General features: G+C 73.7%; 48 protein-coding genes and 3 pseudogenes (1 of these 51 running past the window's edge). 23 read left to right on the top strand and 28 right to left on the bottom strand.

Annotation, left to right across the window (positions count from 1 at the left end; genetic code table 11):
* Positions 1-373: pseudogene (locus VR45_RS03135) on the top strand (PhzF family phenazine biosynthesis protein); it begins 258 nt to the left of the window's first position.
* 26 nt (positions 374-399) lie between these two features.
* Here the strand turns inward: VR45_RS03135 and VR45_RS03130 are convergent.
* The 3 genes from VR45_RS03130 to VR45_RS03120 form a co-directional block, all read right to left on the bottom strand.
* Positions 400-1,044 (bottom strand): VanZ family protein, encoded by a 645-nt coding sequence (locus tag VR45_RS03130; RefSeq protein WP_052708811.1) that lies wholly within the window; start codon positions 1,042-1,044, stop codon positions 400-402.
* A 652-nt stretch (positions 1,045-1,696) separates the two neighbouring features.
* Positions 1,697-3,211: a sensor histidine kinase gene (locus VR45_RS03125; protein ID WP_045938111.1), complete on the bottom strand. Its 1,515-nt coding sequence runs from the start codon at positions 3,209-3,211 to the stop codon at positions 1,697-1,699.
* Positions 3,212-3,300: 89 nt separating this feature from the next.
* Positions 3,301-3,978, bottom strand: coding sequence for a response regulator transcription factor (locus VR45_RS03120; RefSeq protein ID WP_045938110.1), 678 nt, complete (start codon positions 3,976-3,978; stop codon positions 3,301-3,303).
* 600 nt (positions 3,979-4,578) lie between these two features.
* Here VR45_RS03120 and VR45_RS03115 point away from each other — a divergent pair.
* The gene (locus VR45_RS03115; RefSeq protein WP_234325817.1) at positions 4,579-5,271 is read left to right on the top strand and encodes a SigE family RNA polymerase sigma factor; all 693 of its coding nucleotides are present in this window, start codon (positions 4,579-4,581) and stop codon (positions 5,269-5,271) included.
* 269 nt (positions 5,272-5,540) lie between these two features.
* On the opposite strand, the gene VR45_RS03110 is transcribed toward VR45_RS03115, so the two are convergent.
* From VR45_RS03110 to deoC, 5 genes are all read right to left on the bottom strand, one after another.
* Positions 5,541-6,155 (bottom strand): ATP-binding protein, encoded by a 615-nt coding sequence (locus VR45_RS03110; RefSeq protein ID WP_234325815.1) that lies wholly within the window; start codon positions 6,153-6,155, stop codon positions 5,541-5,543.
* Between the two features lie 71 nt (positions 6,156-6,226).
* A complete protein-coding gene (locus VR45_RS45300; RefSeq protein WP_045938108.1) occupies positions 6,227-6,628 on the bottom strand; it encodes a hypothetical protein in 402 nt (133 codons plus the stop codon).
* 301 nt (positions 6,629-6,929) lie between these two features.
* Positions 6,930-7,832 carry an aldehyde dehydrogenase family protein gene (locus VR45_RS03100; RefSeq protein WP_045938107.1) on the bottom strand — a complete coding sequence of 301 codons (903 nt, stop codon included), beginning with the start codon at positions 7,830-7,832 and terminating at the stop codon, positions 6,930-6,932.
* Positions 7,825-9,339: an aldehyde dehydrogenase family protein gene (locus VR45_RS03095; RefSeq protein ID WP_234325814.1), complete on the bottom strand. Its 1,515-nt coding sequence runs from the start codon at positions 9,337-9,339 to the stop codon at positions 7,825-7,827. The genes VR45_RS03100 and VR45_RS03095 overlap by 8 nt, the downstream gene beginning before the upstream one ends.
* A 5-nt stretch (positions 9,340-9,344) precedes the next feature.
* Positions 9,345-10,331 carry a deoxyribose-phosphate aldolase gene (deoC, locus tag VR45_RS03090; protein ID WP_030393421.1) on the bottom strand — a complete coding sequence of 329 codons (987 nt, stop codon included), beginning with the start codon at positions 10,329-10,331 and terminating at the stop codon, positions 9,345-9,347.
* 140 nt (positions 10,332-10,471) lie between these two features.
* Here deoC and VR45_RS03085 point away from each other — a divergent pair, with 140 nt between their 5' ends.
* Complete coding sequence (locus VR45_RS03085; RefSeq protein ID WP_045938106.1) at positions 10,472-11,155, top strand: PH domain-containing protein; 684 nt, start codon at positions 10,472-10,474, stop codon at positions 11,153-11,155.
* A gap of 72 nt (positions 11,156-11,227) precedes the next feature.
* Here VR45_RS03085 and VR45_RS03080 read toward each other — a convergent pair whose 3' ends face one another.
* From VR45_RS03080 to VR45_RS03070, 3 genes are all read right to left on the bottom strand, one after another.
* Positions 11,228-12,928, bottom strand: a complete 1,701-nt coding sequence (locus VR45_RS03080) for a phospho-sugar mutase (RefSeq protein ID WP_045938105.1) — start codon at positions 12,926-12,928, stop codon at positions 11,228-11,230.
* Between the two features lie 340 nt (positions 12,929-13,268).
* Positions 13,269-14,090 carry a purine-nucleoside phosphorylase gene (locus VR45_RS03075; protein ID WP_045938104.1) on the bottom strand — a complete coding sequence of 274 codons (822 nt, stop codon included), beginning with the start codon at positions 14,088-14,090 and terminating at the stop codon, positions 13,269-13,271.
* A 140-nt stretch (positions 14,091-14,230) separates the two neighbouring features.
* Complete coding sequence (locus tag VR45_RS03070) at positions 14,231-14,668, bottom strand: gamma-glutamylcyclotransferase (RefSeq protein ID WP_045938103.1); 438 nt, start codon at positions 14,666-14,668, stop codon at positions 14,231-14,233.
* Between the two features lie 78 nt (positions 14,669-14,746).
* On the opposite strand from VR45_RS03070, the gene VR45_RS03065 reads away from it, so the two are divergent.
* Together VR45_RS03065 and VR45_RS03060 are read left to right on the top strand one after the other, a co-directional pair.
* Positions 14,747-16,201 (top strand): NAD(P)H-quinone dehydrogenase, encoded by a 1,455-nt coding sequence (locus VR45_RS03065; protein ID WP_045938102.1) that lies wholly within the window; start codon positions 14,747-14,749, stop codon positions 16,199-16,201.
* Between the two features lie 200 nt (positions 16,202-16,401).
* Positions 16,402-17,406, top strand: coding sequence for a DeoR/GlpR family DNA-binding transcription regulator (locus VR45_RS03060; protein WP_078896193.1), 1,005 nt, complete (start codon positions 16,402-16,404; stop codon positions 17,404-17,406).
* A 190-nt stretch (positions 17,407-17,596) separates the two neighbouring features.
* Here VR45_RS03060 and VR45_RS03055 read toward each other — a convergent pair whose 3' ends face one another.
* The 6 genes from VR45_RS03055 to VR45_RS03035 form a co-directional block, all read right to left on the bottom strand.
* The gene (locus VR45_RS03055) at positions 17,597-19,369 is read right to left on the bottom strand and encodes a biotin carboxylase N-terminal domain-containing protein (RefSeq protein ID WP_045938100.1); all 1,773 of its coding nucleotides are present in this window, start codon (positions 19,367-19,369) and stop codon (positions 17,597-17,599) included.
* 241 nt (positions 19,370-19,610) lie between these two features.
* Positions 19,611-20,462, bottom strand: coding sequence for a hypothetical protein (locus VR45_RS03050; protein ID WP_063772398.1), 852 nt, complete (start codon positions 20,460-20,462; stop codon positions 19,611-19,613).
* Positions 20,463-20,739: 277 nt separating this feature from the next.
* Positions 20,740-21,339, bottom strand: a complete 600-nt coding sequence (locus VR45_RS03045) for a nucleoside triphosphate pyrophosphatase (RefSeq protein WP_045938099.1) — start codon at positions 21,337-21,339, stop codon at positions 20,740-20,742.
* A gap of 44 nt (positions 21,340-21,383) precedes the next feature.
* Positions 21,384-21,509 carry a hypothetical protein gene (locus VR45_RS49915; protein ID WP_255360215.1) on the bottom strand — a complete coding sequence of 42 codons (126 nt, stop codon included), beginning with the start codon at positions 21,507-21,509 and terminating at the stop codon, positions 21,384-21,386.
* Between the two features lie 449 nt (positions 21,510-21,958).
* Positions 21,959-22,180 (bottom strand): acyl-CoA carboxylase subunit epsilon, encoded by a 222-nt coding sequence (locus VR45_RS03040; protein WP_030393431.1) that lies wholly within the window; start codon positions 22,178-22,180, stop codon positions 21,959-21,961.
* Between the two features lie 35 nt (positions 22,181-22,215).
* Positions 22,216-23,805 (bottom strand): acyl-CoA carboxylase subunit beta, encoded by a 1,590-nt coding sequence (locus tag VR45_RS03035; protein ID WP_045938098.1) that lies wholly within the window; start codon positions 23,803-23,805, stop codon positions 22,216-22,218.
* Between the two features lie 255 nt (positions 23,806-24,060).
* On the opposite strand from VR45_RS03035, the gene VR45_RS03030 reads away from it, so the two are divergent.
* From VR45_RS03030 to VR45_RS49910, 4 genes and pseudogenes are all read left to right on the top strand, one after another.
* Positions 24,061-24,960 carry a biotin--[acetyl-CoA-carboxylase] ligase gene (locus VR45_RS03030; protein WP_045938097.1) on the top strand — a complete coding sequence of 300 codons (900 nt, stop codon included), beginning with the start codon at positions 24,061-24,063 and terminating at the stop codon, positions 24,958-24,960.
* Between the two features lie 286 nt (positions 24,961-25,246).
* A complete protein-coding gene (locus VR45_RS03025; protein WP_045938120.1) occupies positions 25,247-26,398 on the top strand; it encodes an adenylate/guanylate cyclase domain-containing protein in 1,152 nt (383 codons plus the stop codon).
* 607 nt (positions 26,399-27,005) lie between these two features.
* A pseudogene (locus VR45_RS48305) lies at positions 27,006-28,031 on the top strand (sensor domain-containing diguanylate cyclase); the annotation flags it as partial.
* A gap of 902 nt (positions 28,032-28,933) precedes the next feature.
* Positions 28,934-29,308: a hypothetical protein gene (locus VR45_RS49910; protein WP_159394102.1), complete on the top strand. Its 375-nt coding sequence runs from the start codon at positions 28,934-28,936 to the stop codon at positions 29,306-29,308.
* Positions 29,309-29,332: 24 nt separating this feature from the next.
* On the opposite strand, the gene VR45_RS03010 is transcribed toward VR45_RS49910, so the two are convergent.
* Positions 29,333-29,941: a TetR/AcrR family transcriptional regulator gene (locus tag VR45_RS03010; RefSeq protein WP_045938095.1), complete on the bottom strand. Its 609-nt coding sequence runs from the start codon at positions 29,939-29,941 to the stop codon at positions 29,333-29,335.
* A 169-nt stretch (positions 29,942-30,110) separates the two neighbouring features.
* Here VR45_RS03010 and VR45_RS03005 point away from each other — a divergent pair, with 169 nt between their 5' ends.
* Positions 30,111-31,286, top strand: a complete 1,176-nt coding sequence (locus tag VR45_RS03005) for a macrolide family glycosyltransferase (RefSeq protein WP_234325812.1) — start codon at positions 30,111-30,113, stop codon at positions 31,284-31,286.
* Positions 31,287-31,310: 24 nt separating this feature from the next.
* Here the strand turns inward: VR45_RS03005 and fdhD are convergent, their stop codons facing one another.
* Positions 31,311-32,135 carry a formate dehydrogenase accessory sulfurtransferase FdhD gene (gene fdhD / locus VR45_RS03000; RefSeq protein ID WP_045938093.1) on the bottom strand — a complete coding sequence of 275 codons (825 nt, stop codon included), beginning with the start codon at positions 32,133-32,135 and terminating at the stop codon, positions 31,311-31,313.
* A gap of 181 nt (positions 32,136-32,316) precedes the next feature.
* Between fdhD and hutH the strand changes: the two genes are divergently transcribed.
* Entirely contained in the window at positions 32,317-33,894 is a 1,578-nt protein-coding gene (gene hutH / locus VR45_RS02995; protein ID WP_107084086.1) for a histidine ammonia-lyase, read from the top strand.
* Positions 33,895-33,951: 57 nt separating this feature from the next.
* Here hutH and VR45_RS02990 read toward each other — a convergent pair whose 3' ends face one another.
* Complete coding sequence (locus tag VR45_RS02990) at positions 33,952-34,401, bottom strand: hypothetical protein (protein ID WP_045938091.1); 450 nt, start codon at positions 34,399-34,401, stop codon at positions 33,952-33,954.
* Positions 34,402-34,630: 229 nt separating this feature from the next.
* On the opposite strand from VR45_RS02990, the gene VR45_RS02985 reads away from it, so the two are divergent.
* Positions 34,631-35,500 carry a MurR/RpiR family transcriptional regulator gene (locus VR45_RS02985; protein ID WP_030393442.1) on the top strand — a complete coding sequence of 290 codons (870 nt, stop codon included), beginning with the start codon at positions 34,631-34,633 and terminating at the stop codon, positions 35,498-35,500.
* 18 nt (positions 35,501-35,518) lie between these two features.
* Here the strand turns inward: VR45_RS02985 and VR45_RS02980 are convergent, their stop codons facing one another.
* Positions 35,519-35,998 carry an SRPBCC family protein gene (locus tag VR45_RS02980; RefSeq protein ID WP_045938090.1) on the bottom strand — a complete coding sequence of 160 codons (480 nt, stop codon included), beginning with the start codon at positions 35,996-35,998 and terminating at the stop codon, positions 35,519-35,521.
* Positions 35,999-36,107: 109 nt separating this feature from the next.
* Here VR45_RS02980 and VR45_RS02975 point away from each other — a divergent pair, with 109 nt between their 5' ends.
* On the top strand, positions 36,108-36,464 hold the full coding sequence (locus VR45_RS02975; RefSeq protein ID WP_045938089.1) for a hypothetical protein: 357 nt from the start codon (positions 36,108-36,110) through the stop codon (positions 36,462-36,464).
* 7 nt (positions 36,465-36,471) lie between these two features.
* On the opposite strand, the gene VR45_RS02970 is transcribed toward VR45_RS02975, so the two are convergent.
* Positions 36,472-37,044 carry a Uma2 family endonuclease gene (locus VR45_RS02970; protein WP_045938118.1) on the bottom strand — a complete coding sequence of 191 codons (573 nt, stop codon included), beginning with the start codon at positions 37,042-37,044 and terminating at the stop codon, positions 36,472-36,474.
* Between the two features lie 182 nt (positions 37,045-37,226).
* Here VR45_RS02970 and hutU point away from each other — a divergent pair, with 182 nt between their 5' ends.
* The 4 genes from hutU (at position 37,227) to hutI (ending at position 42,860) form a co-directional block, all read left to right on the top strand.
* On the top strand, positions 37,227-38,912 hold the full coding sequence (hutU, locus tag VR45_RS02965; RefSeq protein WP_045938088.1) for a urocanate hydratase: 1,686 nt from the start codon (positions 37,227-37,229) through the stop codon (positions 38,910-38,912).
* Positions 38,913-38,941: 29 nt separating this feature from the next.
* On the top strand, positions 38,942-40,126 hold the full coding sequence (locus VR45_RS02960) for an allantoate amidohydrolase (protein ID WP_078896195.1): 1,185 nt from the start codon (positions 38,942-38,944) through the stop codon (positions 40,124-40,126).
* Complete coding sequence (locus VR45_RS02955) at positions 40,117-41,520, top strand: formimidoylglutamate deiminase (protein WP_078896188.1); 1,404 nt, start codon at positions 40,117-40,119, stop codon at positions 41,518-41,520. Before VR45_RS02960 ends, VR45_RS02955 begins: the two co-directional genes overlap by 10 nt.
* Positions 41,521-41,690: 170 nt before the next feature.
* Positions 41,691-42,860 carry an imidazolonepropionase gene (gene hutI / locus VR45_RS02950; RefSeq protein WP_045938116.1) on the top strand — a complete coding sequence of 390 codons (1,170 nt, stop codon included), beginning with the start codon at positions 41,691-41,693 and terminating at the stop codon, positions 42,858-42,860.
* A 113-nt stretch (positions 42,861-42,973) separates the two neighbouring features.
* Here the strand turns inward: hutI and VR45_RS02945 are convergent, their stop codons facing one another.
* Both VR45_RS02945 and VR45_RS02940 read right to left on the bottom strand, forming a co-directional pair.
* Positions 42,974-45,061, bottom strand: coding sequence for a prolyl oligopeptidase family serine peptidase (locus tag VR45_RS02945; RefSeq protein ID WP_107084087.1), 2,088 nt, complete (start codon positions 45,059-45,061; stop codon positions 42,974-42,976).
* An 84-nt stretch (positions 45,062-45,145) separates the two neighbouring features.
* The gene (locus VR45_RS02940; RefSeq protein WP_045938085.1) at positions 45,146-46,654 is read right to left on the bottom strand and encodes an oligopeptide:H+ symporter; all 1,509 of its coding nucleotides are present in this window, start codon (positions 46,652-46,654) and stop codon (positions 45,146-45,148) included.
* Between the two features lie 329 nt (positions 46,655-46,983).
* Between VR45_RS02940 and VR45_RS02935 the strand changes: the two genes are divergently transcribed.
* Complete coding sequence (locus VR45_RS02935) at positions 46,984-47,658, top strand: response regulator transcription factor (RefSeq protein ID WP_030300686.1); 675 nt, start codon at positions 46,984-46,986, stop codon at positions 47,656-47,658.
* A 51-nt stretch (positions 47,659-47,709) separates the two neighbouring features.
* Positions 47,710-48,957, top strand: a complete 1,248-nt coding sequence (locus VR45_RS02930; protein WP_045938084.1) for an ATP-binding protein — start codon at positions 47,710-47,712, stop codon at positions 48,955-48,957.
* A gap of 31 nt (positions 48,958-48,988) precedes the next feature.
* Here VR45_RS02930 and VR45_RS02925 read toward each other — a convergent pair.
* Positions 48,989-49,279, bottom strand: a pseudogene (locus VR45_RS02925) (ester cyclase); the annotation flags it as partial.
* Positions 49,276-49,965, bottom strand: coding sequence for a GtrA family protein (locus VR45_RS02920; RefSeq protein WP_052708810.1), 690 nt, complete (start codon positions 49,963-49,965; stop codon positions 49,276-49,278). The pseudogene VR45_RS02925 and the gene VR45_RS02920, both read right to left, overlap by 4 nt.
* A gap of 280 nt (positions 49,966-50,245) precedes the next feature.
* Between VR45_RS02920 and VR45_RS02915 the strand changes: the two genes are divergently transcribed.
* Genes VR45_RS02915 through VR45_RS02905 form a run of 3 tightly spaced genes read left to right on the top strand, consistent with a single transcriptional unit; the run spans position 50,246 to position 53,150 of the window.
* Positions 50,246-51,364: a 5-(carboxyamino)imidazole ribonucleotide synthase gene (locus VR45_RS02915; protein WP_043469520.1), complete on the top strand. Its 1,119-nt coding sequence runs from the start codon at positions 50,246-50,248 to the stop codon at positions 51,362-51,364.
* Entirely contained in the window at positions 51,361-51,897 is a 537-nt protein-coding gene (purE, locus tag VR45_RS02910; RefSeq protein ID WP_045938083.1) for a 5-(carboxyamino)imidazole ribonucleotide mutase, read from the top strand. Before VR45_RS02915 ends, purE begins: the two co-directional genes overlap by 4 nt.
* Before the next feature lie 35 nt (positions 51,898-51,932).
* A complete protein-coding gene (locus VR45_RS02905) occupies positions 51,933-53,150 on the top strand; it encodes a dipeptidase (protein ID WP_045938082.1) in 1,218 nt (405 codons plus the stop codon).
* Positions 53,151-53,202: 52 nt separating this feature from the next.
* Here the strand turns inward: VR45_RS02905 and VR45_RS02900 are convergent, their stop codons facing one another.
* Positions 53,203-53,616 carry a CoA-binding protein gene (locus tag VR45_RS02900; RefSeq protein ID WP_045938081.1) on the bottom strand — a complete coding sequence of 138 codons (414 nt, stop codon included), beginning with the start codon at positions 53,614-53,616 and terminating at the stop codon, positions 53,203-53,205.
* 37 nt (positions 53,617-53,653) lie between these two features.
* Positions 53,654-54,991: a UDP-glucose/GDP-mannose dehydrogenase family protein gene (locus VR45_RS02895; protein ID WP_030393457.1), complete on the bottom strand. Its 1,338-nt coding sequence runs from the start codon at positions 54,989-54,991 to the stop codon at positions 53,654-53,656.
* Positions 54,992-55,152: 161 nt separating this feature from the next.
* Between VR45_RS02895 and VR45_RS02890 the strand changes: the two genes are divergently transcribed.
* Entirely contained in the window at positions 55,153-56,367 is a 1,215-nt protein-coding gene (locus VR45_RS02890) for an LCP family protein (protein ID WP_078896186.1), read from the top strand.
* The last annotated feature ends 161 nt before the right edge of the window (positions 56,368-56,528 follow it).

Raw genomic sequence — 56,528 nt, 5'->3', positions numbered from 1 at the left:
CGTGGTCGAGGTGCGGCGCGACGGCGAGTTCACCCGGGTCGCGGCTCCGGCCGCCTGGGCGCCGCCGCGCACGCTCCGCCGGTACGCGACGGCGGCCGAGGTCGACGGGCTGGCGGTGCCGCCGCCGGGCGAGTGGATCTACGCCTGGGCCTGGCAGGACGAGGCGGCGGGCACGGTCCGGGCCCGGGCGTTCCCCGGCCGGGGCGACGGCATCGACGAGGACGAGGCGACCGGCGCGGCCGCGCTCCTGCTGACGGCCGAGCTGGGCCGGGGGCTGACGATCACCCAGGGGCGCGGCTCGCAGCTCGTCACCGGGATCCCCGGGGAAGGGCTGGTCGAGGTCGGCGGCCGGGTCCGCCGCGCGGACCGGTAGCGCGACCCGACTGCGAGGGCCGGAGGTCAGCCCCGCCGGGCGGGGCCCGGCGAGCCGAGGCTGAGCAGTGGTTCGGCCTTCCGCCCGGGGTGCGCGGCCGGAGCGGCGGCGGCCCTGGGCGGGGCCGGCACGGAAGCGGGCGCGATGTCCGGAACCGGAAGAGGAGTCGGAGCCGGGTCGGGCTGCGAGGCGTGGTCGACCGGGCCGAGGGGGCCCGCCTCGCGCCGCAGGAGCAGGGCCCGGCCGGCTGGGACCAGGGCGAGGTGGGCGGCCGCGACGCCGACGACGGCGAGCAGTATGTGGTCGACGTTGAGCACGTGCCCGGGCGCCCACGAGGAGAGGAACTCCAGTGCCGTGGCCAGCAGGGCCGAGGCGCCGGTGGTGCGGAGGAAGGACGGGAGCCAGGGGGTCCCGAGCCGGCCGCCGGCGAGCGGGAGGAGGACGCCGAGCGGGGCGGGCAGCAGCAGCTCGCCGAGCAGCTGGCCCGCGGAGGAGAAGCGGAGCGAGGCCAGTGGCGTCAGGTTGGCGTCGTAGACCCAGGCCACCGGCAGCGGTCTCAGCACCAGCCAGCCCATCAGCAGCAGGTGGAGGGCGAGGCCGAAGAGTCCCACCGCCCGTAGTCGACGCCGGTGGTGCTGGACGGCCGTCGCCCGTCCGGTCTCGGTCCGCACGTCGGCACGCTCCTCGCGTGTCCTGGTGCCATCTCGCTGCACGGGGGGAAGGACGTGTTCCGGCGGCGTGACGGTTCCACACCTGGTGCGAACTTTGCGTCGCACGCCGGGGGCGGGTCCCCGCCCCGGGCGGAACCGCCGGGTGAACTCCCCCCGGCGGCCCTCCCGGACGTACCGGTGACCGGCCCCTGCCGGTGACCTGCCGGTACCGGCGACCGCGCCGCTACCGGCAGGGCGGCGCCGTGGTCGAGGCGGAGGGCGACGGCAGCGCGCCGAACACGTTGTCCGCCGGACCCGTCGGAGCACCCGAGGGCGCCGAGGCCGTCGGCGACACCACCGAGGGCGACGGCGAGCCGCCCGTCGGGGCCGCGCGCACCGGGGTGGTGGGCACCGGGGCGGCGGGCGCGGCCGCGGTGGGCGTCGGCGCGCCGTGCGCCGCTGCGGCCTGCGGCGGGCCGCCGACCGACCGCCCCGGACGGCGTGCTCGGGGCCGTGGGTATCCGCGCCACCGTCGGACAGGCGGTCCGGCTGGCCGGCGCACCCGCGTCGACCGGGACGGCCGTCGGACGGATGCCGCAGCCGGCGGCCAGCACGGCCAGCCCCACCAGCGCGGCGGCGGCGAACGGGCGCCGCAGCGGGCGCGTTCCTCGGGTCACCGGGCACTCTCCTCGGCAGTGTCGTCGGACGCCGGCGGAGGCGGCGGGGCCAGCGGCAGGGTCAGCGTGAACACCGCCCCCACCTCGCCGTTCGCGGCCGTGATGGACCCCCCGTGGATCTGCGCGTTGGCCATCGCGATGGACAGGCCCAGGCCGCTGCCCTCCGAGCGCGCCCGGCCCTTGTCGGCCTTGTAGAAGCGGTCGAAGACGTGCGGCAGCACGTCCTCCGGGATGCCCGGACCGCTGTCCGACACCGCGACGACCACCGTGTCGCCCTCCTCGCGCACCCGCACCCGCACCGGCGAACCGCCGTGCTTGAGCGCGTTGCCGATCAGGTTGGCGAAGACCACGTCCAGCCGGCGCGGGTCGACCACCGCCAGGATGCCGCGCGGGGCGTCCAGCTCGACCGCGTCGTACCAGGCCCGGCCGTCGATGCAGGACATGATCAGGTCGGCGATGTCCACCTCGTCGGCGACGAGCCTGGCGGTGCCGGCGTCGAAGCGGGTCACCTCCATGAGGTTCTCCACCAGGTCGGAGAGCCGCCGGGTCTCGCTGACCACCAGGCGCACGGCCGGTTCGATCATCGGGTCCAGCGACTCCGCCTCGTCCTCCAGGATGTCCGTCACGGCGGTCATCGCGGTCAGCGGGGTGCGCAGCTCGTGCGACATGTCGGCGACGAACCGCCGGCTCTGCGCCTCGCGCGCGCTCAGCTCCTCGACCTGCCCGTGCAGCGACTCCGCGGTCCGGTTGAAGGTCCGCGCCAGGTCGGCGAGTTCGTCCGAGCCCTCGACCTCGAGCCGGGTGTCCAGATGGCCCTCGCCGAGCCGCCGGGCCGCGTCGCCCAGCCGCTTGACCGGCCGCAGCACCGTCGCCGACGCGGCCTGCGCCAGCAGCGCCGAGCCGATCAGCGCCAGCAGGGTGGCGATCGCCAGCGACCAGCCGAGCGTGTTCAGATCGGCCCGCTCGTTCTCCAGCGACTTGAACATGTACGCGGTCGGGCCGGTCGTCACCACCTTGGTGCCGCCGATGACGAACGGCCGCCCGTCGAGGTTCTGCCGCTGCCAGTACAGGTGGTAGGTGTACGGGTTGGACTCGGTGAGCTCGCGCGGCTTGCCGACCGCCGTCCGCAGCGCGGTCGGCACACTGGCGATCGTGTACTGCGTCGAGCTGGACGAGGCGACGCAGTTCGGCAGCGCCGGATCGGCCACCACCACGTCGTAACTGAGGCCGGAGCTGGCGACGGTGCTCGCGAGCGCGTTCAGGTCCTCGCAGGTGGCGTTCAGCGGCAGGTTCGACACATTGCGGCTGAGCGAGACCCGGAAGTCGTTGAGCGCGGTGTCCTGGGCCCGCTTCAGCACCGCGTCGCGGTTGAGCCAGTACGCGATGCCGGACGCCGAGACGGCGGTGGTCAGCGCGACCGCGGCGAACACCGCGATCAGCCGCACGCGCAGCGAGCGCAGCCGGCGCCACGGGCCGGAGGAGAACCGGGCCGTCGTCTGTTGGTCAGTCACAGGAGCCTGTCGTTACGGAGGTCATCAGCGCGCGCGGCGGGATATCGCCGGCGCCGGACGGAGGTGGGCGGGTACGTCGGCCGGGCCGGTCACGCCGGCGGGTCCAGCCGGTAGCCGACCCCGCGCACCGTGCGGATCAGCGTCGGCGCCGAGGGCACGTCCTCGACCTTGGCCCGCAGCCGCTGCACACAGGCGTCCACCAGCCGGGAGTCGCCCAGGTAGTCGTGCTCCCAGACCAGGCGCAGCAGTTGCTGCCGGGACAGCGCCTGCCCGGGCCGCCGGCTGAGCTCCAGCAGCAGCCGCAGCTCGGTCGGGGTCAGCTGGAGGTCCGCACCGTCCTTGGTGACCGTCATCGCCGCCCGGTCGATCACCACGGTCCCGTACACGGACGAGTCGGAGCTCTCGCGCTCGCCGCGGCGCAGCACGGCCCGGATCCGGGCGTCCAGGACGCGGGGCTGCACCGGCTTCACGACGTAGTCGTCCGCGCCCGACTCCAGGCCGACCACGACGTCGATGTCGTCGGACCGGGCCGTCAGCAGGACGATCGGCAGCTGGTCGGTGCGGCGGATCCGGCGGCACACTTCGAAGCCGTCGATTCCGGGCAGCATGACGTCCAGCACGATGAGGTCCGGCCGCTGCTCCTTGAAGAGCCTCAGGCCGTCCTCGCCGGACGCGGCGGTGGCCACGCGGTGGCCCTGGCGGGTGAGGGCGAGTTCGAGGCCGGTGCGGATGGCGTCGTCGTCCTCGATCAGAAGGAGGAAAGGCACGGCCTCATTCTGGCTCACCCGGAGCGGCGAATCACCCCCCACCGTCCGCCCGGGGGCCGCACCCGTCCCGTCCGCCGCGCGACCGGGAACCGGAATGCCCGCCACCGGCGTCCGTCAACGGCGGGACAGGGCCGGGACGAAAGCCCCGGCCCTGTGACAGCCCTGTGACAGTCGACGGACAGCGCCATCACAACCGGCGGGCAGGATTTTCCATGTCGCCGCAGGACAGCGGGCCAATCGGCCCACTGGACGGCGGCGACGGAACCGCTCGAACCGATCCAGAGGGGGCGCACGATGAACGCCACGCTTCAGACCCGGACCAACCCGGCCGTCCGGACCGCGCGTTCGTCAGCGACCTCCCACCGGAGCCGGTTCGAGACCGGGGCCGAGGAGGCCTCCGGTGCCGTGATCGCACGGGGGTGCGCACACAGCACCGGTGGAAGCACTGTTGCCCGCCGGGTGAGCGGCGGCAGCAGGACGGGGGAGCTGTACGGGATCGGCCACCGGGGGAACACGGCCGACTCCGCCGCGACCTTGACGCTGCGGGGGATCCTCCCCGTCCGCGTCGAGGGCACGGACGCCCCGGCGGGGAACCGGGGCATCGTGGGAACCGGCCTGCGGAAGGCCGACTCGGGGGAGTCGGCCGGCCGCGAGGCCGCCGGTGCGACGCTGCTGCGGCTGAACCCCGCGGCGGCCCGCACCACCGAGCAGACGGCGGGCGGGGCGGCGTTCACCGCGGCGCAGGGCGAGCGCCCGGCGGTCGCGGAGGACCACATCACGGAGTTCACCGCCTACGTGCGGGAGCGCCGCGCCTCCCTCTACGCCACCGCCTACCACCTCACCGGTGACCGCTACGAGGCCGAGGACCTGCTGCAGAGCGCGCTCTTCAGCACCTACCGGGCCTGGGGCCGGATCACCGACAAGGCCGCGGTGGGGGGCTACCTCCGCCGCACCATGACCAACCTGCACATCTCCGCCTGGCGGCGCCGCAAGGTCAACGAGTACCCGACCGAGGAGCTGCCGGAGACGGTCGGCGACACCGACGCGATGGGCGGCACCGAGCTGCGCGCCGTGCTCTGGCAGGCGCTGGCCAAGCTGCCGGAGAACCAGCGGACCATGCTGGTGCTCCGCTACTACGAGGGCAAGACCGACCCGGAGATCGCCGACGTGCTCGGCATCAGCGTCGGCACCGTCAAGAGCAGCATCTGGCGCGCGCTGCGCCGGCTGCGCGACGACGAGCACCTGAACACCTCGGGCGACACGATCCGGGCGTTCGGCGAGCTGGTCGCGTAACGCGACCGGGACAGACTCCCGTCGGGGGACGGGTAGCAGGACGGACACGGACCAGGCGGCGCCGGCTCGGGGGAGCGGCGGCGCAGGGGGGAGCCGTGACCGTCCGGGGAAGGCGGCGGGCCCGGTGCGGGGGAGACGCACCGGGCCCGCCGTTCCGCGTGCCCGGCGCACCCCGCGCGGGGCGACCGCCGTTCGGACCGCTGCTTCAGGGCCGTCGCTTCGAGCTGTCGTTCGGGTCGTAGCTCCGGGCCGCAGCTTCGGGCCGCTGTTCAGACCGCCGAGAGCTCCCCGGCCCGGGCCGCCGCGCGGATCCGCCGCTCGGCCTCGGGCCCGGCGCACGGACGCGCCCCCAGCGCGACCTGGCGGCCGACGATGCCCCGCTCGGCCCGCATCAGCCGCCAGCCGCGCCGCACCAGCACGGGCAGCGACTTGCGGCCCTCGCGGACGTCCCGGCGCAGCCGCCACCAGGCGGTCGTGAGCGCGCCGTTGCGCAGGCACAGCGCGTCGCCCAGCAGCTCCGCGGCGGCGCAGTCGGACGTGATCTCGGCCGCGAAGATGCCCTCGGCGACGAACGCGGTGGCCCCGTCGAGCTCCAGCACCCTGGTGGAGACCCGGCCGTTGTCCGGGATCGAGTACACCGGCACCTCGGCCCGGCCCGTGTCGCACAGGGCGCGGATGGCCGCCAGGGCCTGGTCGCGGTGCCAGGCCAGCGGGGAGTCCCAGTCCACCGAGCCGTCGGGCAGCAGGGGCAGGCTGGGGTCGTCGCCGTCCTTGTAGAAGTCGTCGAGCTGGAGCACGGGCAGGCCGCTGCGCTCGGCGAGCGAGGACTTCCCGGAGCCGGAGGGTCCGGAGAGCAGGACCACCCGGGCAGGGGCTATCGACACAGGGTTCAGCGGGGAGTCACTCACGGGACACCAGTCTGACGCATCGGGGCCCGATGCCGAAACCCTGCGGATCACACCGTCCGCGCGACCGCCGGGTCGAGGAGCGAGGCGTGCAGCAGCGGCAGGTACCGGCTGTCGACCTGGAGGTACACCGGGTGATCGGCGCCGGGCGCCCGGTACGCGGTGGCGGCCCAGTCCTGGTCGTGCCAGGCGTCCGGCTCGGGGGCCTCGAAGGTGCCGCCGACCGCCAGTTCGAGCCGGTCGCGGTCGCGCGCGGTGAAGGTGGCGGTCGGGGCGCCGGGGGTGAGCCGCAGTTTCCCGGCGACATAGCCGGGCCGCTCGTCGGCGCGGGCCGAGCAGGGGATCCGGACCGGCCGCCCGGCGGCCAGCCGGCGCCTGGCGCGGGCCACCCGCAGCGTGCGCAGGAACCCGTCCGCGACCAGTGCCATCAGCTCGCCGGCCAGCTCTCCCATGGACCTTCTCCCCCTCGGTGCGCGATGTCGCCCCAGTCTGCGCGGCCGTCCGGGGCGCCGGCAGCGTCGAACGGCTCGACCCGGCGCGACGAAAGTCGACGGCCGGGGCCGGCCGGGAGCGGCCTAGCGCGGCTGCGGGCGGGCCCGGGAAATACGACGGACCCGCGCCAGGGGGGGAGAGGCGCGGGTCCGTCCTGTGACCGTCCGGGCCCTGGGGGGGTGAGGGCACGGGGGACGGCCAGTCTGTGGAGTTGTCACCGACTCGCGGTCACGGAGCGTAGCAGCTCCGGGGGTCCGTCGGTCAGATACCCATCGGGTGCCAGACCGTCTTGGTCTCCAGGAACGAGAGTAGCCGGTCCGTTCCGGGAGCATTGGTCCAGTCCTGGGCGAACGGGTCCGGTTCCGGCCGGATCACCCGCTTCAGGGTATCCGCGGCCAGGACCTCCAGGCCGCCCGCCGCGCCGGGTCCGTCGGCGGCGATCGCGCCGGTCAGGTCCAGCGCGTTGACGTCCTGGTGCGAGGCCAGGGTCGGCGCGATGTCGGCGGTCCGGCCGGACAGGATGTTGACCACGCCGCCGGGGACGTCCGAGGTGGCCAGCACCTCGCCCAGCGACAGCGCGGGCAGCGGCGCGTCGGCCGCGGCCGCCACCACCACGGTGTTGCCCGTGGCGACGGCCGGGGCGATCACCGAGACCAGGCCGAGCAGCGAGTGACCGTAACCGGCCTGCGGCGCGACGATCCCGACCACACCGGTCGGCTCCGGGGTGGAGAGGTTGAAGAACGGACCGGCGACCGGGTTGGCGCCGCCCGCGATCTGGGCCACCTTGTCGGTCCAGCCCGCGTACCAGACCCAGCGGTCGATCGCGGCGTCCACCAGGGCGGCGGCCTTCTTCGCGCCGACGCCCTCGGAGAGCGCCACCTCGGCGGCGAACTGCTCCCGCCGGCCCTGCAGCATCTCGGCGACCCGGTACAGCACCTGGCCGCGGTTGTACGCGGTGGTGCCGGACCAGCCCTTGACCGCCGCGCGGGCGGCGACGACCGCGTCGCGGGCGTCCTTGCGGGTGCCGAGCGGCGCGTTGGCCAGCCACTCGCCCTTCGCGTCCGTCACCTCGTACACCCGCCCGCTCTCGGAGCGCGGGAACTTCCCGCCGACGTACAGCTTGTAGGTCTTGAGGACATCAAGACGGCTCACGACATCAGACATCGAGGTAGGCCTCCAGACCGTGCCGGCCACCCTCGCGGCCGTAGCCCGACTCCTTGTAGCCGCCGAACGGCGAGGTCGGGTCGAACTTGTTGAAGGTGTTGGCCCAGACCACGCCGGCCCGGAGCCTGCTGGCCATCCAGAGGATGCGCGAGCCCTTCTCCGTCCAGATGCCGGCGGAGAGGCCGTACGGGGTGTTGTTGGCCTTCGCGACCGCCTCGTCGGGGGTGCGGAAGGTCAGCACCGACAGCACCGGGCCGAAGATCTCCTCCTGGGCGATCCGGTGGGCCTGGCTGACGCCGGTGAACAGCGTCGGCCGGAACCAGAAGCCGGTGCCCGGCAGCTCGCACGCGGGCGACCAGCGCTCGGCGCCCTCGGCCTCGCCGGCGTCGGTCAGCGCGGTGATCCGGGCCAGCTGCTCGGCGGAGTTGATCGCGCCGATGTCGGTGTTCTTGTCCAGCGGGTCGCCGACCCGCAGGGTGCCCATCCGGCGCTTCAGCGCGTCCAGCAGCTCGTCCTGGACCGACTCCTGGACCAGCAGGCGCGAACCCGCGCAGCAGACGTGGCCCTGGTTGAAGAAGATGCCGTTGACGATGCCCTCGACGGCCTGGTCGAGCGGCGCGTCGTCGAAGACGATGTTGGCGGCCTTGCCGCCCAGCTCCAGCGAGAGCTTCTTGCGGGTGCCGGCCACCTGCTTGGCGATCGCGCGGCCGACCGGGGTGGAGCCGGTGAACGCGACCTTGTTGACGTCCGGGTGCGCGGTGAGCGCCGCACCCGTGCTGCCGTCGCCGGTGACGATGTTGACGACGCCCTTCGGCAGGCCCGCCTGGCGGCAGATCTCGGCGAAGCGCAGCGCGGTCAGCGGGGTGGTCTCGGCCGGCTTCAGCACGACCGTGTTGCCGGTGGCCAGCGCCGGGGCGATCTTCCACGCCAGCATCAGCAGCGGGAAGTTCCACGGGATGACCTGGCCGGCCACGCCCAGCGGCTTCGGGTTCGGGCCGTAGCCCGCGAAGTCCAGCTTGTCGGCCCAGCCCGCGTAGTAGAAGAAGTGGGCGGCGACCAGCGGCAGGTCGACGTCGCGGGTCTCGCGGATCGGCTTGCCGTTGTCGATCGACTCCAGCACGGCCAGCTCGCGGCTGCGCTCCTGGATGATCCGGGCGATCCGGAACAGGTACTTGGCGCGCTCGCTGCCCGGCAGCGCCGACCAGTCGGCGAAGGCGGCCCGGGCGGCGGCGACCGCGCGGTCCACGTCCTCGGCGGTGCCCCGGGCGAACTCGGCGAGCACCTGCTCGGTGGCCGGGTTGACCGTCTTCAGCGCCTCGCCGCCGGAGGAGTCGACGAACTGGCCGCCGATGAAGTGGCCGTAGGAGCTGGCGATGTCGCCGGCCGCGGCGGGCGACTCGGGGGCCGGGGCGTAGCCGAAGAGGCCGCCCGCCGGCTTGCCGGCCGGCTCGGCCGGGGCCTGCGGCGCGGCCGCGGGCGCTTCGGTCTTCTTGGTGTTCTTGGCCATGATTCTCAGTCCACCGTCACGTAGTCGGGACCGGAGTACCGTCCGGTGGTCAGCTTCTGCCGCTGCATCAGCAGGTCGTTGAGCAGACTGGAGGCGCCGAAGCGGAACCAGTGCGGGCTCAGCCAGTCGTCGCCGAGGGTCTCGTTGACCATCACCAGGTACTTCATCGCGTCCTTGGTGGTCTTGATCCCGCCGGCGGGCTTCACACCGACCTGGACGCCGGTGGCCGCGCGGAAGTCGCGGACCGCCTCCAGCATCAGCAGGGTGACCGGCGGGGTCGCGTTGACGGCGACCTTGCCGGTCGAGGTCTTGATGAAGTCGGCGCCGGCCAGCATCGCCAGCCAGGAGACGCGGCGCACGTTGTCGTACGTCTGCAGCTCGCCGGTCTCGAAGATCACCTTGAGGTGGGCGTAGCTGCCGTCGGGGCGGCGGCAGGCCTCCTTGACGGCGACGATCTCGTTGTACACGTCCAGGTAGCGGCCGGAGAGGAAGGCACCCCGGTCGATCACCATGTCGATCTCGTCGGCGCCGGCGGCCACCGCGTCCGCGGTGTCGGCGAGCTTGACCGGGAGCGCGGCGCGCCCGGCGGGGAAGGCGGTGGCGACGGAGGCGACCTGGATGTCGGTGCCCCGGAGCGCCGCCTTCGCGGTGGCGACCATGTCCGGGTAGACACAGATCGCCGCGACGCGGGGAGTGGTCGGGTCGGTGGGATCGGGGGTCCTGCCCTTGGTGCACAGTGCGCGCACCTTGCCGACCGTGTCCGCGCCCTCGAGCGTGGTCAGGTCGATCATCGAGATGGCCAGGTCGATGGCGTACGCCTTGGCCGTGGTCTTGATCGAGCGGGTACCGAGAGTGGCGGCGCGCGCCTCCAGGCCGACCTGGTCGACACCGGGCAGGCCGTGCAGGAAGCGACGGAGCGAGGCCTCGGACGCCGCGACGTCCTCGAGACCGCTGCCCGCGACGCCGGGGGCATTGGCTGCAAGAGTGGACATAGTCACCACACCAGCATATCTACGCGCGTAGTCAATCGCCAGAGGCGCCACGCATCGATGCCGGACCGAGATCTCCGCGCCCCGGGAACCCCAACCGTCACCCCTGTGGATCGCGCGGGCCATGGGGCAGAATCGTCGACATGACCGAATCCCACGGCGAGCCCCGACCGGGCCCGGCCGGTTCCGATGGGGAGCCCGTGTACGCCGACCGCGTGTACCGCTCCGTTCCCGGCGTGATCTCCGGGGTGCTGTTGCTGGCCGTCGCGGCCTGGCTGATCGGGGACGCGGCCCTCAACGGCAGCGGCAAGACGCCGTGGGTGGCGCTGGCCGCCGTCCCGGTGTTCGCCTTCCCGGTGATCGCCTACACCCTGCGCCCGGCCGTCCGGGCCGACGAGCGCCGCCTGGTCGTCCGCAACCCGCTGCGCACGATCGTCGCGCCCTGGGCCGCCGTGGACGCGCTGCGCGCCGGGTACTCGGTCGAACTCCTCGCCGAGGGCAAGAAGTACCAGGTGTGGGCGGTGCCGGTGTCGCTGCGCCAGCGCAAGCGCGCCGCCCGGGCCCGTGAGCGCGGCGGGCAGACGCACAGCTCCCGGCTGGGCATGGTCTTCGGCGCGGGCGGCACGCCGTCCGGGGCCGGGGTGCAGGGCTCCACGGACCCGAACCGGGCCTGGTCCGACCAGGTGGTCGGCGTCCTCCAGGACATGGCCGAGCGCAACGCCTCCCGCCCCGACGCGGCCGGGCCGATCGAGGTCCGCTGGTGCTGGTGGATCATCGCCCCCACCGTGGCCGGCCTGATCGCCCTGATCACCGTGATCGCGGTCTGACCCGCCCGCGTCCGCACGCACGAGGAGGGCCCGCCGGCACTGCCGGCGGGCCCTCCGTCGTCCCCGGCGGGGTCAGCCGTCGATGCCGGCCGCGGCCGCGAGGTCCCGCTTGACGGTGGCGAGCAGCTCGGCGGCCCGGGCGCGGGCGTCCGCGAGGCCGGCGGCCGAGGCGACCGGGAGGACGACCTCCAGGTAGCACTTCAGCTTGGGCTCGGTGCCCGAGGGGCGGACCACGATCCGCGCCGAGCGGACGGCGTCGCCCGCCAGGTAGTAGCGCAGGCCGTCGGTCGGCGGCAGCTCGGCGGACCCGGCGGTGAGGTCGTCGGCGCGGGTCACGGTGAGCCCGGCCAGGGTCGTCGGCGGCCGCTCGCGCAGGGTGCGCATGGCGTCGGCGATCAGCGAGAGGTCCTCGACCCGGACGGACAGCTGGTCGGTGGCGTGCAGGCCGTGCTCCAGCGCCAGGTCGTCCAGCAGGTCGGTCAGGGTGCGGCCGGAGCGCTTGAGGGTGGCGGCGAGCTCGGCGACCAGCAGCGCGGCGGTGATGCCGTCCTTGTCGCGCACGCCCTGCGGGTCGACGCAGTAGCCGAGCGCCTCCTCGTAGCCGTAGCGCAGGCCCCCGGCGCGGGAGATCCACTTGAAGCCGGTGAGGGTCTCGGCGTAGTCGAGCCCGGCGGCCTCGGCGATCCGGCCGAGCAGGGTGGAGGAGACGATGGTGGTGGCGAAGGTGCCGGCGGCCCGCTTGGAGACCAGCGCGGCGCCCAGCAGCGCGCCGACCTCGTCGCCGCGCAGCATCCGCCAGCCGTCCGCACCGTCGGCCGGGACGGCCACCGCGCAGCGGTCGGCGTCCGGGTCGTTGGCGATGACGATGTCCGGGCCGGCCGCGGCGGCGGTGCGGAAGGCGAGGTCCATCGCCCCCGGCTCCTCCGGGTTGGGGAAGGCGACGGTCGGGAAGTCCGGGTCCGGCTCGGCCTGCTCGGCGACCACGGTGGGCGCCGGGAAGCCGGCCCGGTCCATGGCGGCGAGGAAGGTGTCGCGCCCGACGCCGTGCATCGGGGTGTAGACGATGTCGAGCTCCCGCGGGCTGTGCGGGTCGACGATCGACGCGGCGCGGTCGAGGTAGGCCTCGACGACGGACTCGTCCACCGTCTCCCAGCCGTCCGCGGCGAGCGGGACCTCGGTCAGGGAGCCGATCGCGTCGATCTCGGCGGCGATGCCCGCGTCCGCCGGCGGCACGATCTGCGAGCCGTCGCCCAGGTAGACCTTGTAGCCGTTGTCCTGCGGCGGGTTGTGGCTGGCGGTGACGGTCACACCGGCGGCGGCGCCGAGGTGGCGGACCGCGAAGGCGAGCACCGGGGTGGGCAGCGGGCGCGGGAACAGCAGCGCACGCAGGCCGGCGCCGACCACCACGGCGGCGGTGTCGCGGGCGAAGTCGTAGGACTTGTGGCGGGCGTCGTAGCCGATCACGACCAGGTCGCCGAGGTCCTGCCGCTTGACGTAGGCGACCAGGCCGGCGGCGGCCCGGATCACCACGGCGCGGTTCATCCGCATCGGCCCGGCGCCGAGCTCGCCGCGCAGGCCGGCGGTGCCGAACTGGAGGCGGTCGGCGAAGCGGTCGGCCAGCTCGGACCAGGCGAGCTTGGCGTTGGCGTCGGCGTCCGGGGTCTCGGCGTCGGCGAGCAGCGCGGCGAGCTCCTCACGGGTCTGCGGGTCCGGGTCCTCGGCGAGCCAGGTGCGGGCCCGGGCGAGGAGGTCGGTGGTGGTTGCCTGCGTCATGGCTGCAGCTCCATCGGGAAGTGCGTCGGTGGTCGGCCGGGAGGTGGCTCCGGACCGGGCCGGACCGGGCCGCGCCCAGCGGGTCGGGCGCGGGTCGGGCGGCGGTGGCCGGAGGGTGCCGCGGGGCGGGGTCGTGCGGGGCTTACGGGGTCGTGCGGGACGGGCGGTGCGGGGAGGTGCGGGACGAAACGTACGGCGCGCCGGCGGCGGGACGCGGTGTCCGGCGCCCCCGGGCGGCGGCGTGTCGGGCCCGGGCACGCGGACGGGGCCCGCGGGCGGCTGTGATCACCGGATCACGTCCGTCCGCGGGCCCCGTCGCTCATGCGCTGTCGCCCCGGCGTCAGATCCGCTCGAGGACCTTGGCCAGCAGCGCGCCCATCCGCTCGGCGGAGGCCTTGCCGGCCTCCAGCACCTCGGCGTGGTTGAGCGGCTCGCCGGTCATGCCGGCGGCCAGGTTGGTGACCAGGGAGATGCCCAGCACCTCGGCACCGGCCTCGCGGGCCGCGATGGCCTCCAGGGTGGTGGACATGCCGACCAGCTCGCCGCCGATCACCCGGGCCATGTTGACCTCGGCCGGGGTCTCGTAGTGCGGGCCGCGGAACTGGACGTAGACGGCCTCGTCGAGGGTCGGGTCCACCTCGCGGCAGAGCGCGCGCAGCCGCTTGGAGTAGAGGTCGGTGAGGTCGACGAAGTTGGCGCCGACGATCGGCGAGTCCGCCGTCAGGTTGATGTGGTCGCTGATCAGGACCGGCTGGCCGGGGACCCAGGTCGGGCGCAGACCGCCGCAGCCGTTGGTCAGCACGATGGTCCCGCAGCCGGCCGCGGCGGCGGTGCGCACGCCGTGGACGACGGTGGCGACCCCGTGGCCCTCGTAGTAGTGGTTGCGGCCCAGGAAGATCAGGGCCCGCTTCTCACCGATCCGCACCGAGCGGATCGTGCCGGCGTGACCGGCCACGGCGGGGGCGGGGAAGCCCGGGAGGTCGGTGACCGGGAACTCCGCCACGGTCTCGCCGAGGGCGTCGGCGGCCGGCACCCAGCCGGAGCCCATCACCAGGGCGACGTCGTGGCGCTCGGCACCGGTCAGCTCGCGCAGGCGCTCGGCGGCGGCCTGGGCGGCGGCGTAGGGGTCGGCGGAGACGACCGACTGAGGAGATGCGTTCACACGTCCGAGGATAGACGGGAAATGGCTACGCGCGTAGAAAATCCTGGTACGACGTGCCGGATCGTTACCCGGATGGCGTGAACGTACAGCTCCGGGGCGGCGGAACCGTGCCGCGACCCGGAGCAATCTCCAAAGAGGTCTCAGCAGGGACGGCGGCGCAGGTCCAGCACGTAGTCGTCGGGGGCCCCGGCGCTCTCCGCCGCGTCCGCGATCAGGCCCAGGTAGCGGGCCGCCGGCAGGCCGCCCTCGTAGTCGTTGAGCACGTACGTCCAGACCGTCACATCGCCGTCCAGGGTCTGCGCCCGGAGCCGGGTCTTGCGGTAGATGCCGAGCTGGACGCCCTCCCAGCGGTCCAGCCCCTCCTCGTCCATCGGCGCCACGTCGTACAGCGAGACGAAGACCTGGTCCTTCTCGTCCTCCACCACGGTGGCCAGCGAGCCCTCCCAGCCGAGGTGCTCGCCGCCGAAGGTCAGCCGCCACCCGGACAGCCACCCCGTGCCGCGCAGTGGCGAGTGCGGGGCGCGGCGAGTCATCTGCCGTGCATCGAGGTTGGTGGCATACGCGGCGTAAAGGGGCATGGGGCGAAGCCTACGTTCACCGGCCGATCCGACAGAAGCCCCGACCCCGGCGTGGCAGTCCTCCCGGCGTGCGGGACAATGGGTGACGTGACTCGGATCGTGATCATCGGTGGCGGACCAGGCGGCTACGAGGCGGCGCTCGTCGCGGCCCAGCTCGGCGCGGAGGTGACCGTCGTCGACCGCGACGGCCTGGGCGGATCGGCGGTGCTCACGGACTGCGTGCCGTCGAAGACGCTGATCGCGACGGCGGAGGTGATGACGACCTTCGACAGCTCGTACGAGGAGCTGGGCATCATCGTCGCCGACGACACCCCGCACATCGACACCCCGGCCCGGGTCGTCGGCGTCGACCTCGGCAAGGTCAACCGCCGGGTGAAGCGCCTGGCGATCGCGCAGTCCCACGACATCACCCAGTCCGTCACCCGCGCCGGCGTCACCGTGCTGCGCGGCCGCGGCCGGCTGGGCACCGGCGGGCAGGCCGTGGACGGCTCCCGCGAGGTGCTGGTCGACGCCCCCGACGGCAGCGTGCAGTCCCTGCGCGCCGACGCGGTGCTGATCGCCACCGGCGCCCACCCGCGCGAGCTCCCGGACGCCCAGCCGGACGGCGAGCGGATCCTGACCTGGACCCAGGTGTACGACCTGGACGAGCTGCCGCGCGAGCTGATCGTGGTCGGCTCCGGCGTCACCGGCGCCGAGTTCGCCGGCGCCTACCAGGCGATCGGCTCCAGGGTCACCCTGGTCTCCTCGCGCGACCGGGTGCTGCCGGGCGAGGACCCGGACGCCGCAGAGGTGCTGGAGGAGGTCTTCCGCCGCCGCGGCATGAACGTGATGAGCCGCTCCCGCGCCGAAACGGTCAAGAGGATCGGCGACACGGTCGAGGTCACCCTCTCCGACGGCACAGTGATCGAGGGCACCCACTGCCTGATGGCGGTCGGCTCGATCCCCAACACCGCGGAGATGGGCCTGGAGGAGGCCGGGGTCAAGCTCAACGACTGGGGCCAGATCCAGGTCGACCGGGTGTCCCGCACCTCCGCCCCCGGCGTCTACGCGGCCGGCGACTGCACCGGCGTCTTCATGCTCGCCTCGGTCGCCGCCATGCAGGGCCGGATCGCGATGTACCACGCGCTCGGCGACGCGGTGCAGCCGCTGAACCTCAAGACCGTGGCCTCCAACGTCTTCACCGACCCCGAGATCGCCACCGTCGGCTACACCGCGGCCGATGTGAAGTGCGGCAAGATGGACGCGGTCGAGGTCAAGCTCCCGCTGCGCGGCAACCCGCGCGCCAAGATGCAGGGCATCCGGGACGGCTTCGTGAAGCTGTTCTGCCGCCCCGGCACCGGCATCGTGGTCGGCGGCGTGGTCGTCGCCCCCCGGGCCAGCGAACTCATCCACCCGATCTCGCTCGCGGTGGACGCCAATCTGACGGTCGAACAGGTGGCCAGCGCCTTCACCGTCTACCCCTCGGTCTCCGGCTCCACCGCCGAGGCCGCCCGCCAGCTCCACATCCGCAAGCGGGACGCGGGCGAATCCTGAGCCTCCGGTGCGCAGTTGAGGGCGGTCGCCGTTCGGCGGCCGCCCTTCGCGCGTCCGGGGGTGTCACCCGGACGGCGGGCGCAGCCCCGGCGTACCGGCGGCGCGAATTGTACGGTCACGCGCCGCTCGGGCGTGAGCAATTCCCGCTACTAGCAGCAAACGCCTGAAAGCAGACGGTCACGCAGGTTACCGTCGGTTCTGTGTTTGCAGCAGAACGTCGCCAGTTGATCCTCGAAATGGTGCGCGCCAACGGAGCCGTCTCGCTCCGGGAGTTGGCCCGCGTCGTCCAGACCTCCGAAGTGACCGTGCGCCGCGACGTACGGGCCTTGGAGGCAGAAGGGCTCCTCGACCGCCGGCACGGCGGCGCGGTGCTCCCCGGCGGCTTCAGCCGCGAACCCGGCTATCCGCAGAAGACCCACCTCTCCGCCGCCGAGAAGAGCGCCATCGCCGATCTCGCCGCCGGACTGGTGGAGGAAGGCGACGCCGTGGTGGTCGGCGCCGGTACCACCACCCAGGAACTCGCCCGCCGACTCGCCCGGGTGCCCGGGCTGACGGTGGTCACCAACTCCCTCCTCGTCGCCCAGGCCCTGGCGCACGCCAACCGGGTCGAGGTGGTGATGACCGGCGGCACCCTGCGCGGCTCCAACTACGCCCTGGTCGGCAGCGGTGCCGAACAGTCGCTGCACGGGCTGCGGGTCACCAAGGCCTTCGTCTCGGGCAGCGGGCTCACCGCCGAACGCGGACTCTCGACCACGAACATGCTCTCCGCGAGCGTGGACCGGGCACTGGTGCAGTCGGCCGCCGAGGTGATCATCCTCGCCGACCACACCAAGCTCGGCGCGGACACCATGTTCCAGACCGTCCCCACCGAGACCATCACCCGGCTGGTCACCGACGAGCACGCCACCGCGGACGACGCCACCGCCCGCGAACTCGACGCGCTCGCCGACTGCGGGGTGCAGATCGACCTCGCCCCGCTCGGCGCCCCGCCGCCCGGGGACGCCCCGGTCCACGGCACCGGCAGCGGCCCCGTCCACCAGACCCAGCCCGGCCCGCTGGCCCGCCGCAACGCGCCGCCGCCCGGCGGCGCCCCGCTGCCCGGCCAGCGGCGGCCCGGCACCCACGGCGGTCCCGGCGGGCCGGGCGGGCCCGGTGGGCCGCTGCCGGCCAGACTCGCCGAACTGGGTCTGCCGCGCGGGCGCTGAAGCCCGCGCGGGCGGGGCCGCCGCTCCGGCTGCCCTGTGGCTTCGTCGCACCACCGCATGACCGTTGCACCGCATGGCCGTTGCACCGCACGACCGTTGCACCGCATGACCGCCGAAAACGTGACCGGTCCGCACACCCGAAGGTGTACGGACCGGCGGCGGACCTGTCAGTGCCCGATCGGGCCCCGACTCAGTCCTTGATCTCGCAGAGCGCCGCGCCGCTGGAGACGCTCGCACCCACCTCGGCCTTGAGGCCGACGACCGTGCCCGCCTTGTGCGCGTTCAGCGGCTGCTCCATCTTCATCGCCTCCAGGACGACGATCAGCTCGCCCTCGGCGACGACCTGACCCTCCTCCACCGCGACCTTCACGATGGTGCCCTGCATCGGCGAGGCCAGCGTGTCACCGCTGACCGCCGAACCGGCCTTCTTGGCACCGACCCGGCGCTTGGCCTTGGCGGCCCCCGCACCGGCCGCCGGAGCGGCGGCGACACCCAGCGAGGACGGCAGCGAGACCTCGATCCGCTTGCCGCCGACCTCGACGACCACGGTCTCCCGGCCCTCCGCCTCCTCGCCCTCGCCGGCCGCACCGGCGAACGCGGGAATCGTGTTGTCGAAGTCGGTCTCGATCCACCGGGTGTAGACCGTGAACGGCCCCTCGCCGCCGTGCACCTCGGGCGCGAACGCCGGGTCGGTCACGACCGCCTGGTGGAACGGGATGGCCGTCGCCATGCCCTCGACCTTGAACTCGGCCAGCGCGCGCCGCGCCCGCTCCAGCGCCTGCTTGCGGTCCCGGCCGGACACGATCAGCTTGGCCAGCAGCGAGTCCCAGGCCGGGCCGATGACCGAACCGCTCTCCACACCCGAGTCCAGCCGCACACCCGGGCCCGACGGCGGCGCGAACAGCGTCACCGTGCCCGGCGCGGGCAGGAAGTTGCGGCCCGGGTCCTCACCGTTGATACGGAACTCGAAGGAGTGACCCCGCACCTCCGGGTCGCCGTAACCGAGCTCCTCGCCGTCCGCGATCCGGAACATCTCCCGGACCAGGTCGATCCCGGTGACCTCCTCGGTGACCGGGTGCTCCACCTGCAGACGGGTGTTGACCTCCAGGAAGGAGATCGTGCCGTCCACCGCCACCAGGAACTCGCAGGTGCCGGCACCCTCGTAGCCGGCCTCCTTGAGGATGGCCTTCGACGCCCGGTACAGCTCGGCGTTCTGCTCGGGGGTCAGGAACGGCGCGGGCGCCTCCTCGACCAGCTTCTGGTGCCGGCGCTGCAGCGAGCAGTCACGGGTGGACACGACCACCACGTTGCCGTGCTTGTCCGCGAGGCACTGGGTCTCGACGTGCCGCGGGTTGTCCAGGTAACGCTCGACGAAGCACTCGCCGCGACCGAAGGCGGCGACCGCCTCCCGGACCGCCGAGTCGTACAGCTCCGGAATCTCCTCCAGGTTGCGGGCGACCTTGAGGCCGCGACCGCCGCCGCCGAAGGCCGCCTTGATGGCGACCGGCAGACCGTGCTCCTGGGCGAAGGCGACGATCTCCTCGGCACCCGAGACCGGGTCCGGCGTGCCGGCGACCAGCGGGGCACCGGCGCGCTGCGCCACGTGCCGGGCGGTCACCTTGTCACCCAGGTCGCGGATGGCCTGCGGCGGCGGGCCGATCCAGGTCAGGCCCGCGTCGAGCACGGCCTGGGCGAAGTCGGCATTCTCCGACAGGAAGCCGTAGCCGGGGTGGACGGCGTCCGCACCCGAGTCGGCGGCGGCCTGGAGGACCTTGGCGATGTCCAGGTAGCTGGTGCCGGGAGTGTCGCCGCCCAGCGCATAAGCCTCGTCGGCCGCGCGGACGTGCAGCGCATCCCGGTCCGGCTCGGCGTAGACGGCGACGCTGGCAATACCGGCGTCCGAGCAGGCCCGGGCGACGCGGACAGCGATTTCCCCGCGGTTGGCGATGAGCACCTTGCGCACTGTGGCTCCCTTCTTGAACCTCGTTGAGTTTATGGATTCCTGGGCAGTACCGGCGAGTAGCCCCAGGTTGTGAACTATCCCACACAGAGGGTGATGCGCCCGGGCGGGCGGTGGGCGGCCCGACGGGAGTATGTGCAGGTGATGGCGCATACGGCCTGGGTGGTGCGGCGACTGCGCTCGGTGACGGGGCGGCGTGGCGGCGCGATGGGTCGGTGGCACCCGCTCCTGGTGCGGGTGCCGTTCAAGGAGTGGGGGCGGACGCGGGGCCTGGGCCGGGTGTCGGTGCGGGTGTCGGTGCGGGTGCGCCCGCAGGTGCGACTGCGGGCGCGGTGCCGGGGGTGGTTCCGGCGGTGGTGTCCGGACCTCCCGGCGGGGTCGGTGCGCGCTCCAGGGCCAGGGCGGTGACGTCGGCGATCTGCTCGACCACGTCCGGGCCGTAGGCACCCGGGTTGACCACCTTGAGCAGCAGGGCGAAGGTGCCGTCCGTGCCGTACCGGCGGACCAGCCGGCGGTGGTGGGTGACCAGGTGGCGGACGCCGGCATGGTTGGCGATGCCGGTCTGGCCGGAGATCAGGAAGACCGGGCGGCCGTGCCCGGGCGTGGCCAGCCGGGCGAGCAGGACGTACTCCCCGGCCTCGAGGTCGGCGGCGTACGACCGGCCGCCGATGGTGATGGTGTTGTCCCGCACCACCTGGTCGTTGGAGATCGCCACCCCCGGCAGGCCCCAGGCGAGGTGGGCGGCCATCCGCTCGTTGGAGACGGGGCCGCCGAAGCAGAACTCGGTCTTGGCGCCGAGGCCGCGCGGGGCGGCGTCGTGCGCGACCAGGTCGGTGTGCGCGCCGCACTCCTTCACCAGGGCGGCCAGTTCCATCAGCGCGTAGGCGTCGCGCCGGGTGACCGTCCTGTGGTGCGCGCCGGTGCCGATGCTGCGGTTGACCACGATCAGGCACTCGCTGCCGGCGGGCAGGCCGAGGAAGTCCCTGGTCCGTTCCAGTCGGCGTCTTCGGCGCAGGCTCTGACCGAGCCAGCCGAGGACGGCACTGATCGCGCTTGCCACCAGGCCCAGCAGGACGTTGAGCAGACTGTCGGTCATCCGCTCGCCATCTCCCCCGTCGGTTTGGAGCGTCGGCGCCGTCCGGGCGCTCCTCTAGCGTGCATCACATCGGATTGTCGGTGGGGGAGATGGCGACAATTGTGCCGCTCTTTGGCGCGCGGGCGACGCCCCGGCGGCCGACTCCCGGCGTGCGGGCGAGGCTCTGCCGCGACCGTTCCCGGGGCGCGCGTGGGCCCGTCGTACGCGCAGGGTCCGGCATGGGTGCGGGGCTTGCACGTTTGTGCGGGCCGTCGGGCATGCGGGGCCGCCCGACCCGTCAGACCCAGAGGTCGGTGATCCGCACGCCGAGTTCGGTGAGCAACCCGCGCAGCAGCGGCAGCGAGAGGCCGATGACATTGCCCGGGTCGCCGTCGACGCCCTCGACGAACGGGGCTGAGCGGCCGTCCAGGGTGAACGCCCCGGCCACGTGCAGCGGTTCGCCGGTCGCGATGTACGCGGCGACCTCGGCGTCGTCCGGGGTGCCGAAGCGCACGGTGGTGGAGGCGGTGGCGGACGCCTGTCGGCCGGTGGCGGTGTCGATCACGCAGTGGCCGGTGCGCAGCACGCCGGCCCGGCCGCGCATGGCCTGCCAGCGGGCCAGCGCCTCGGCCTCGTCGGCGGGCTTGCCGAGGGCCTGGCCGTCCAGCTCCAGCACCGAGTCGCAGCCGATCACCAGCTCGCCCTCGGTGAGGGTGGCGGCGACGGCCTTGGCCTTGGCCTCGGCGAGCACGAGGGCGAGTTCGGCGGGGGTGGCGGCGGTGAGGGCGTCCTCGTCGACGCCGCTGACCACCACGCGCGGGTCGAGGCCCGCCTGACGCAGCAGCCCGAGCCGGGCGGGGGAGGCGGAGGCGAGCACGAGGGAGCGACGGTCGGTCATGCCACCAGGGTAGAGGGCCGCTCCGGGCGGTCGTTCTGCGGTCGTCAGACCATCAGCAGAACCGCGATCACCAGGGCGAGGACGGCGAGCACATGACCGGCCCGGTGCAGCCGCCGCTGCATGCGCCGGGCTTCCGGGGAGGGCTCGTCGCGGGGGTCTGACCAGAGCATCGTTCCAGGGTGCGCCCCCGGCCGGTCGGGCGCCTGAGTATCCGTACTCAGCTTTCGGGGCAATCCGGGCTCCGTGACGGGGTGCTCCTTCCTGCTGCACTTTGCAAAGTGGGCACTTTGCAAAGTGCAGGTACTGAGCGGCCGCCACAGCTGACAGCTGGGGAAAATGCCAGGTGGGGCCCGCTCCGCCTGGGCGGAGCGGGCCCCGTGGGTGCACTTTGCAAAGTGCACCCACGGGTGAACGGCACGGGTGAACGGCACGGGTGAACGGCACGGGTGAACGGGAACAGGAACGGAGCAGCACCGGGAGCGGCACCGGGTGCAGGAACAGGAACAGCACCGGGAACAGGAACGGCTGCTCGGCACTGCGCGCTGCAGTGCCGAGCAGCCGTTCCCACCCGCCCCCGGTGCCGACGCGGCGACACGGGGAGCGGCAGTACCGAGCGGTACTAACCGGCCCAGCCGGAGGTGCGCCAGGCGTTGACGCCGGGGCGCGGGGTCGCGCGCAGCCGCCGCGCGCGGTCGTTCCAGGCGGAGTCCGGGCCGTCGCCCGCGCGGCGGGCCGCCTCGGCGGCGGCCTGCGCGGCGGCGGCCCGGGACTGGACCACCGCCAGGACGGTGGCCAGCTCCTCGGGGGTCGGCTGCCCGTGCAGCACATGGATCGGGGCCATGCTCAATCCTCTCGCGATCCTCCTGAGAGGAGCCACTACAGCGGAATGTTGCCGTGCTTCTTCGGGGGCAGCACCTCGCGCTTGCCGCGCAGCGCGCGCAGACCGCGGACGATGTGCCGGCGGGTCTCGCTGGGCGCGATGACCGCGTCCACATAGCCGCGCTCGGCCGCCAGGTACGGGTTGAGCAGGGTGTCCTCGTAGGAGGCGATCAGCTCGGCCCGCTTCTCGTCGGCGAGGCCGGCCGCGTCGGCCTCGGCGATCTCCCGCCGGTGGAGGATGTTGACCGCGCCCTGCGCGCCCATCACGGCGATCTGCGCGGTCGGCCAGGCCAGGTTGAGGTCGGCGCCGAGGTGCTTGGAGCCCATGACGTCGTACGCACCGCCGAAGGCCTTGCGGGTGATCACGGTGATCAGCGGGACGGTCGCCTCGGCGTAGGCGTAGATCAGCTTGGCGCCGCGGCGGATGATGCCGTCCCACTCCTGCTCGGTGCCGGGCAGGAAGCCGGGCACGTCGACGAAGGTGATCACGGGGATGTTGAAGGAGTCGCAGGTGCGGATGAACCGCGCGGCCTTCTCGCTGGCGGCGATGTCCAGGCAGCCCGCCAGGTCCATCGGCTGGTTGCCGACGATGCCGACCGGGTGGCCCTCGACCCGGCCGAAGCCGGTGATGATGTTGCCGGCGTAGAGCGGCTGGGTCTCCAGGAACTCGCCGTCGTCGAGGACGTGCTCGATCACGCGGTGCATGTCGTACGGCTGGTTCGCCGAGTCCGGCACCAGGGTGTCGAGTTCGAGGTCCTCGTCGGTGACGGACAGGTCCGCCTCCTCCGGGAAGGCCGGCGGGTCGGAGAGGTTGTTGGAGGGCAGGTACGAGAGCAGGCTCTTGACGTACTCGATCGCCTCCTTCTCGTCCGCCGCCAGGTAGTGCGCGTTGCCGGACTTGGTGTTGTGGGTGCGCGCGCCGCCCAGCTCCTCCATGCCGACGTCCTCGCCGGTGACGGTCTTGATCACGTCGGGACCGGTGATGAACATGTGCGAGGTCTGATCGGCCATCACCACGAAGTCGGTGATCGCGGGGGAGTAGACCGCACCGCCCGCGCAGGGGCCCATGATCAGCGAGATCTGCGGGATCACCCCGGAGGCGTGCACATTGCGGCGGAAGATCTCGCCGTACAGGCCGAGCGAGACGACGCCCTCCTGGATCCGGGCGCCACCGGAGTCGTTGATGCCGATGACCGGGCAGCCGGTCTTCAGCGCGAAGTCCATGACCTTGACGATCTTCTCGCCGAAGACCTCGCCGAGCGAGCCGCCGAAGACCGTGAAGTCCTGCGCGAACACCGCGACCTGACGGCCGTCCACGGTGCCGTAGCCGGTGACCACGCCGTCGCCGTACGGCCGGTTCTTCTCCTGGCCGAAGTTGATCGAGCGGTGCCGGGCGAACTCGTCGAACTCGACGAAGGAGTCCTCGTCCAGCAGCTCCACGACGCGCTCGCGGGCCGTCAGCTTGCCCTTGGCGTGCTGCTTCTCGACCGCCTTGGCGGAGCCGGAGTGCACCGCCTCGTCGATCCTGCGCCGGAGGTCGGCGAGCTTGCCGGCGGTGGTGTGCGGGTCGTGCGACGCCTCGGTCATTCCGGTGGCTCTCCCTGATCCTGGGCCGCGACCTGTTTTCGGTGGCGCGGGCCGGGTGGGGGCGGCGCGGACGAGGGGTGCAGGGCGGCACAACGAACTACCGTTGGGTAGCGTAGCCAGCGCGGAGGGCCCGACGTAATGTCCGGCGGTTATGGCCAGCGCCACAGTGTCGTCGGCGCCCGTTCTGGGAGACGATGGGACGGCGTACGGCCTCCCGGCCGGTGCCGGCCCCGCTGTCCGCCTAGGGTGAGCCGCATGACCTCCGACACCCCCCGCCGCAGTGGACTGCGCGGCCTCGGCCACGCCGGACCGTCGCCGTGGACCGACCTGGACCGCCCGCCGCTGGACGCCGCCACGCTCCGCCGGGACCTGGTGCGCCCCGGTGGGCTCTGGACCTCGCTGGACGTCGTCGAGGAGACCGGCTCCACCAACACCGACCTCGCCGCCCGGGCCCGCGCGGGCGCCCCGCAGGGCGCGGTGCTGGTCGCCGAGTCGCAGAGCTCCGGCCGCGGCCGGCTGGAGCGGCAGTGGACCGCGCCCGCCCGCTCCGGCCTCTTCCTCTCCCTCCTGCTTCGCCCGGACGAGGTACCCGTCGAACGGTACGGCTGGTTGCCGATCCTGGTCGGCGTCGCCGCCGCGAGCACCCTGAGCCGGGTCGCCGAGGTCGAGGTCGGCCTGAAGTGGCCCAACGACCTGCAGGTGGAGGTCGACGGCGCCGAGCGCAAGATCGGCGGCATCCTGACCGAGCTGGGCGGCGGGGCGGTGGTCGCCGGCCTGGGGCTGAACGTGTCGCTGCGGGCCGCCGAACTGCCCGTCCCCACCGCCGCCTCGCTCGCCCTGGCCGGTGCCGCCGTCACCGACCGGACCACCCTGCTGCGCGCGCTGCTGCGCGAGTTCGCCGAGCTGTACGGGGAGTGGACGGCGGTCGGCGGGGACCCGCACACCAGCGGCCTGCTGCGCGCGTACGCGCAGCGCTGCACCACGCTGGGCCGCCCGGTGAAGGTGCTGCTGCCCGGTGACCGTGAACTGATCGGCGAGGCGGTCGCGGTGGACGGGGCCGGGCAGCTGGTGGTCCGTACCCCGGACGGGGGCCGGCGGGCGGTCGGCGCGGGGGACGTCGTCCATGTGCGCCCGGAGCCGCGCGACGGGCGGTAGTACGGGCGGGTCGTTCGGCCGGTCCGGAGCGTGCGCCGGCCCCGCTCCGGCCCTGCTCCGGCCCTGCTCCGGACCCCGCGCCGGGCGGGTCGCGCGCCGTGCGCCGGGCGGGTTACGGTGCCTCCCCTTACCTCCCCTTGACTCGGGCGGATGCCCCGGATCGCGCGATTCCGTGCGAACATTCCACCTGGCAGCAGTGTGAGGCGCGCCACTGCCCGAACGGGCGCGGCCGCGCCCGCACTGGCACGACACGAGGCGAGTGCGGCGACCGCACGGGGACGGACCGGTGGCAGAGGACGGCAGCAATGGCGGCGGCAACGGCGCCGACGGCAACGGCGGCCCGGCGGGCTCCGACGACCAGACCGTCGCCCTCGACCTCGAACGCCTGATCCTGGACGCGCCACGCCGCTACACCCCGTACCAGGCCGCGCGGGCCGCCGACGTCCCGATGGAACTGGCCACCCGCTTCTGGCGGGCGATGGGCTTCCCGGACATCGGCCAGTCCAGGGCGCTGACCGACGGCGATGTGATCGCGCTGCGCCGACTGGCGGGCCTGGTCGAGTCGGGCCTGCTGAGCGAGTCGATGGCGATCCAGGTGGCCCGGTCCACCGGGCAGACCACGGCCCGGCTCGCGGGCTGGCAGATGGACACCTTCCTGGAGAACCTCACCCAGTCCGTCGAGCCCGGTCTCACCCGGGCCGATGTCGCCTACCCCCTGGTCGAGCTGCTGCTGCCGGAGCTGGAGCAGTTCCTGGTGTACGTCTGGCGGCGGCAGCTGGCCGCCGTCACCGGCCGGGTGGTGCAGGCCGCCGAGGACAACGAGATCACCAGCGGCCGGCTCGCGGTGGGCTTCGCGGACCTGGTCGGCTTCACCCGGTTGTCCCGGCGGCTGGAGGAGGAGGAGCTCGGCGAGCTGGTCGAGACCTTCGAGAACACGTGCTCCGACCTGATCGTCGGCCGGGGCGGCCGGGTGATCAAGACGCTCGGCGACGAGATCCTCTTCGTCTCCGAGGACCCGGTGATCGCCGCCGGGATCGCGCTCAGCCTGATCGAGGCGCTGGCCGAGGACGACAGCATCCCCGCCCTGCGGGTCGGCATGGCCTTCGGCACGGTCACCTCGCGGATGGGCGACGTGTTCGGCACCACGGTGAACCTGGCCAGCCGGCTCACCTCGATCGCACCCAAGGACGCGGTGCTGATCGACGGCGAGTTCGCGGCCGCGCTGGAGCAGTACGGCAGTGTCGCGCCGGCCGGGGAGGACGCGTCCGGGCTGGCCGACGCCCTGTCGGTGGCCGCGGGGCTGCCGCCCTCCGGGCAGTACGGGCCGCTGCCGGAGGCGGGGCACCGGTTCAATCTGCAGCCGATGTGGCGCCGCCCGGTGCGGGGGCTCGGGCTGGTCGAGCCGTGGCTGCTCTCCCGGCGGCCGCACGGCGAGTAGCGCGCGGCCGGGACGGGCCCGACGGCCGTCCGGCAGCCGTTCTGCCGCTGCTTTGCCCCGTCACCTTCTCGGAACCCGGCCCCGTCACAGCCTGCCACCGTCCCCGTCGGCGCTACCGTCGCCCATCCCGTCAGCGATCCCGTCGCAGCCCCGCGCCGTCCTGCCGCCGTCCGACGGGCGGTCCGTCGCGCCACGCCGAACGGTTGAAGGCCGCACGGTCTGGCGAATCCCGACTCCCAAACGGGGCATAACCGAACGAAACCGCCATAGTCTTGGTGCAGGCGCTCCGGTCCGGGCGGCCGGAGTAGCGAACCGTCGGGCGGGTAACCGATGTCGGACGGGTAGGACCTTCGGGAGCCTTCGGTGGTCACGCCGGCACGGACGGTGCGGGCACGGCGGTCGTCCGCCGACCATCAGGAGGACCGGGCACAGGGAGCGAGGCGAGCCGGTGAGCAGTGAGGCGATCATGACGGACCGCGACTGCGACCGAACGCGGCAGCCGGCGGCCGCCGCGCCGGCGCCCCCCGCCCCCGGGGTGCCCCGCACCCCCGTCGGCGGTGCGGCCACCGACGCCCGGCTGACGGCCGTCGTCGAGCTCGCCCAGGACATGGCGGGTGCGCTCACCCCGCTGGAGGCCGTCCGGGCCGCCGCCGCCCGTGCCACCGGGGCGCTCGGCGCCGCCATGGCCGCCGTCTCGGTCTGGGACCGCGAGTCCGGCCGGCTGCGGGTCCTGGTCAACCACGGTGAGCTCTCCCCCGGGGAGGAGGAGCTGCCCGAGGACGAGTCCTACCCGGTCGCCGACTTCCCCGAGATCGTCACCTACCTGGAGGAGCGCTGGACCACCGGCCGGCTGCCGCGCGCCTGGGTGCAGACCGCCGACAACTCCCAGCCGCACGCCGGGCACGCCCACCCGACCGCCGGCGCGTACTGCCAGGAACGCGCCGCCGCGCTGCGCCGGCGCGGCCGGGCCTGCTGCGTGGTCGCGCCGATCGTGCTGCACGGGCAGGCCTGGGGCGAGCTCTACCTGGCCCGGACCGCCGGGTCGGCCGAGTTCACCGAGGCCGACGCCGAGTACGCGACCCTGCTCGCGGCCCAGATCTCGGCCGGCCTCGCCCAGACCGAGCGCCTCGCCGACCTGCGCAAGCTGGCCTTCTCCGACCCGCTCACCGGCCTCGCCAACCGGCGCGCGGTGGACGCCCGGCTGGAGAGCGCGCTGGCCGCCCACAACCGGGACAACACCGTGGTGTCCCTGGTGGTCTGCGACGTCAACGGCCTCAAGCGGGTCAACGACCAGCTCGGGCACGAGGTGGGCGACCGGCTGCTGGAGCGCTTCGCCCACCAGCTGTCGCTGGCCGCCGCGAAGCTCCCCGGGAGCCTCGCGGCCCGGCTCGGCGGCGACGAGTTCTGCCTGCTCGTCGAGGGCCGAAAGTCGGACGAGGTGGTCGCCGTCGCCGAGGAGCTGTGCGCGCGGGCGCTGGCCCTGGCCGAGGGCGAGGGTGTCGCCTGCGGGGTCGCCTCCACCGGGGACTCCATCGGCCCCGTCACCACCCCCGACCGGCTCTTCCGGCTCGCCGACGCCGCCCAGTACCGGGCCAAGGCCGCCCGGGCCGCGCACCCGGTGGTCGCCGGCCGCAGCCACGGGCCCGGCTTCGCGCCCGACCCGACGGTGCTGCTCGCGGACGCCGCCGACCCGCAGTACCGCACCGACGGGCGCCCCCGGTCCGGCGGCCGGGCCGGTACCGGCGACCGCCGGCGGTTCCGCGGCGCCGCACACAGCGCCGACCCCGGGCAGCTGCTCACGGCGGTGCTCGCCGCGCTCGACCGGCAGGGCGCCGCCCGCGCCGTCCACCCGGCCGACACCATGGGCAAGCTCGCCGTCGTCGCCGAGACCACGGCCCGGCTGCTGGATGCGGTCGGCTGGTGGATCTCCTACGTGCCGCCCGGGTCGCAGCTGATGCACACCGCGCGGCACGCCGTCTACCGGATGACCAGCGGACCGAGCAGCACCCGGGCGGAGACCCAGCGCGCCCAGATCGAGGCCCCGGACGCCGTCTTCGACCTCCGCCACTACCCGCTGACCCGGACCGCCGTGCGCGGCGGCGCCTTCGCGCTGCGCGCCGGGGCGGCGGGCAACGACCCGGCGGAGGAGGCCATGCTGGTGGTCTCCGGCTACCGCGGCATGGTCGCGGCCGGCGGCCAGAACCCGGCGGGCGGCTGGCTCCTCGAACTCTTCGCCGACGACGCCACCCTCCCGCTCGGCCAGGTCGCCGCCGCCCTCCGCGCCCTGGTCGCCGTCGCCCTGGTCGCCGTCGCCCTCGCCGGCCCCGCCTCCCCGCCCGGCACCTGACCCGGGGGCCGGGCGCCCGGGGCCCGCGCACCCGAGCGCCCGGGGAGTGTGGTGCTTCGGTGACCGGTTGGTTCCGAGCGGGTCGCGGTCCGGTCCTGGGGGTGGGCGGGACGGGGTGGGCGTGGGATGGTGTCGGCGGTCGGCGGGCCGTCGGGGTCGCGCCGGATCGATGACGGGGGTTGATTCCTGTGCGCGCTCGGGTGATGGGCCTGGTGCTCTCCGCGGTGCTCGCGTTCGGCGGGACGGCGTTGGCGGCCGCACCGGCGGCCTCGGCGGCCTCGGCGGTTTCGGTGGCCCCGGCGGCCGATGCCGGGTCGCGGACGGTGGCGGGCGGTGGTGCCGTCCGGCAGGTGTCGGCGGGGCAGGGTGCCGGGCAGGTCGGGGCGGCGGCGGAGCGCCATGACGCCGCGCAGCTGGCCGCGTCCAAGGACAAGTCGAAGAAAAAGAAGAAGAAGGGCCTCGGCAAGCTCATCGGACTGGTGATCGGCATCGCCGTGGTGCTGGTGGTGATCGCGGTGATCGTCGTCGTGGTGCTGATGCTGCGCCGCCGCAACCGGTCCTGAGAACGGGGCCGAGTCGGGGCGTGCTCAGTCCCTGACGGGGCCGAGCGCGCCCAGGACGGCCGCCACGACCTGGTCGGCGTAGCCGGGGTCGAGCGGGCCGAGGCCGTGCAGCCAGCGGTAGTACAGCGGGCCGTAGAGGAGTTCGACCGCGAGGTCGAGGTCCGCGTCGGCGCGCAGCTGGCCGGCCTCGCGGGCGGTCCGCAGGCGTTCGCGGGTGACGGTCAGCAGTGGGTCGAGGAGGCGTTCGCGGTAGTCGCGCAGCAGGGCGGGGTCGGTGAGCACCTCGGCGGTGAGGGCGCGTCCGGTCCGGTCGAAGGCGGGGTCGGCGAGTTCGAGGGCGGTGAGCCGCAGGACGGTCCGCAGGTCCTCGCCGAGGTCGCCGGTGTCGGGGAGGGCGAGGCCGCCGGAGGGGTTCTCGTTGGCGGCGAGGAAGGCGTCGAAGACGACGGCGCCCTTGGAGGGCCACCAGCGGTAGATGGTCTGCTTGCCGACGCCGGCGCGGGCGGCGACCTTCTCGATGGTCAGCTTGCCGAAGCCGAGTTCGGCGACGAGTTCGGCGGCGGCGGTGAGGATGGCCGCGCGGCTCTGCTCGTTGCGGCGGCTGGGGTCGGGGGTGGTCTGCGGTCCGGTCATGGGCGCCATTCTAACGAGATGACGAGACGATCCGTATCGTCTTGACGATCGGGCTCGCCGGGTGCATTCTGGTGGCACGTCAGCGAGACGAACCGTCTCGTCTCGACAGAGATCCGAACCGCAGCCTTCCGAGAGGACCACCGGCATGACCCGCTCCGCCCATATCGTCATGGCTTCCATCCCGGCCCACGGCCACGTCAACCCGAGCCTCGCCCTGATCGCCGAGCTCGTCGCCCGGGGCCACCGGGTGAGCTACGTCAACGCGCCGTCCTTCGCCGGGGCGGTCGCGTCCACCGGCGCCACGCCCGTCCCGTACGACAGCGTGCTGCCCTTCGACGGCGACCCCGCGGGGTGGCCCGAGGGCCCGGTGGCGATCCAGGACGTCTTCCTCGACGACGCCCTCGCGATGACCCCGGTGCTGCGCGAGCTCTTCGCCGAGGACCGGCCCGACCTCGTGCTGTACGACATCGGCGCCTTCGCCGCCCGGGCGGTGGCCGAGGGGCACGGCGTGCCGGCGGTGCAACTGTCGCCCACGATGGTCGGCTGGGAGGGCTTCGAGGAGGACATGGCCCCGATGTTCGAGGAGCTCCGCAGCGGGCCCGGCGGCCCCGAGCACTACCGGCGGTTCGGCGACTGGCTGGCCGGCAACGGCCTCGTCGTCCAGGACGTCGAGCGGGACGTCGAGCGGTTCAAGAACCGCCCGGACCGCGCGCTGGCGCTGATCCCGCGGGCCCTGCAGCCCTGTGCGGACCGGGTCGACACCGACCGGATCAGCTTCGTCGGCCAGTGCTTCGGCGACCGTTCGCAGCAGGGCCACTGGCAGCGGCCCGCCGGGGCGGAGAAGGTGCTGCTGGTCTCGCTCGGCTCGGCCTTCACCGACCGCCCGGCCTTCTACCGGGCCTGCCTGGAGGCCTTCGGCAGCCTGCCCGGCTGGCACGTCGTGCTGCAGATCGGCCGGTACACCGACCGGGCCGCGCTGGGCGAGGTGCCGGCCAACGTCGAGGTGCACCGCTGGGTGCCGCAGTTCGACGTGCTGGCGCAGGCGGACGCCTTCGTCACCCACGCCGGCACCGGCGGCGCGAGCGAGGGCCTCTTCCACGGGGTGCCGATGATCGCGGTGCCGCAGGCCGTCGACCAGTTCGCCAACGCGGACTCGCTGGTGGCGCTCGGGGTGGCCCGGCGGCTGGACACCGAGGACGCGACCGCCGGGGCGCTGCGCTCCGCGCTGCTGGAGCTGACCGGGGACCCGGCGGTGGCCGAGCGGCTCGCGGAGGGGCGCGCCGCGGCCCGGGCCGAGGGCGGTACGGCGCGGGCGGCGGACCTGGTCGAGGCCGAGTTGAAGTGAGGTGGGGCGGGGCGGGGGTGCGGCTCAGGCGATCCGGTCGGGGCGGGTGTACACATTGGCGCCCTCGCCGCGCAGGAAGCCGACCAGGGTCAGGCCCAGCTCCTCGGCGAGGTCCACGGCCAGCGAGGACGGCGCCGAGACCGCGGCCAGCAGCGGCACGCCGGCCAGTGCCGCCTTCTGGGTCAGTTCGAACGAGGCCCGGCCGCTGACCAGGAGCACATGGCCGGTCAGCGGCAGCAGGCCCTCCCGCAGCGCCCAGCCGACCACCTTGTCCACCGCGTTGTGCCGGCCGACGTCCTCGCGGGCGCACAGCAGTTCGCCGGTCCGGCCGTCGAACAGGCCGGCCGCGTGCAGGCCGCCGGTGGAGTCGAAGGTGCGCTGGACGGCGCGCAGCCGGTCCGGCAGCGCGTAGAGCAGCGCGGGCGGGACGCTCAGCGGGTCCTCGCCGACCGGGTGCCGGACGTGGGTGCGCACGGCGTCCACGGTGTCGCGGCCGCACAGTCCGCAGGCGCTGGTGGTGAGCAGGTTGCGGTGGGCGGAGAGCGGCAGCGGGCGGGTGGTGTCGCGCAGCGTCGCGTCCACCACGTTGTAGGTGTTGGCGCCGTCCGCGTCGGTGCCGGCGCAGTAGCGCAGTGCCGCCAGGTCCTCGCCGGTGGTGGCCAGGCCCTCGCCGACCAGGAAGCCCGCCACCAGGTCGAAGTCCTGGCCGGGGGTGCGCATGGTGACGGTGAGCGGTTCGCCGCCGAGCCGGATCTCCAGTGGTTCCTCGGCGGCCAGCGCGTCGGGCCGGGTGCTGCGCCCGTCCCCGCGCAGCCGGAGCACCCGCCGCCGTGCCGTCGCCCGCGTCATCGTCCCGCCTGCCTTCCCGTCCGCCGCGCCCGGCGTTGCGCCGTCCGCCTCCCCACAGCGTGCGGCACCGGCCCGGGTATTCGAAAATCCTGGTGACCGGGCGGTTCGGTGTCGCGAGCTTTCGACTGGGCCGAGATGGTTGTCATATCTCCATTCACCTGCTGAGATGATGCATATGGATATGCACAGTGCTGCGGCCGCCCACGCGCCGCTCGTCCAGGTCGGCAAGGCCGACGTCGGCGCCGAGGACGTGCTGGCCGTCGCCCGGGGCAACGCCCGGGTCGAGATCGGCCCCGACGCGATCGCCGAGATGGCGACCGCGCGCGCCCGGATCGACGCCCTGGCCGCCGAACCGCGCCCCGTCTACGGCGTCTCGACCGGCTTCGGCGCCCTCGCCGTCCGGCACATCAGCCCCGAGCTGCGCGCCCAGCTGCAGCGCTCGCTGGTGCGCTCGCACGCCGCCGGGATGGGCCCGGTGGTCGAGCGCGAGGTCGTCCGCGCGCTGATGTTCCTGCGCATGAAGACCCTCGCCAGCGGCCGCACCGGCGTCCGCCCGCTGGTCGCCCAGACCATGGCCGCGCTCCTCAACGCCGGCATCACCCCGGTGGTCCGCGAGTTCGGCTCGCTCGGCTGTTCCGGCGACCTCGCGCCGCTGTCGCACTGCGCGCTCGTCCTCATGGGCGAGGGCGTGGCCACCGGCCCCGACGGCGTCGAGAAGCCCGCCGGCGAGCTGCTCGCCGCCGCCGGCATCGAGCCCGTCGAGCTGCTGGAGAAGGAGGGCCTCGCCCTCATCAACGGCACCGACGGCATGCTCGGCATGCTGGTCATGGCCATCGCGGACCTGCAGCGGCTGTTCACCACCGCCGACATCACCGCCGCGATGACCCTGGAGGCGCTGCTCGGCAGCGACAAGGTGCTCGCGCCCGAGCTGCACGCCCCGATCCGCCCGCACCCCGGCCAGGCGGCCGCCGCCGCCAACATGCTGACCGTGCTCCGGGGCTCCGGCCTCACCGGCCACCACCAGGACGACGCGCCGCGGGTCCAGGACGCCTACTCGATCCGCTGCGCCCCGCAGGTCGCCGGCGCCGGCCGTGACACCCTCGCGCACGCCCAGCTGGTCGCCTCCCGGGAGCTGGCCGCCTCGGTCGACAATCCGGTGGTGCTGCCGGACGGCCGGGTCGAGTCCAACGGCAACTTCCACGGCGCCCCGGTCGCCTACGTGCTGGACTTCCTCGCCATCGCCGCCGCCGACCTCGGCTCGATCTCCGAGCGCCGCACCGACCGGCTGCTCGACAAGGCCCGTTCGCACGGCCTGCCGGCCTTCCTGGCCGACGACCCGGGCGTGGACTCCGGCCTGATGATCGCCCAGTACACCCAGGCCGCGCTGGTCAGCGAGAACAAGCGGCTCGCGGTGCCGGCCTCGGTCGACTCGATCCCCTCCTCCGCCATGCAGGAGGACCACGTCTCGATGGGCTGGTCCGCCGCGCGCAAGCTGCGCCAGGCCGTGGAGAACCTCGGCCGGATCCTGGCCGTCGAGCTCACCGCCGCCGCCCGGGCGCTGGAGATCCGTCAGCAGGCCGGAACGGGCGCCGAGCCGGCGCCGGCCACGGCCGCGGCGATGGCCGCCGCCCGGGCCGCCGGGGTCGGCGGCGCCGGTCGCGACCGCTTCCTGTCGCCGGACCTGGAGGCCGCCGCCGCGCTGGTCGCCTCGGGCGAGCTGGTGCGGGCCGTCGAGCGGGTCACCGGCCCGCTGGCCTGACCTCCGCGCCGTACCGAACGGGTGGGACGGGTGACCGGTGGCCGGTGGCGCCGCCGGTCACCGGTCCCAGTCGCTCTTCGGGGCCGCCGCGCCGCGCTGCTCCTGGATCCGCTCGGCGAGCGAGGACGAGACGTTGACGCCGACGATGCCGCCCCAGCAGACCAGCAGGCCCCAGAAGCCGCCGCTCTCGGCGGCGATCGCGGACAGCGGGATGCCGAGCACCAGCGAGATGATCGGGAGCCTGGTCGCCGAACGGCGGCCGAAGCGGCGCGGCCCGTACCCCGGACGGCCGTACGCCCCGGCCGGGCCGTAGCCCTCGGTCGGGCCGTAGCCGTCGGCCGGGCCGAGCCGCTCGGCCACCCGGCGCTCCACCCGGGCGTCGAGGCGGGCGTCGATCCGGGAGAGGAAGGAGTCGACGAGTTCCGACTCGTACTCCGGGCCGAGCTCCTTGCGGGCCTGCAGCGAGGCGTCCAGATCGCGCCGCAGATCGTCCTGACGAGTGTCCATGGGCACCAGCTTCCTCCCTCCGGAGGCCGCCGGTCCATCGGTCCGACGGGGATTCAGGGCGGTCTCAGGGGGATCTCAGGGTCACCCCGAGACGGCCCGCACCCCCTCCGCCCCGCCCGGGGACCGCTCCGGGAGGTCTCGCCCGACGTTCCGTCGGGCGAGACGTCTTTGCCAGCGGCGGCCCGCTGCTGCACAGTCGTCCGAACAGCTCGCATCCGGAGGTACCGCCATGACCGCCACCGACGACGCCGGCACGGTCGGTCCCTCCGCCCGGCTGCTCCAGCTCTTCGAGGGGCACCGGCTCACCCCCACCCAGCGGCGGATCGCGCACTCGCTGGTCCGGCACGCCACCGAGGCGCCGTTCCTCTCCAGCGTCGAGGTCGCCGAACTCGCCGGCGTCAGCCAGCCCTCGGTGACCCGCTTCGCGGTGGCCCTCGGCTACGACGGCTACCCGGCGCTGCGCAAGCAGCTGCGCGAACTCGGCGCCGGCGAGGCCGCCGCCCCCGAGACCCCGGCCGACGCCGTCCGCAACGAGCACCAGCAGGCCGTGCTCGCCGAGATCGAGCACCTGCGCCACCTGGCCGAGCTGCTCGCCGACCCCGAGCCGATCGCCCGCGCCGCCCGGCTGCTCGCCGCCTCCCGCCCGCTGCCGGTGCTCGGCCTGCGGGCCGCCTCCGCGCAGGCGCGCGGCTTCGCGTACTTCGCCGCCAAGGTGCACCCGGACATCCGGCTGCTGGACGAGGGCGGCAGCATGCTCGCCGACCGGCTGGAGCAGGCGGCCGCCGCGGGCGCGAGCGTGCTGCTCTGCTTCGCCCTGCCGCGGTACCCGCGCGAGCTGATGGACGCCCTGGCGGTGGCCCGGGAGTGCGGACTGACCGTCGTCACCGTGGCCGACAGCGTCTTCGCGCCGGTCGCCAAGCTCTCCGACCTGATGCTGCCGGCCGCCGTCGGCACCGGGCTGGTCTTCGACACCGCCTGCGCGCCGATGATGCTCGGCCGGGTGCTGCTGCAGACCATGTGCGACGAACTCCCGGGCGCCGAGGCGCGGCTGGAGGCCATCGAGCAGTCGGCGGCGGCCCGGGGGCTGTTCCTGGAGTAGCCCGCGGGGGATCGCGCGTCAGGCTTCGAGGGTCTGCCGGATCCGCCGCAGGGTCGCGCGCATGCCGGCCCGGTTGTGCGCGGCCCGCCGCTCCGGGGCGACGCCGGTGAAGACCTTGCCGAGCAGTTCGGCGACCGGCGCGCTGCGCCCGGTCCGCAGGTCCCGCCAGTACTCGGTGAGGTTCGTGCCGCCCTCGCCGTCCGGCGCGAACCGGTAGCCCCACTCCGCGACAGGCAGCCCGAAGGTGTCCACCCGGAACGCGAACTCGCTGCCCGGGCGGGCTGTCGTCACCCGGCAGGTGGTGAACCAGACGAACAGGCCGCGCCGGTTGAAGCCGACGAACCGGTCCCCGGCCCGCAGCGGTCCCCGCCGGGCCCACACCGCCCGGCACTCGGGGCTCCACTCCCCGGTCCGCCGCACGGTGCTGACGGCGCGGTAGACCTCCGTCGGCGTGGCCGCCACGCCGATGCTCTCCTCGATGCCCCACTCGCGGTCCATGTCCGCCCTCCCCGTTCGTCCCCGCGGCCCGGAACGCCGCCCCGGCGACCGTACCCGCAGGTTGGCGATCCGCCCAGGGCGGGCATCATTCCGGTCAGGGGGTGCCGCCATGCGCGTGATCCACGAGATGAAGTTCGTCGGCCGGCTCGCCTCCGGAGCCGACGAGTGGTCCTGCCCGACCTGCGGACGCCGTGTCACCCTGCGCCGTCTGCCCGATCCCGAACTCACCGTCCTCGACCCGGGCGACGAGACCGTCGTCCACGTCGGCGTCATCGAACCCGACGCCCGCGCCGCCGCGGCCGCCGAGCAGTACGGCCTCGGCCCCGTCCAGGAGATCCCCCGCCCACCCCGGACCCCCGCGCCGCCCGTGCCTTCCGGCGCCCGGTCCGCGGACGTCCCCGACGACGCCGACCGCCGCTGGCTCGCCGAGATCGGCATCGACTGGGACGGCGACGCGGCGGCCTGAGGTCCAGTCAGTGTCGAGGTGCGTACAACTGCAGGTCCACTGTCGGGAGTTCACTTGACAGCGGTGCGGTGAGCGGCACCGGCTCGCCGTACTTGCCGTGCAGCACTCCCTGGTAGGCGCCGTCCCGGGGGTGGGTGTAGAGCGTCCAGACGCCCTTACGGGGGTCGACGGTCAGGAGCACCGACACCCCGGCGGTGGCGTACCAGTCGGTTTTGGTGGCGACGGACCTGACGCCCTCGGAGTTCGAGATCACCTCGATCGCGAGAGCCACATCGCGTGGATCTGCCAGCCATTCGTCGTCGTCCTCCCATTCGACGGGGAGCACGACGAGGTCGGGAGTGGCGTAGTCGTCCCTGTTGTCCGGCATGGCGATGGACGAGACCTCGTAGGTGTCGAGGCCTGCGGGAAGCAGTAGGGCGAGCCGGCGATTGAGTCGCTTGATGGTCCCTGCGTGCTTTCCGCGAGGAGTCGGGGACATCACCAGGGTTCCTCCGATGATCTGAACTCGGAGGCCGGTGCTCCGCTCGATCTCCTCCGCCGCGTCCCGGAGTCTCCCCGGCCGCACGGTGATGGCCGTCATCGCGTCCTCCATTCGTCGGCGCCTGGGCCGATTGGCTGGTGTTCGCCGGGTTCAGCGTAGCGCGGAGGGTGTCGGTCGTACGGGCGCTGATCGGATGTGCGCAGGTCTGGCCGAAGGCTGAATGTTTGGATATATTCAGTGAAGTCGAGCCTGAATGAATTCATCCGCAAGGAGATCGTGACATGGTGCAGCAGGCGAGTGGGCCGCGTGAGGTGCGGGCGGCGCGGGGGACCGGGCTGACCACGCAGGGGTGGCAGCAGGAGGCCGCCCTGCGGATGCTCATGAACAACCTCGACCCCGAGGTGGCCGAGCACCCCTCGAAGCTGGTCGTCTACGGCGGCACCGGCAAGGCCGCGCGCGACTGGCGCTCCTTCGACGCCATGGTGCGCACGCTCGAGGGCCTGAAGCAGGACGAGACCATGCTGGTCCAGTCCGGCCGGCCGGTCGGCGTCATGCAGACCCACGAGTGGGCGCCGCGGGTGCTGATCGCCAACTCCAACCTGGTCGGCGACTGGGCCAACTGGGAGGAGTTCCGCCGCCTGGAGAGCCTCGGGCTCACCATGTACGGGCAGATGACCGCCGGGTCCTGGATCTACATCGGCACCCAGGGCATCCTCCAGGGCACCTACGAGACCTTCGCCGCCGTCGCCAACAAGCGCTTCAACGGGACGCTCGAAGGCACCATCACCCTCACCGCCGGCCTCGGCGGCATGGGCGGCGCCCAGCCGCTGGCCGTCACCATGAACGGCGGCGTGGCGATCTGTATCGACTGCGACCCGTCCCGGATCTCCCGCCGGATCGAGCACCGCTACCTGGACGTCGAGGCCAAGAACCTCTCCCACGCGCTGGAGCTCGCCACCGCCGCCCGCGACAAGAAGCAGCCGCTCTCCATCGGCCTGCTGGGCAACGCCGCCGAGCTGTTCCCGCAGCTGCTGGCGATGGACGCGCCGATCGACATCGTCACCGACCAGACCAGCGCCCACGACCCGCTGAGCTACCTGCCGGTCGGCGTCTCCTTCGACGACATGGCCACCTACGCGGCCGAGAAGCCCGCCGAGTTCACCACCCGCTCGCGCGAGTCGATGGCCAAGCACGTCGAGGCGATGGTCGGCTTCCAGGACCGCGGCGCCGAGGTCTTCGACTACGGCAACTCGATCCGCGGCGAGGCCCAGCTGGCCGGCTACGACCGCGCCTTCGCCTTCCCCGGCTTCGTCCCCGCGTACATCCGGCCGCTGTTCTGCGAGGGCAAGGGCCCGTTCCGCTGGGCCGCGCTGTCCGGCGACCCGCAGGACATCGCCAAGACCGACAAGGCCGTGCTCGACCTCTTCCCGGAGAACGAGTCGCTGCACCGCTGGATCAAGATGGCCCAGGAGAAGGTGCACTTCCAGGGCCTGCCCGCGCGGATCTGCTGGCTCGGCTACGGCGAGCGCGACAAGGCCGGCGAGCGCTTCAACGACATGGTCGCCGCCGGCGAGCTGTCCGCCCCGATCGTCATCGGCCGTGACCACCTGGACTGCGGCTCGGTCGCCTCCCCCTACCGGGAGACCGAGGCGATGCTGGACGGCTCCGACGCGATCGCCGACTGGCCGCTGCTCAACGCCATGGTCAACGTCGCCTCCGGCGCGTCCTGGGTCTCCATCCACCACGGCGGCGGCGTCGGCATCGGCCGCTCGATCCACGCCGGCCAGGTCACCGTCGCCGACGGCACCGCGCTGGCCGGCGAGAAGATCCGCCGGGTGCTCACCAACGACCCGGGCATGGGCGTCATCCGCCACGTCGACGCCGGCTACGACCGGGCCGACGAGGTCGCCGCCGAGCGCGGCGTGCGCGTCCCGATGAACGAGCACGGCTCGACGGGCGAGCTGTGAGCGACCAGGGCTCCGCGAGCTTCGAACGGATGTGGGCGGAGCTGCTCCCCGTGGGCCGCTCCGCCGCGTCCGGCGGCTACCGCCGCTTCGCCTGGAACAGCGCCGACGCCGAGTGCCGGGCCTGGTTCGAGCAGCAGGCCCGCGACCGGGGCCTGCACTACGAGCTGGACCGCAACGGCAACCAGTGGGCCTGGCTCGGCGACCCGGCCGGCGAGGGCGCGGTGGTCACCGGCTCGCACCTGGACTCCGTCCCGGACGGCGGCGCCTTCGACGGCCCGCTCGGCGTGGTCTCCTCCTTCGCGGCGCTCGACGAACTGCGCGCCCGGGGGACCGGCCTCACCCGGCCGCTGGCGATCGTCAACTTCGGCGACGAGGAGGGCGCCCGGTTCGGGGTGGCCTGCATCGGCTCCCGGCTCACCGCCGGGGTGCTCGCCAAGGAGCAGGCGTACGAGCTGCGCGACGCCGACGGCGTCCGGCTGCCCGACGCGATGGAGCGGGCCGGCCAGGACCCGACCGCGATCGGCGCGGACGGCGACCGGCTGGCCCGGATCGGCGCCTTCGTCGAACTGCACGTCGAGCAGGGCCGCTACCTGACCGAGGAGCACCCGGTCGGCGTGGCGAGCGCGATCTGGCCGCACGGCCGCTGGCGGTTCGACTTCCACGGCGAGGCCAACCACGCCGGCACCACCCGGATCGAGGACCGCCGCGACCCGATGCTGACCTACGCCAACACCGTGCTCGCCGCGCGGAAGAAGGCGAAGCTCGCGGGCGCGCTGGCCACCTTCGGCAAGGTCGCCGTGGAGCCCAACGGCACCAACGCGATCGCCTCGCTGGTGCGCGGCTGGCTGGACTCCCGGGCGGCCGACGAGGAAACCCTCACCGCGCTGGTCGAGGAGATCGGCCGGGCCGCCGCCGAGCGCGGCGAGCGCGACGGCGTCACGGTCGGGCTGACCCGCGAGTCCTACACCCCGGTGGTGGACTTCGACGGCCCGCTGCGCGACCGCCTCGCCGCCCGGCTGGGCGGCGTCCCCGTGCTGCCCACCGGCGCGGGACACGATGCCGGGATCCTCGCCTCGGCGGTCCCGACCGCCATGCTGTTCGTGCGCAACCCGAGCGGCGTCTCGCACTCCCCGGCGGAGCACGCCGAGCCGGCCGACTGCCTGGCCGGCGTCGCCGCCCTCGCCGACGTACTGGAGGACCTGGCGTGTCAGTAAGCAGTACCGGAGGCGCGCAGACGACAGGCCGTGCCGGCGGCGCGCAAACGACAACGTTCTGGGCGCAGTACGCCTGGCTGCCGCACGCCAACGGGCCGGTGGTCGAGCCGGACGTGCTGATCACCACCGGGGCCGGTGGAAAGATCGCCCGGGTGCAGCCGGACAGCGGGCCCTGCCCGCCCGGCGCCGTCCGGCTGGAGGGCCTGCTGCTCCCGGGGCAGGCGAACGCGCACTCGCACGCCTTCCACCGGGCGCTGCGCGGCCACGTCCAGGTCGGCTCCGGCACCTTCTGGACCTGGCGCGACACCATGTACCGGTTCGCCGGCGCGCTCGACCCGGACCGCTACCTGGCGCTCGCCACCGCGGCCTACGCGGAGATGGCGCTCGCCGGGATCACCGCCGTCGGCGAGTTCCACTACCTGCACCACGCGCCCGGCGGCGCCCGGTACGACGATCCCAACGCGATGGGCGAGGCGCTGATCGAGGCCGCCGCCCGGGCCGGCATCCGGATCACCCTGCTCGACACCTGCTACCTGTCCTCCGGCTTCGGCACCGAGCCGACCAGGCCGCAGCTGCGGTTCAGCGACGGCGATGCCGAGGCCTGGGCCGAGCGGGCCGACCTGCTGAAGGCCCGCGAGCACGCCCGGATCGGCGCCGCGATCCACTCGGTGCGCGCCGTGCCCGCCGAGCAGATCGGCACCGTCGCCGAGTGGGCGGCGCAGCGCGAGGCGCCGCTGCACGTCCACCTGTCCGAGCAGACCGCCGAGAACGACGCCTGCCTCGCCGCGCACGGCGTCACCCCGACCCGGCTGCTCGCCGACCGCGGCGCGCTCGGTCCGCGCACCTCGGTCGTGCACGCCACCCACCTCACCGAGGAGGACGTCGAGCTGCTGACCGGCTCCTCCACCACCGTCTGCATGTGCCCCACCACCGAGCGGGACCTCGCGGACGGCATCGGCCCGGCCCGGCAGCTGGCCTCCGGGGGGTGCCCGATCAGCCTCGGCAGCGACAGCCACGCCGTGATCGACCCGTTCGAGGAGGCCCGGGCGCTGGAGCTGGACGAGCGGCTGCGCACCCGCACCCGCGGCCACTGGACGGCGAACGCGCTGCTCCGGGCCGGTACGGAGGACGGCCACGCCTCGCTCGGCTGGCCCGAGGCGGGGCGGATCGAGGCCGGTTCGCTGGCCGACTTCACCGTGATCGCCCTGGACTCGGTGCGCACGGCCGGTCCGGCGCCCCGGCTGGGCGCGGAGATCGCGGTGTTCGCGGCCGCCGCGGCGGACGTCCGGCACGTGGTGGTCGGCGGCCGGCACGTGGTGAAGGACGGCACGCACACCCTGGTGCCGGACGTGCCGGGCGCGCTGCGGTCCTCGATCGCCGCGCTCGGCTGCTGAGTTCTCGGCATTCCCGTGGGTGACCGGGGGCGGGCGGCATCGGACCGTCCGCCCCCGCTCCCGTTTCCCGCTCCGCCCCCGTTTCCCGCTCCGCCCCAGTTTCCCGTTCCCGCTCCCCGAAAGGTTCCGACGTGAGCAGCTCGAACAGCACCCCGAGCAGCAGCCCGACCATGCCGAGCACCCTGATCACCGGGATCGGCACCCTGGTCACCAACGACCCCGCGCACGGGACCGGGCCGCTCGGCGCGCTCACCGACGCGGCGGTGGTGATCGACGGCGGCACCGTCGCCTGGGTCGGCCCGGCGGCCGGGGCCCCTGCCGCCGACGAGGTGTTCGACGCGGCGGGCCGCGCCCTGCTGCCCGGCTGGGTGGACTCGCACGCCCACCTGGTCTTCGCCGGTGACCGCACCGCCGAGTTCAACGCCCGGATGTCCGGGCAGTCCTACTCGGCCGGCGGCATCCGCACCACGGTGGCCGCCACCCGGGCCGCCGCCGACGCCGAGCTCGACGCCAACCTGGCCCGGCTGGTGCGGGAGGCGCTGCGCCAGGGCACCACGCTGGTCGAGTGCAAGTCCGGGTACGGGCTCACGGTGGAGGACGAGTCGCGGGCGCTGCGGATCGCCTCCTCGTACACGCCGGAGACCACCTACCTGGGTGCGCACGTGGTGGCCCCGGAGTTCGCGGACGACCCGGCGGGCTACGTCGAGCTGGTCACCGGCCCGATGCTGGACGCCTGCGCGCCGTACGCCCGCTGGGTGGACGTGTTCTGCGAGAAGGGCGCCTTCGACGGCGACCAGGCCCGGGCGATCCTCACCGCGGGGATCGAGCGCGGGCTGATCCCCCGGGTGCACGCCAACCAGCTCACCTACGGCCCGGGTGTGCAGCTGGCGGTGGAGCTGGGCGCGGCCTCGGCGGACCACTGCACCCACCTCACGGACGAGGACGTGGCCGCGCTGGCGGGCTCGTCGACGGTGGCGACGCTGCTGCCGGGGGCCGAGTTCTCCACCCGGGCGGTCTACCCGGACGCGCGCCGGCTGCTGGACGCGGGGGCGGTGGTGGCGCTGTCCACCGACTGCAACCCGGGCTCCAGCTTCACGAGTTCGATGGCGTTCTGCATCGCGGTGGCGGTGCGGGAGATGGGCATGACGCCGGACGAGGCGGTCTGGGCCGCGACGGCGGGCGGCGCGCGGGCGCTGCGGCGCACGGATGTCGGCACGGTGCGGGTGGGGGCCCGGGCGGACCTGCAGCTGCTGGACGCGCCCTCGCCGGTGCACCTGGCCTACCGGCCGGGTGTGCCGCTGACGGCGGCGGTCTGGCGGGCGGGCGTGCGCGAGGTCTGACGGGCCGGGAGGTTTGACGGGCCGGGAGGTCGGACGGCGCCGGGATGTCTGACGGCGCTTCGGGCGGTGTGCGGGGCCGGGAGGGTGTGCCTCTCCCGGCCCCGCCGTCGTGCTCAGCCGAGTCCCAGCGACCGCCGTAGGAAGTCGAGCTGGTGGTGCAGCAGGTGCTCGGCCACCCCGGGGTCGGCCGGGGAGTGGCCCGCGCCGGGGAGCGGCAGGAACTCGTGCGGGCGGCCGGCGGCGAGCAGGGCGGCCGAGAGCCGCAGACTGTGGGCGGGCAGCACGTTGTCGTCGGCGAGGCCGTGGATCAGCAGCAGCGGGCGGCGCAGCCCGGGGGCGTCGGGGAACAGCGAGGCGGCCTCGTAGCGCTCGGGGTGCTCGTCCGGGTGGCCGAGGAAGCGTTCCTTCCAGTGGGTGTCGTAGAGCCGGTGGTCGGTGGGGGCGGCCCCGGCGACGGCGGCGTGGAACACGTCGGGGCGGCGCAGGACGGCGAGCGCGGCGAGGAAGCCGCCGAAGGACCAGCCGCGGATGCCGACCCGGTCGAGGTCGAGCAGTCCGGGGCGGAGCGCGGCGGTGGTGTGCAGGGCGTCGACCTGGTCGGCGAGGACGGGGTCGGCGATGTCCGCGAAGACGCTCTTCTCCCAGCGCGGGCCGCGCCCGGGGGTGCCCCGGCCGTCGACGACCAGGACGGCGAAGCCCTGGTCGGCGAACCACTGGGAGGTCAGGTCCCACCAGTGCGGGGCGGCGGAGACCTTGGCCATGGCGGGGCCGCCGTAGGGGTCGAGCAGGACGGGCAGCGGGCCGTCGCCCGGGCGGTGGCCGGCGGGGAGGAAGAGCGCGGCGCGGAGTTCGCGCGGGCCGAGCCGGAGCAGTTCGGGGCGGGCGGTGAGGACGGGCGTCTGCGTGCGGGAGACGAGGGTCGCGGCGGGCCGGCCCGGTCGGTGGACGGTGGTGCGGCCGGTGGGCGCGCCGGGAGTGCGGGCGGTGTGGACGAGCGTGCCGGCGCGGCGCACGCCGGTGTGCGTGCCGGGCTCGTGGCTGAGCCGGACGGCGCCCGAGGCCGGGTCCCACGACCAGAGGTGGGTCTCGGTCGGTTCGTCGGAGGCGGTGAACAGCACCTGCTCGCCGTCGGTCCCGAGGACGGCGCGCAGCTGGAGGCCGGGCGGGGTGACGGGGGTGCCGTCGACGGTGAGGTGGCGGATGTCGCCGTGGTCGGCGGTGTCGACGAGGGAGCCGGCGGCGGTCCGGGCGGGCACGCCGGGGAGGAGTTCGACCCAGTGCTCGTCGCGGCGTTCGGCGAGGACGCGGGTGGCGCCGTCGGCGGGGTCGACCGCGAGGGTGAGCACGGTGCGCTGGTCGCGGCTCTGCACGGCGGCGTACGGGCCGTGGGCGTCCCAGCCGGCGGCGGTCAGGTACTCGAAGCCGGCCCGGTCCCAGCGGACCTCGGTGCGTCCGCCGTCGAGGTCGAGCAGCCAGAGGGTGACCTCGGCGTTGTCGGTGCCGGCCAGCGGGTAGCGGTGCGTGCGCGGCGGCCGGGCCGGGTCGGCGGGGTCGGCGTGGTGGAGGCGGCGCAGCGGGCGCTCGTCGACCCGGGCGACCAGCAGCCGGGTGCCGTCGGGGGACCACCAGTGGGCGCGGTGGCGGTGCATGGACTCGGCGGCGACGTGTTCGGGCAGGCCGTAGCGGACCTCTTGGTGCTCGGGTTCGGCGAGCGCGCGGTCGTCCCGGCCGTCGGCCCCGACGACCCGCAGGGCGCCGCCGCCGACGTAGGCGATCCGGCGGCCGGTGGGGTCGGGGCGGGGGTCGTGGACCTCGGTGGCGGTGGGCACCCGGCGGACCTCGCCGGTGGCGGTGTCGGCGAGCAGCAGGACGCCGGACAGGGCGAGGGCGGCGGTGCGGCCGGTGGCGTCGGTCGCGTACGCGGTGATGCCGCGGCCGAGGACGCGGGCGCGTTCGCGCCGGATCCGTTCGGCCTCGGGGAGTTCGCCGCCGGTGTCGCCGAGGGCGGCCGGGTCGGCGACCAGGCGTTCCTCGCCGGTGTCGGTGTCGAGGGCCCAGAGCCGTCCGGTCGGGTCGTCGCCGGCCTGGCTGCGCAGGAAGAGCACGGTGCGGCCGTCGGCGGTGACGGTGGGGGCGGCGGGCGCGCCGAGGGTGAGGCGTCCGGTGCGGGCGAGCTGGCGGGGGAGCGAATCGGTCGGCATGCCGGGCACCATAGGCAGATCCGTTCGGGTGCTGTCGAGAGGTGGCCGGGCCGGGGAAACGGCCGGGGCCGGTCGAGGGGGACGTCAGTGGACGTCGCCCATCAGCCGCACGACGTTGCGGCGGTACATGTACAGCGCCGCGCCGGCGAGGATCGCCATGCCGCCCTGGACCGCGAAGTACCAGGTGGAGCCGACCACGCTGTCGCCGAGGACGAGCTGGAAGATGGCGGCGACGCAGTCACCCGCGGTGACCGCGAGGAACCACACGCCCATCATCTGGCTGGCGTACTTGGTCGGCGCCAGCTTGGTGGTGACGGACAGGCCGACCGGGGAGAGGGTCAGCTCGCCGACGGTCTGGATCAGGTAGACCGAGGCCAGCCAGAGCGGCGTGACCTTGGTGTCGCCGGAGGCGGCGGCCATCGCCAGCATCATGACGATGAAGGAGGCGCCGATCATCAGCAGGCCGAAGGAGAACTTCGCGGTGGTGCTGGGGTTCTTGGAGCGGCGGGAGAGCGCCACCCAGATCCAGGCGAAGACCGGGGCCAGGGCCATGATGTACAGCGGGTTGAGCGACTGGAACCAGCTCGACGGGAAGTCGAAGCCGAACAGCGTGGACGCGGTGTTGTCCTGCGCGAAGATGTTCAGCGTCGAGCCGGACTGGTCGTAGATCATCCAGAACACGGCGGCGGCGACGAAGAACCAGATGTAGCCGCTCATCCGGGACTGCTCGGTCTCGTCGAGGTCCTTGTCGCGCTTCACCTTGGCGAAGACGAAGACCGGGATCGCGAGGCCCGCGATGGACAGCGGCCAGATCGCCCAGTTGATGGTGAAGTGGCCGGTCAGCGCGACGACCGCGTAGAAGACGACGGCGGCGGCGAGCCACAGCGCGGCCTTCTTGAAGATCGCGCTCTTCTCGGCGGCCGAGATCGGCGAGGTCACCACGTCGCTCTTGGCGCTCAGGTGGCGGGTGCCGAGCAGGAACTGGGCCAGGCCCAGGGCCATGCCGACGCCGGCCAGGGCGAAGCCAAGGTGCCAGTCGACCTCCTGGCCGACGGTGCCGATGACCAGCGGGGCGGCGAAGGCACCGAGGTTGATGCCCATGTAGAAGATGGTGAAGCCGCCGTCACGGCGCGGGTCGTTGGGCCCGTCGTAGAGGTGGCCGACCATCGTCGAGATGTTGGCCTTGAGCAGGCCCGAGCCGATCGCGATCAGCGCGAGGCCGGCGAAGAACGACACACCGACCGGCAGGGCCAGCAGGAAGTGGCCGATCATGATGATCGTGCCGCCGAGGGCGACGGTCTTCCGGGCGCCGAGGAAGCGGTCGGCGATCCAGCCGCCCGGGAGGGCCAGCAGGTAGACCATCGCCGTGTAGACGCTGTAGACGGCGCTCGCGACGGCCATCTTCATTCCGAGGCCGCCGTCGGTGACGGAGGCGGTCATGTAGAGCACCAGCAGGGCACGCATGCCGTAGTAGCTGAAGCGCTCCCACATCTCGCTCATGAAGAGGGTGGCGAGGCCCCGGGGGTGCCCGAGGAAGGTCTTGCCGCTGGGAGAGGCCGACTGAACGCCGGACTCCAGGGTCGTAGACGCCATGTGTAGTGGTTCCTTGCCTGACAGCGTCCGCCAAGGGGGGTGGAGGCGGACGTGGACGAAACCACTCTACGTGGCGATATTTGGCGGCATCAGCTGACAAAAGCCGTGTATCAGGTATGGAAATGGCAAAGTCCGCGAGAGATCAGTCCACGCTATCCATGGTAGAGCAGCAATTATTCCTTCGCTTTCAAGCCTGAGGAGCAGGATCTTCGCCGAACACGCGGCCTGGGCGTGTTGGTTGAGGCTCGACCACCCCCCGTATAACGATCACGCACTGTGAACTACCTCACGGCGGCAACGGCCGCACCCCGGCGGACTACCATCAGCCCATGACCTGTGTGCTGCTCGCCGAGGACGACCCCGCGATCTCCGAACCGCTCGCCCGGGCGCTGCGTCGCGAGGGGTACGAGGTGCTCGTCCGTGAGGACGGTCCCTCCGCGCTGGCCGCCGGGCTCGGCGAGGAGGTCGACCTCGTCGTCCTCGACCTGGGCCTGCCCGAGATGGACGGCCTGGAGGTGTGCCGCCGGCTGCGCGCGGACGGCCGCAGCTGCCCCGTCCTGGTGCTCACCGCCCGCGCGGACGAGGTCGACACGGTGGTCGGCCTGGACGCCGGCGCCGACGACTACGTCACCAAGCCGTTCCGGCTCGCCGAACTGCTCGCCCGGGTCCGGGCCCTGCTCCGGCGCGGCAACGTCGACCAGCTCACCACCGGCGCCCACGGCGTCAAGATCGACATCGAGTCGCACCGCGCCTGGCTGGGCGAGGAGGAGCTCACCCTCTCCGCCAAGGAGTTCGAGCTGCTCCGGGTGCTGGTCCGGGACGCCGGCCGGGTGGTCACCCGCGAGGAGATCATGCGGCAGGTCTGGGACACCACCTGGTGGACCTCCACCAAGACCCTCGACATGCACATCTCCTGGCTGCGCAAGAAGCTCGGCGACGATGCCGCCAACCCCCGCTACATCGCCACCGTGCGCGGGGTGGGCTTCCGGTTCGAGAAGAATTAGCCCGAGCGGACGCCCCGACCGGGGGCGCCCACCACCGTCGGGAGCGGCAGCGTGAAACGCCGAATGATCAACTCGCTGCTGGGCGTCGTCCTGGTGGTGGTCGTGGTGTTCTGCGTCCCGCTGGCGGTGGTGGAGAAGCGCACCATCGTCAGCTCCGCCCAGGACCGGGTGGACGCCGCCGCCGTCCGGGTGCTCGCCCTGGTGGAGAACCGGCTCGCCGCCAACGAGCCGGTCACCGGCGACAAGTTCGTCAACCAGGTCTCCGAGGGCCAGTACGTCGAGGTGGACATCCCCGGCCGGGCGACCGTCTCCAGCGGGCAGCGGCCCGACGGCGACCATGTGCTCAAGGCGGTCGAACGCGGCGCCAGCGGCGAGACCGTCATCGTCGAGCAGTCCCGCGAGGCGGTCGACCACGAGATCGCCAACATGCTGCTGCTGCTCGGCGTGGTCGCGCTGCTCGCCGTGCAGGCCGCCGTCGCCCTCGCCGTCTGGCAGGCCAAACGGCTCGCCCAGCCGCTCACCGACCTCGCCGAGACCGCCGAGCGGCTCGGCTCCGGCGACCCGCGCCCGCGCGACCGCCGCTACGGCGTGCCCGAACTCGACCGGGTCGCCGAGGTGCTCGACGTCAGCGCCGAACGGATCGCCCGGATGCTCACCGCCGAGCGCCGGCTCGCCGCCGATGCCTCGCACCAGCTGCGCACCCCGCTCACCGCGCTCTCCATGCGGCTGGAGGAGATCACCGCGCTGGCCGAGGACCCGGAGACGGTCAAGGAGGAGGCCACCATCGCCCTCCAGCAGGTCGAGCGGCTCACCGACGTCGTCCAGCGGCTGCTGACCACCCAGCGCGACCCGCGCAGCCCCACCGCCGTCGCCTTCGACGTCGACGACGTGGTCAAGCAGCAGATCGAGGAGTGGGGACCGTCGCTGCGCGGCACCGGGCGGGTGCTCCAGGTCGAGGGCCTGCGCGGGGTCACCGCCGTCGGCACCCCCGGCACGGTCGCCCAGGTGCTGGCCACCCTGATCGAGAACACGCTGATGCACGGCGCGGGGACGGTCACCCTGCGGGTCCGGCCGTCCGGGACGTCGGTGGTGGTCGAGGTGCAGGACGAGGGCCCCGGGGTCCCGCCCGAGCTGGGCAACCGGGTGTTCGAGCGCGCGGTCAGCGGCCGCAACTCGACCGGCATCGGGCTGGCCGTCGCCCGCGACCTCGCGGAGGCGGACGGCGGGCGGCTGGAGCTGCTCTCGCTGCGGCCGGCGGTGTTCGCGCTCTTCCTCGGCCGCAGCCGGCGCGAGGTGTAGTGCCCGGTCCGGCGGTCCGGTGCGGTCAGAACCGCTCGTCGCGGACCACGTCCAGGTCGGTGAAGCTGGGCGGCGCGTCGCAGAGCGCCACCATCTCGCGGTAGATCCGGTCGGTCTCCGGCAGGTTCGAGTTGCGCATGGCGTCCTCGTACGAGGCGAACTCGACGATCTCCACCACGTGCCGGGGGTCCGAGCGGTCGGTGCCGACCAGCGCGTGGTCGACGGTCCGGCGGCCCTCGGTCTTCTCGGCCCAGCGGTCCATCAGGCCGTTGAGCTCCTCGATCCGGTCGGTCCGGCATTCGATGATCTGGACGAAGGTCATGGCGAGCCTCCTGCGTCCCCCCGGGCCTCGATCGTTCGCCGGCCGTGCCCGCTCCCGGTCACCACTCTCCTCCTGCCGCGGCGGGGGCGGCAAGGCGGGAGGGGGGAGACCGCGGACCTACTCGGCCTTGGCGAGCCGGATCCGCTCGGTGGCCAGCACCAGTTCGGCCTGGGCGACCACAGCGGCGGCCCCGGCGGGGGCGGCGGTGGCCTCGGCGGTGGCGGGGCGGTCTCGGCGACCGGCTCCGGGACGGTCTTGAACACCCATGTCCGGTACGAGACGAAGCGGAACACGGTGCCCAGCCCGAGGCCGACCACCTTCGCGGCCAGCAGCTCGTAGGAGTCGAGCCCGAACGCGTACTTCGCGACACCGATCAGCCCGGTGTCGATCACCATGCCGATGCCGCTGAAGACCAGGAACAGCGTGATCTCGCGCTTGCGCGAGGCGGCGTCCCGGTCCCGGTACAGCCAGTAGCGGTAGCCCAGGTAGTTGGTGAAGATCGCGATCGAGGTGGCGGCGATGTTGGACCGCATCGAGGCGAGGTGCAGACCGTTGATGCAGGCCCAGAAGATGGCGAAGTTGACCACGACACCACTGAGGCCGACGATGCCGAACTTCATCGCCTCGCCCTTCATGCCGCGCAGCTTCTGCGCCAGCGAGGGGTTCGACGCCGTGGTCGTCGCCATACCGGGCTGCCTCCATGTGCCTGCGGACGAAAGGTCGCCGGGGCAGGTGCGCCGCGGTCCCCTTGAGCCCTGCGTGCACGCACATGATCGGATCGCGCGTATCAGGACCTGGCCGACCAGGCTACCCGGTTCCGCCGATCGGCTCAGCCCCCCGGGCACGGCCGGACGGAGCCCGGGAGTAGGACGCGGTAGCGGCGGGAGTGGTTCCACGGCCTCCGACCGGCCCGGATATCCTGGCGGGGTGACTTCCCCGGGCAACGCGAATTTTCCAGTGGTGGGCATGATCGGCGGCGGGCAGCTTGCCCGCATGGCACACCAGGCGGGCATCCCGCTCGGAGTCCGGTTCAAGCTCCTCGCCGACACTCCCCAGGACTCGGCCGCGCAGGTCGTCTCCGACGTCGTCCTCGGCGACTACCGCGACCTCGACACCCTGCGCCGCTTCGCGGCCGGCTGCGACGTGATCACCTTCGACCACGAGCACGTGCCGACCGAGCACCTGCGGGCCCTGCAGGCCGACGGCATCGCCGTCCGGCCCGGGCCCGACGCGCTGGTCAACGCCCAGGACAAGGGCGTGATGCGGGCCAAGCTCGACTCCATCGGCGTCCCCTGCCCCCGGCACCGGATCGTCGCCGACCCGGCCGATGTGACCGCGTTCGCGAACGAGGGCGCCGGCTACCCGGTGGTCCTGAAGACCGTCCGCGGCGGCTACGACGGCAAGGGCGTCTGGGTGGTCGGCGACGAGGAGGCGGCCGCGGCGCCGTTCCTGGCCGGCGTCCCGGTGCTCGCCGAGGAGAAGGTCGACTTCGTCCGCGAGCTGGCCGCCAACGTGGTCCGCTCGCCCAGCGGCCAGGCGGTCGCCTACCCGGTGGTGGAGAGCGTCCAGGAGAACGGCGTCTGCGCCGAGGTCACCGCCCCCGCGCCCGACCTCGACCCCGCGCTGTCCGACGAGGCCCAGCAGCTGGCCCTGCGGATCGCCGGCGAGCTGGACATCACCGGCCACCTCGCGGTCGAGCTGTTCCAGACCCGGGACGGCCGGATCCTGGTCAACGAGCTGGCCATGCGCCCGCACAACTCCGGGCACTGGAGCCAGGACGGCGCGGTCACCTCGCAGTTCGAGAACCACCTGCGGGCCGTGCTCGACCTGCCGCTCGGCGACCCCCGGCCGCGCGCCAAGTGGACCGTGATGGTCAACGTCCTCGGCGGCGACTACCCGGACATGTACCACGCCTTCCTGCACTGCATGGCCCGCGACCCGGGCCTGCGCATCCACATGTACGGCAAGGACGTGAAGCCCGGCCGCAAGGTCGGCCACGTCAACGTCTTCGGGGACGACCTCGACGACGTCCGTGAGCGCGCCCGCCACGCGGCCGCCTACCTGCGAGGAACGATCACCGAATGACGGCCCCCACCACCTCCCCCCTCGTCGGCATCGTCATGGGCTCGGACTCCGACTGGCCCGTGATGGAGGCCGCCGCCCAGGCGCTCGACGAGTTCGAGATCCCCTACGAGGTCGACGTCGTCTCCGCGCACCGGATGCCGCGCGAGATGGTCGCGTACGGCGAGAGCGCCCACAAGCGCGGCCTGAAGGCGATCATCGCGGGCGCCGGCGGCGCCGCCCACCTGCCGGGCATGCTCGCCTCGGTCACCCCGCTGCCGGTGATCGGCGTGCCGGTGCCGCTGCGCTACCTGGACGGCATGGACAGCCTGCTGTCGATCGTGCAGATGCCGGCCGGCGTCCCGGTGGCCACCGTCTCGGTCGCGGGCGCGCGCAACGCGGGCCTGCTCGCGGTGCGGATGCTGGCCGCCTTCGACGCGGACCTCACCGAGCGGATGACCGAGTTCCAGGCCGAGCTGAACAGCCAGGCCACCGAGAAGGGCAAGAAGCTCCGGGCCAAGGTGGCGGGTTCCGCCTCGTTCGGCTTCGGAAAGTAGTCATAAAAGCAGTCTGGTCGGATACAACAGCTCGTATGACCTCTGAGCTGCTGGATTCCACGCCCGCCGCCCTGCTGGAGCGCGCCCGGGCCGTCCTTCGCACCGCCCCCGTGGTGGACGGCCACAACGACCTCCCGTGGGCGATGCGCGAGCAGGTCGGCTACGACCTCGACGCGCTCGACCTGGCCGCCGACCAGAGCGCCCGGCTGCACACCGACCTCGTCCGCCTCACCGCGGGCGGGGTCGGCGCGCAGTTCTGGTCCGTCTATGTGCCCAGCCGGCTCGCCGGGGACCACGCCGTCAGCGCCACCCTCGAACAGATCGACTTCGTGCACGCCCTGGTCGACCGCTTCCCCGAGCGGCTGCGGCTCGCGCTCACCGCCGACGACCTGGAGGCCGCCCGCGCCGAGGGCCGGATCGCCTCCCTGATCGGCGCCGAGGGCGGCCACTCGATCGACTGCTCGCTCGCCACCCTGCGCGCCCTGTACGCGCTCGGCGTCCGCTACATGACGCTCACCCACAACGACAACACCCCGTGGGCCGACTCCGCCACCGACAAGCCCGCCGCCGGCGGCCTCACCGCCTTCGGCGAGGAGGTCGTCCGGGAGATGAACCGGCTCGGCATGCTGGTCGACCTCTCGCACGTCTCCGCCGACACCATGCGCGACGCCCTGCGGGTCAGCGAGGCCCCGGTGCTGTTCTCGCACTCCTCGTCCCGCGCGGTCTGCGCCCACCCGCGCAACGTCCCGGACGACGTGCTCGCCCGCCTCGCCGACAACGGCGGCGTCGCGATGGCCACCTTCGTGCCCAAGTTCATCCTGCCCGCCGCGATCGAGTGGACCGCCGCCGCCGACGAGAACATGCGCGCCCACGGCTTCGACCACCTCGACACCACCCCCGCCGGGATGGCCTGCCAGCGCGCCTACGAGGAGGCGAACCCGCGTCCGGTCGCCACCGTCACCACCGTCGCCGACCACCTCGACCACATGCGCGAGGTCGCCGGCGTCGACCACATCGGCATCGGCGGCGACTTCGACGGCACCGCCTTCCTCCCGGACGGCCTCGACGACGTCGCCGGCTATCCCAACCTGATCGCCGAACTGCTGCGCCGCGGCTGGTCGGAGGCCGACCTCTCCAAGCTCACCTGGCACAACGCGGTGCGCGTCCTGCGCGACGCCGAGACCGCCGCCGCCCGCCTCCGCGAGGGGGGCCGGGCCCCGTCCATCGCCACCCTCGCCCGCCTGGACGGCTGACCTCCCGGCGCCCGGCGGGGCGGTCCGACCGCTCCGCCGGTCCCCGGCGGGCTCAGCCCAGCCGCGGGAACTCGATCGCGGGGCACTTGTCCATCACCATCTCCAGCCCGGCGGCGGTGGTCCGGGCGTACGCCGCCTCGTCCACCACACCGAGCTGGAACCAGACCGCCTTCGCCCCCACGGCCACCGCCTGGTCCGCGACCTCCCCGGCCAGCGCGCTGTTCACGAACACGTCCACCACGTCGACCTCGAACGGGATGTCCGCGAGGGAGGCGTACCCCGGCTCGCCGAGCACCGTCTCGGCCTTCGGGTGGACCGGCACGATCCGCTTGCCGTGCTCCTGGAGGAACCGGGCCACGCCGTAGGCGGCCCGCGCGGTGTTGCTGGACAGGCCGACCACCGCCCAGGTGTCACCCCGGCCGGTGAGGATGGAACGGACCGTCGCTTCGTCGCCGTAGTTCGTCATGCCCGGGGCAACGAAGGCCGGCGGCCGGGGATTCCCGTCAGCTCGGGCGGCCGAGCGCGCGGTAGGTCCAGCCGGCGGCGCGCCAGGCGTCGGCGTCCAGGACGTTGCGGCCGTCGAGCAGACGGCGCTCCGCCACGACCGCGCCCAGCTCGGCCGGGTCGAGCGCGCGGAACTCCTGCCACTCGGTGAGGTGCAGGACGACGTGGGCGCCCTCGGCGGCCTCCAACGCGGAGTCGGCGTAGGCCAGTCCGGGGAACATCTTGCGCGCGTTGTCCATCGCCTTGGGGTCGTAGACGGTGACCTGCGCGCCCTGGAGCTGGATCTGCGCGGCCACGTTGAGCGCGGGCGAGTCGCGGATGTCGTCCGAGTTGGGCTTGAACGCGGCGCCGAGGACGGCGATCCGCCGGCCCAGGAAGCCGCCGGCGCACTGCTCGCGCGCCAGCTCGACCATCCGGGAGCGGCGGCGCATGTTGATCGAGTCGACCTCGCGGAGGAAGGTCAGCGCCTGGTCGGCGCCCAGTTCGCCGGCCCGCGCCATGAACGCCCGGATGTCCTTGGGCAGGCAGCCGCCGCCGAAGCCCAGGCCGGAGTTGAGGAACTTGCCGCCGATCCGGTCGTCCAGTGCGAGCGCCGCGCTCAGCTGGGTGACGTCCGCGCCGGCCGCCTCGCAGACCTCGGCCATCGCGTTGATGAAGGAGATCTTGGTGGCCAGGAAGGAGTTGGCGGCGGTCTTCACCAGCTCGGCGGTCGCGTAGTCGGTGACCAGGAACGGCACCCCGGCGGCGATCGGCTCGGCGTACACCTCGCGCAGCAGTTCCTCGGCCCGCCCGCCGCGGGCGCCGATCACGATCCGGTCCGGGCGCAGGGTGTCCTGGACGGCGAAGCCCTCGCGCAGGAACTCCGGGTTCCAGGCGAGTTCGGCGCCCTCGCCGACGGGGGCCAGCGCGGCCAGCCGCTCGGCCAGCCGGCCCGCCGAGCCGACCGGCACCGTGGACTTGCCGACCACCAGCACCGGGCGGGTCAGATGCGGGGCGAGCGAGTCGATCGCGGCGTCCACGTACGACATGTCGGCCGCGAACTCGCCCTTGCGCTGCGGGGTGTTGACACAGACGAAGTGCACGTCGCCGAACTCGGCGGCCTCCTGCGCGGAGGTCGTGAAGCGCAGCCGACCGGTCGAACCCTCGTGCCCCGCCACATGCTTGAGCAGCAGCTCGGACAGGCCCGGCTCGTACATCGGGACCTGGCCGGCGGTGAGGGTGGCGATCTTCTCCGGGTCGATGTCCAGACCCAGCACCTCGAAGCCGAACTCCGCCATGGCGGCGGCGTGGGTGGCGCCGAGATAGCCGGTACCGATCACGGAGATGCGGAGGGTCACGGTTTCCCCTTCGGGCGGGCGACGGGTGAGGGTGGACGCGGTCCCACCGGGCCGCGCCCACCGATGCTATCCGGCCGTGGGGAAAGCGCCCAGACCGTCCCGGTTCCGGCCGTTGTCCCGAAAGCTCCCCGCGCGGGCCGGGGCGGCGGCACAATACGCACATGGAGCCGGAGGACGAGCAGTCTGGCGAACCCGTGCAGCGGCCGGTGCCGTCCGGCCTGAGCCTCTTCGAGCCGGCGCCCGGCGGGTCCGGTGCCGCGTCCGGTGCCGCGTCCCGTGCCGTGGACGACCCGGTGGACGGTGCGGAGGACGGCGGGGAGGAGCAGCCGCCGGACCGCGAGCCGCCGGCCCGCCGCCGCCGGACCCGCCGGGTGCTGCTCTGGACCCTCTCCGCCCTGCTCGCCCTCGCCGTCGGCGGCTGCGGCGCCCTCTGGTGGACCGCCGAGCACTACGCCTCCTCCGTGCACCGGATCCCGGACGCCTTCCCGACCGCGCCGGAGTCCGCCCAGCCGAAGCCCGTCCCGGGCAGCGGCCTCAACCTGCTGCTGGTCGGCCTGGACGCCCGCTCCGACACCCCCACCACCGGCAGCGCGGCCAAGGCCCCGGCCTGGCAGGCCGGGGCGGCCCGCAGCGACACCATGATGCTGCTCCACCTCTCCGACGACCGGAGCTCGGCGACCCTGGTCTCGCTGCCCCGGGACACCTGGGTGCCGGTCCCGGGGCACGGCGAGGCCAAGCTCAACGCCGCCTACTCCTGGGGCGGTCCGGCCCTGATGACCGAGACCGTGCAGAACCTCACCGGCATCCGGATCGACCACCTCGCCGTGATCGACTGGAACGGCTTCCGCGCCCTCACCGACGCCGTCGGCGGAGTGGACATCACCGTTCCGCGCACCATCGAGGGCGTCGGCGAGGCCCGCGCCTGGGAGGCCGGCACCCACCACATGGACGGCGCCACGGCGCTGCTCTACGTCCGCGAGCGCTACGGGCTGCCCGGCGGCGACCTCGACCGGACCAAGCGCCAGCAGAACTTCCTGCGCGCGCTGATGCTCAAGGTGATGGACTCCGGCACGCTCACCAGCCCGTCGCGGCTGGGCGGACTGCTGGGCACCGTCGGCGAGGTGGTCAGCGTGGACGACCGGCTGTCCAACACCGACCTGTTCCAGCTCGCCTGGGGCCTGCGCTCGCTGCGCGCCGACGGCGTCCGTTTCCTGAACGCGCCGTTCGGCGGGTTCGCCACCCGGGGCGAGCAGAGCGTGGTGCTGCTGGCGGACCGCCCGGCGGCGCAGCTGTGGGAGGCGATCCGCAACGACCGGACGGACCAGTACTTCCAGGAGCACCGGACCGGCGACATCCTCGGCACGGACGTCGACTGACCCGAAGACATGTCCTAGGCAGTCGCAGGTCGGCGCCCTAGGATCTCTACCCGACGGTAACCAGCAGGTTCCACGGCGGGTACGACTCTTCGAAGAGGCAGGCATCATGGCGGGCGGCGCAGGCGCGGCGGACTTCGATCTCTTCCGGATCTCCGAGGAGC

Source organism: Streptomyces sp. NRRL S-495 (genome assembly GCF_000966955.1).
Taxonomy (GTDB): Bacteria; Actinomycetota; Actinomycetes; order Streptomycetales; family Streptomycetaceae; genus Kitasatospora; species Kitasatospora purpeofusca.
This window is presented reverse-complemented; position numbering and strand designations above follow the sequence as displayed.

Bases quoted from the DNA above. Each gene is read 5' to 3' on its own strand.
- VR45_RS45300 (WP_045938108.1), bottom strand. From the start codon at position 6,628: ATGGGAGAGCTGGCCGGCGAGCTGATGGCACTGGTCGCGGACGGGTTC.
- VR45_RS03100 (WP_045938107.1), bottom strand. From the start codon at position 7,832: ATGTCTGATGTCGTGAGCCGTCTTGATGTCCTCAAGACCTACAAGCTG.
- VR45_RS03095 (WP_234325814.1), bottom strand. From the start codon at position 9,339: ATGGCCAAGAACACCAAGAAGACCGAAGCGCCCGCGGCCGCGCCGCAG.
- deoC (WP_030393421.1), bottom strand. From the start codon at position 10,331: ATGTCCACTCTTGCAGCCAATGCCCCCGGCGTCGCGGGCAGCGGTCTC.
- VR45_RS03085 (WP_045938106.1), top strand. From the start codon at position 10,472: ATGACCGAATCCCACGGCGAGCCCCGACCGGGCCCGGCCGGTTCCGAT.
- VR45_RS03080 (WP_045938105.1), bottom strand. From the start codon at position 12,928: ATGACGCAGGCAACCACCACCGACCTCCTCGCCCGGGCCCGCACCTGG.
- VR45_RS03070 (WP_045938103.1), bottom strand. From the start codon at position 14,668: ATGCCCCTTTACGCCGCGTATGCCACCAACCTCGATGCACGGCAGATG.
- VR45_RS03065 (WP_045938102.1), top strand. From the start codon at position 14,747: ATGGGTGACGTGACTCGGATCGTGATCATCGGTGGCGGACCAGGCGGC.
- VR45_RS03050 (WP_063772398.1), bottom strand. From the start codon at position 20,462: ATGACCGACAGTCTGCTCAACGTCCTGCTGGGCCTGGTGGCAAGCGCG.
- VR45_RS03045 (WP_045938099.1), bottom strand. From the start codon at position 21,339: ATGACCGACCGTCGCTCCCTCGTGCTCGCCTCCGCCTCCCCCGCCCGG.
- VR45_RS49915 (WP_255360215.1), bottom strand. From the start codon at position 21,509: ATGCTCTGGTCAGACCCCCGCGACGAGCCCTCCCCGGAAGCCCGGCGC.
- VR45_RS03040 (WP_030393431.1), bottom strand. From the start codon at position 22,180: ATGGCCCCGATCCATGTGCTGCACGGGCAGCCGACCCCCGAGGAGCTG.
- VR45_RS03035 (WP_045938098.1), bottom strand. From the start codon at position 23,805: ATGACCGAGGCGTCGCACGACCCGCACACCACCGCCGGCAAGCTCGCC.
- VR45_RS03030 (WP_045938097.1), top strand. From the start codon at position 24,061: ATGACCTCCGACACCCCCCGCCGCAGTGGACTGCGCGGCCTCGGCCAC.
- VR45_RS03010 (WP_045938095.1), bottom strand. From the start codon at position 29,941: ATGACCGGACCGCAGACCACCCCCGACCCCAGCCGCCGCAACGAGCAG.
- VR45_RS03005 (WP_234325812.1), top strand. From the start codon at position 30,111: ATGGCTTCCATCCCGGCCCACGGCCACGTCAACCCGAGCCTCGCCCTG.
- fdhD (WP_045938093.1), bottom strand. From the start codon at position 32,135: ATGACGCGGGCGACGGCACGGCGGCGGGTGCTCCGGCTGCGCGGGGAC.
- hutH (WP_107084086.1), top strand. From the start codon at position 32,317: ATGCACAGTGCTGCGGCCGCCCACGCGCCGCTCGTCCAGGTCGGCAAG.
- VR45_RS02990 (WP_045938091.1), bottom strand. From the start codon at position 34,401: ATGGACACTCGTCAGGACGATCTGCGGCGCGATCTGGACGCCTCGCTG.
- VR45_RS02985 (WP_030393442.1), top strand. From the start codon at position 34,631: ATGACCGCCACCGACGACGCCGGCACGGTCGGTCCCTCCGCCCGGCTG.
- VR45_RS02980 (WP_045938090.1), bottom strand. From the start codon at position 35,998: ATGGACCGCGAGTGGGGCATCGAGGAGAGCATCGGCGTGGCGGCCACG.
- VR45_RS02975 (WP_045938089.1), top strand. From the start codon at position 36,108: ATGCGCGTGATCCACGAGATGAAGTTCGTCGGCCGGCTCGCCTCCGGA.
- VR45_RS02970 (WP_045938118.1), bottom strand. From the start codon at position 37,044: ATGACGGCCATCACCGTGCGGCCGGGGAGACTCCGGGACGCGGCGGAG.
- hutU (WP_045938088.1), top strand. From the start codon at position 37,227: ATGGTGCAGCAGGCGAGTGGGCCGCGTGAGGTGCGGGCGGCGCGGGGG.
- VR45_RS02960 (WP_078896195.1), top strand. From the start codon at position 38,942: ATGTGGGCGGAGCTGCTCCCCGTGGGCCGCTCCGCCGCGTCCGGCGGC.
- hutI (WP_045938116.1), top strand. From the start codon at position 41,691: ATGCCGAGCACCCTGATCACCGGGATCGGCACCCTGGTCACCAACGAC.
- VR45_RS02945 (WP_107084087.1), bottom strand. From the start codon at position 45,061: ATGCCGACCGATTCGCTCCCCCGCCAGCTCGCCCGCACCGGACGCCTC.
- VR45_RS02940 (WP_045938085.1), bottom strand. From the start codon at position 46,654: ATGGCGTCTACGACCCTGGAGTCCGGCGTTCAGTCGGCCTCTCCCAGC.
- VR45_RS02935 (WP_030300686.1), top strand. From the start codon at position 46,984: ATGACCTGTGTGCTGCTCGCCGAGGACGACCCCGCGATCTCCGAACCG.
- VR45_RS02920 (WP_052708810.1), bottom strand. From the start codon at position 49,965: ATGGCGACGACCACGGCGTCGAACCCCTCGCTGGCGCAGAAGCTGCGC.
- VR45_RS02915 (WP_043469520.1), top strand. From the start codon at position 50,246: ATGATCGGCGGCGGGCAGCTTGCCCGCATGGCACACCAGGCGGGCATC.
- purE (WP_045938083.1), top strand. From the start codon at position 51,361: ATGACGGCCCCCACCACCTCCCCCCTCGTCGGCATCGTCATGGGCTCG.
- VR45_RS02905 (WP_045938082.1), top strand. From the start codon at position 51,933: ATGACCTCTGAGCTGCTGGATTCCACGCCCGCCGCCCTGCTGGAGCGC.
- VR45_RS02900 (WP_045938081.1), bottom strand. From the start codon at position 53,616: ATGACGAACTACGGCGACGAAGCGACGGTCCGTTCCATCCTCACCGGC.
- VR45_RS02890 (WP_078896186.1), top strand. From the start codon at position 55,153: ATGGAGCCGGAGGACGAGCAGTCTGGCGAACCCGTGCAGCGGCCGGTG.